Here is a 56,297-nt window from a genome sequence, read left to right as displayed (position 1 = left end):
TAGAACTGATCCGTCGGCTCCTGGATTATTACCGCACCGGCTGCCCGCGCCTGCTCACAATGCGCTTCGAGGCCGTCCTTCAGCCTGACATAGACCGACTGCGTGTTCTTGCCGGAGACCGCAGCCGGGCTGGCGACATAATCAGCCCATTCGGAATCGACGATGATGTAGCAATCGCCGAACCGCATCTCGGAATGAACGAGCTTTCCGTCGGCGTCACTGACCACCATGCTGCGCTCGAAGCCGAACGCCGCTTCCAGCCACGCCAGCGCGGCAACAGGGTCTCTGTAGAAGACACCGGACCCCAGGCTCGCGTGCTTGAACGGATCCTCAATCGTCATCGGCGAGCGAGCGGCTCAGGCCTGTTCGGTGCGCGCCGCGGCACGCCGGCGGCGTTCGCCCTTCTGGCTCTGCACGATGCGCACGCGCTTGACGCGGCGCGGATCGGCATCGAGCACATGGAACTCGAAGCCCGGGATGGCCTGCACCACCTCGCCGCGCGCCGGCACGCGGCCGAGCGTGTTGAAGATCATGCCGCCGATGGTGTCGACATATTCGCCATGTTCGCCAGCGGCGAAATCGCCGCCGATCATCTTGGCGACGTCGTCGATCTCGGCCTTGCCGTCGACCACGAACACGCCGTCGCCGGCCTGGGTGATCATCGGCTCGTCATCGTCATGCTCGTCCTCGATGTCGCCGACGACCATCTCGACAATGTCCTCGAGCGAGACAAGGCCGTCCGTGCCGCCATATTCGTCGATGACCAGTGCCATCTGCGTGCGCGTCGTCTGCATGCGGCCCATCAGGTCGGAGGCAAGCATCGAAGGCGGCACGAACAGAACCGGGCGGATCAGGTTGAGTTCGCCGATGGTGCGCGCGAGGTCGACCTGGGCAAGATCAAGCTGCGTGGCGGCCGGCGTCTTCCTGGTCGTGCGCCCCTTCTTGACGCGCGCGAGCTTGGTGATGTGCGCCAGCACGTCACGAATATGGACCATGCCGCGCGGATCATCGAGCGTCTCGGAATAGACCGGCATGCGGGAGTGGCCGGATTGTTCGAAGGTGCCCAGGAGGTCGCCGAGCGTCGTGGTGATCTCGACGGCCTCGATATCGGCGCGCGGCACCATGACGTCCTCGACACGCACTTCACGCAACCGCAGGATGTTGTTGAGCATGGCGCGCTCGCCAGGCGAGAAGGATTCGGCATCGCTGGCTGTCTCGGCAAGCGCGCCGGCGATTTCCTCACGCAGGCTGGTTCCATTGCGCTGCCGGAACAGGCCCAGAACACGTTCGAACAGGGAGGGGCCGGCAGGCGAAGACTCGCTGGCAACGCTGCCGGTGTTGGCAACACCAGGGGTAACGGTACTCGGACTTGATCCCTCTTCCGACGTATCGGAAGCCTTGGCGGCACTGCCGGCGTCGGGGCGGGCGGCAGTCTCTGGTTTGTCGTTCATCGTCGTCCGGTCAATTGTCAGATGTAGTTACGCGTAGGGATCGGGAATGGCAAGCCTTGCGAGCGCTGTACGTTCGAGAGCTTCCATCTCCTCGGCCTCGGCGTCGGTCTCGTGATCGTAGCCCAGCAAATGCAACAGGCCATGGATGACGAGATGGGAGATATGGTTCTCCAGGGGCTTGTCTTCCAGTGCCGCCTCGCGCGCCACCGTCTCGGCGGCGAGCACAATGTCGCCCAACATCGGCGGCAGCGGAGCGCCTTTCGCATGCGGAAAAGCCGGGAAAGACAAGACGTTGGTCGGCTTGTCCTTGCCGCGCCAGCCGGCGTTCAGCGTGCGGATATGGGCGTCGTCGGAAAAAACGACGCTCAGTTCGGAATGTCCTGCAGCGCCGGTTTCGGCGAAAGCGGCCGCGGCGGCTTTGTCGACAAGCTGCAAAAGCACCGCCTCTCCAGGCCAGTTTCCCGCCTCGACCATCAGATCGATGTCGACGGGAAGGAGCAGGCCTATCCCATCAGGCCTTTCGGGCTCGGTCATGCGGTCAAATCAGCCTTCGGTCCCCATGCCGCGCGCGAGCTTGCCGTCCCGGTCATAGGCCTTGACGATCTCGGCGACCAGCGGATGCCGGACGACGTCACCCTCGTTGAAGCGCACCGTCACCATACCCGTCACGCCGTCAAGGATCCTGAGCGCCTCGACCAGGCCGGACTTGGTGTTCGGCGGCAGGTCGATCTGGGTCGGATCGCCCGTCACGATCATGCGCGAATTTTCGCCAAGACGCGTCAGGAACATTTTCATCTGCATCGGCGTGGTGTTCTGCGCCTCGTCGAGGATGACCGCGGCATGCGCCAGCGTGCGGCCGCGCATGAAGGCGAGCGGCGCGATCTCGATCACTTCCGCCGCAATGGCACGTTCGACCTTGTCGGCGGGCATCATGTCGTAGAGCGCGTCATAGAGCGGCCGCAGATAGGGATCGACCTTCTCCTTCATGTCGCCGGGCAGGAAGCCCAGCCGCTCGCCGGCCTCGACCGCGGGGCGCGACAGCACGATACGCTCGACCATGCCGCGTTCGAGCAGCATCGCCGCATGCGCCACCGCCAGATAGGTCTTGCCGGTGCCGGCCGGACCGATGCCGAACACCAGTTCCGACCGCTCCAAGGCCCGCATATAGGCGTCCTGGGTGAGCGAGCGGGCGTAGATCGTCTTCTTGCGGGTGGATATCTGGGCAGCTGAAACCTTGCCCTTGCGCTCCAGCGTCGGCAGCGTGAGCTGATCGTCGGCGGCCACCGCCATGCGCACGGCGCCGTCGACATCGGACTGACTGATATCGACGCCTTTCTGCAGAATCCCGTAGAGATTGTCCAAGGCGCGGCGCGCTTGTTCGGCGGCCGAAGCAGACCCCTTGATGGTCAGCTGGTTGCCGCGCGAGCGTATGTCGACGCCGAGCTTCTGCTCGAGCCGGGCGAGGTTCTCGTCGAACTGACCGTAAAGGGCGCTGGCAAGCTTGTTGTTGTCGAAAGTCAGAACGATGTGCGCCATGTCAGAAGCCCCAGATGCCGGTACCGGGGGCAGATTCTTCAGCTCCGCTGCGCTCAACCGTCTCTCCTCATCTGCCGAGACCATCAGGCCAATTCGGCGAACAGGCTATTGTAGCCCGTCTTCGTGATTCGTACCTGGATAATGTCACCGATTTCGCCGGCCTTTTCATCAACAATAACCGGCTGTAGCCAAGGCGAGCGGCCGACCTTCTGGCCGGCCTGCCGGCCAGGCTTCTCGATCAGCGTGTCGATGGTGCTGCCGACCAGGCTCGAGCCGAAATCCTGCTGTTGTTTCAAGAGCAGAGCCTGCAGGAGCTGCAGGCGTTCGTCCTTGACCGATTCCGGCACATGATCGGGCATATCGGCGCCCGGCGTGCCGGGGCGTGGGGAATATTTGAAGGAAAAGGCCGAGGCGTAGTTCACCTGGCGCACCAATTCCATGGTCGCTTCGAAATCGGCGTCCGTTTCACCGGGGAAGCCGACGATGAAGTCGCCAGATAGTGCGATATCCGGCCGCGCGGCACGGATGCGATCAAGCAACGCCAGATAATCCTTCGCCGTGTGCCTGCGGTTCATCGCCTTGAGGATACGGTCGGATCCCGACTGCACCGGCAGATGCAGATAGGGCATCAGCGACGGCAGGTCGCGGTGGGCAGCAATCAGCTCGTCGTCCATGTCGCGCGGATGGCTGGTGGTGTAGCGCAGCCGCGCAAGGCCGGGGATTTCGGCCAGCCGGAACAGCAGCCGGCCAAGACCCCATTCCTCGCCATTTTCGCCTTGGCCATGCCAGGCATTGACGTTCTGGCCAAGCAGCGTCACCTCGCGCACACCGGCCTCGGCGAGCCGCTCGGCCTCAGCGACGATCTGCGCGACCGGCCGCGATACCTCGGCCCCTCTGGTGTAGGGCACGACGCAGAAGGTGCAGAACTTGTCGCAGCCTTCCTGCACGGTGAGGAAGGCGGTGACGCCGCGCTTGATGACCTCGGCGCGCCTGGGTTGCGGCAGATGCTCGAACTTGTCCTCGATGGCGTATTCGGTCTCGACGATCTTCTCGCCGCCACGGACTCTCGCCAGCACGTCCGGCAAGCGGTGATAGGTCTGCGGACCGATGACCAGATCGACAGCCGGAGAGCGCCTGATGATCTCGGCACCCTCGGCCTGCGCCACGCAGCCGGCGACGCCGATCAGCAACTCGCGGCCGGCATCGGCGCGCTCCGCCTTCATGTCACGGATGCGGCCGAGCTCGGAATAGACCTTTTCGGCCGCCTTCTCCCTGATATGGCAGGTGTTGAGCAGCACGAGATCAGCCTCGCCGATGGCATCGGTCGCGGTGTAGCCGTCGGCGGCCAGAGCGTCGCTCATGCGCTGTGAGTCATAGACGTTCATCTGGCAGCCATAGGTCTTGATGAAGACCTTCTTCGCTGCCGTGGCGCGCGCTGCCGGCTCTCCGGCGACAGTGCCGATGTCGTCGCTTTCAATCGTGTTCAAGTCCATCTGGCGGCTTCTAACGCCTTTCCGTGACAAAAAACAGACGATTCTCGGTATGCGCCCGCAGGAGCGTGCAGGGCTAGCGGCTCGGGCGCGGATCGGCGAGTGACGCCTGCATCATCTCGCGCACCTGGCTTTCCATCAGCTTCGCCGTTTCCTTGCGGTTCGAGCCCTTGGAAAAGGCAATCGCTTCGCCGAAATGCACCTCGACATCGAGGGCGCCTTCGGCCATCAGCACCTTGAGGTGCGGCATCAAATCCTCGTCGCCGATCCAGGCCGCGATCGGGCGGTGCCGGCGGCCGAGCGGCACGCCATGCAGGCGCGTATAGACGATCGCCACCGGCTGGATGAATACCTGCTCGGCAGCACCCTCCGAAATCGCCATCGAGGCGGCCCCGAACAGCGTGCTCTTGAACGGCAGGACGACATTGCCGTCACCGGTCGAACCCTCGGCGAACAGCACCATGACGTCGCCCTTGGCCATGCGGCCGGCGATCTCGCTGGCCTGGTCGCCCGAGGAACGCTTGCGTTCGCGCTCGATGAAGACGGTGCGCTGCAGTTTCGACAGCATGCCGATCAGCGGCCAGCCTTCCATGTCGGCCCTGGCGATGAACTTCACATCGGCAAAAGAGCCCAGCACCATGATGTCGGTCCAGGAGATGTGGTTCGCGGCGACCAGCAAGGGGCGCTTGGCCGACAGCGTCCCCTTGACATGGATGCGCATGCCGAGCGCCCGGACAATCAACCTATGCCATATCTTGAGGATGACGGTTTCCGGCCACCAGCCGGTTTTCATCGACAGTATCTGCAACGGCACCAGGACCAGCGAACCGGCAACGACGAGGCCCAGCGCCAGGAAAACCCTGATTTTTCCGATCATGCGTCCTTGGCCTTACCATTACAGTGCCGCGCGTCCTCCTGGACGCACAAAGGACGCTGCAACACCTTGATCTTGGCGCATGATCCTTCCGAAATCGGATCCGATTTTCGGGGTCATGCGGCCTCTGGCTAGCGAAGATCGCGGCGCATGACAAGCGCCCCGGTCGGCCCGCGCCCGGGCGCCTTGTAATAATCCGGGCGCTTGCCGACTTCGCGGAAGCCGAGCCGCCGATAGAGGGCGATCGCGGCGACATTGGTCTCGTCGACCTCCAGGAACAGCGCTTCGGCGCGCTGGGCGTGCAGTTCGCGTAGCACCGCGTCCATCAGCTGCCAGCCCAGCCCCTGGCGGCGATGCGATCGCGCCACGGCGACGGTCAGAATCTCGCCCTCGCCGGCTGCCAGCCTTGCCAGCACGAAGCCCACCGGCGGCTTGGCGCCCTGCCCGGTTTCGCGCGCGGCGTAGCCGAACACGGTGTCCTGTTCGAGCAAGGCAGCGAACTCGCCATCGGTCCACGGGCGGACGAAATCCTCGCGGTGCAGCAGCGAGATCGCGGGACTGTCGGTGATCCTGAGCGGCTCGAGTGCATAGTCCCGGCGACGCGGCTGAAGAAAGGGTATGCGCATTCTATTTTTCTTGCCTCGAAAGAATAAACCCGGCCTGCGGCTTGGCATCAGCGCCGCGCAGGTAAAGCGGTTTTGGCCTTTCGCTCTCGCCTTTGGCGACGGCAAGACGGGCGTAGGTGACAATGTCGGCGGTGGCCATCCGTGGCCCGATGTCGAAAGCGCGCCCGGCTGAAGCGGCGATGTGCGCCGCTGCGGTGCCGGCAAGCACGGCAGCATTTTCGACCGCCAGGGCCGTGGCTTCCGCCAGCGTGGTCACCGCGGGGCCGTAAGTCAAAGCTGACATTTTATCGTACAATGCGGCATGGATCTCCTCACGGCCGGCATCGAGCGCCGCCAGCACGGCGCGGCCGGGAAATGCCGCTGCCGCTTCGGCCGCCAGCGCCTCGAGCGTCGTCACGCCGATCGCGGGCACCTTGAGCGCCAGCGCCAACCCGCGCGCTGTCGAAACACCGACGCGAAGGCCGGTGAAGGAACCGGGACCGACGGAGACGGCGATGGCGCCAAGGCCGGCGTAGTCAGTCGCACCCGCCTTCATCGCCTCGGCGATGACCGCCATCAGGTGTTCGGCATGGCCCTTGCCGAGATCGAGCACCGAGCGGCCGAGTTCCTCCTCTGCCGCCGCGTCGTAGACGCAGGCGGCGCAGAGGCTGGCGGCACAGTCGATGGCAAGCACTTTCATGAAGCGACCGGTTCCGAGAACCACTTCCCTGTGCCCGCCAAGGCGCGCCACCGCAAGCACAATTTGTTAAGCGGCTTCGGTTCTGCCAGCGCTCTACCGGACCTGTTCGATGCGCAGCATGTGGTTGTCCCAGACATAGTCCGGTTCCGACCGCGCCACGCCGCTGCCTTCAATGATCTCACCGGCGCCCGTGGTGGCCATGAAGCCCAATCCATCCGGCGCCACGCCGCAGACCTCGACCAGCGCGCGGGTCGAGACCACCCGGCCACTCGCCGCGTCGATCACGGCAAGCGAATTGCCTTCCGGCGACGAGACGGCGATCGTGGCGGCTGAAGGATTGGCGGCGACCGAGCCGATATAGTTGCGAAAGCCGGACAGCACATCCCCCGGCATGTCGAGCAACTGCAGATCCTTGCCGCGCGTGGCGCGGCCGACCAGCGCCGGACGATCGGTGCCCGGCCCCCTGTATTGGCAGCCGAACCAGACGGTGCCGGTCTGGTCGGTGTCCATGTGGCGGATCGACAGCTGATGCAGCGCCGCCGGCAGTTCGTGCTTTTCGATGAGGTCACCAGAGACGCGGTCGACAAGCACATAGCACGGCTTCATGGTCCCGATGTTGAGCTCGGCACGGCCATAATCGGGATGGGTCTCGATGCCGCCATTGGCGACCGCGATCGTCCTGCCATCGCCCAGCAGCAGAAGCTCGTGCGGCCCCATGCCGTAGGTCGGGAACTCCCCGACGCGGCTGAATTTCGCCCGCGCATCATAGATGCCGACCACGCCTGCAGCGTTGTCGAAATCATTCTCCGTGGCGTAGAGCAGCGCGCCGTCGGGCGAGAACACGCCATGGCCGAAGAAATGCCGGCCGGGGATGCTGGCGATTGTCAGCGGAGCATCGTGCCCGGTGTGATCGAAAACGACGGCGAAAGTGCCCGGCTGGCGGGCGAAAACCACCGAACGCCTGGATACGGGATCGAAGGTGACGTCGTGGCCGCGATCGGGCAGGTCGATCGCATGCAGCACCTTGCCGGCCTCCGACAGGACGGCAGCACCAAAACCGCCGTCGCGCTTGAGGAAGGCGGTGGCGAAGACGGCACCCGCCGCCAGCGTTTTTGCCCAGGCCGACGGTGCCATCGCGGCGGCAAAGCCAATGCCCGCGGCCCTCAGGAAATCACGGCGATCCATGAGGGATGTTCTCATGACACCATCCCAACGGTTAGAGGCTCGCTCATCGCCATGTCCGGAGGTCGAAGTTGGCATTCAGTTCCCACCGATCGCTCGAGCGGATTATCGCAGCCATCCGAGGTTGGCCGAAGCCTTTCAGAATTCGTCATGCTTGGGCGAAGCAGGAGCGAAGCTCCGTCGCGAAGACCCAAGGATCCATGCCGTGATTTCAGCCGAAGAACGCAGCGGAGCAGAAAGCCGAACCGTTGCAACGCCCTGAAGTCGCGGCATGGATCCCGGGGTCTGCGCCGCGTCGCTTCGCTCCTTGCTCCGCCCCAGGATGACGAAGCGACTAGCGTTTCGACCAATCTCCAAAGACGGAGATTCGCAAATACCGGCCACGCGTCGCAGCCGCTGCGCCTATCGCCAAATGCCCACGCCATTTTCCGGCTCACGCTCAATCTCCATCCAACGACGAAAAACCTGCAGTCAGGCCGAATTCGGCGGTCAGCCTGGCTCCGATCAGCGTCGACAGGCTGGAGGTGATCAGCGCGAAATGCTCGAGTTTTTCGCGCTGCGCCGGATCGGCGAGCGCCTTGTCGATCGGACCATGGATGGACTTCGCGGTGGCGACGCCGTTGACCAGCTGGATATGGATCGACTCCGCCATCCAGCGCGCATCCGCCGGCAGCGCATCGCCGAGCTTCGAGACCTGGAACAGCGCATCGATGCCGGCGAGATTTCCGGCCAGCGAATTGGCAGTGTTTTGCGAACGCCAGTAGATCGCCTGTTTCGGCTTGTCCGTCCCGGGCCCGGCTCCAAGGAAGCCCTTCAGGCGGACATCGCGAACCATCTCCAACTCTTTGATGAAGACCCCGACCAGCTCAATCACTGCTTCGTTGCCGTCGCGGTAAAGTGCGTTTTGCGGTCCCGGATTGGCCCAGAGCATTGCAAAGCCGTCCGGCTTGTTCCAAGCGTCGTCGACGTCTTTGGCCATGGTCTCGATGTTGCCGGCAATCGCGGCCCCATAGGCGCAACGATAGGCATCATCCTTGCCCGTCAGCGCAGCGGCGCCGTCCCCGTAAAGCACGAATTCCAGCGCACCCAAGCCTTGCATGGCAACGCTCTTGCCGGCCAGTTGTGCCGGATCGGTGGCGGTAGCGTCCTTGTCCGACATGGCCGCCTGCACCTGCTTCAGGCCAATGCTCTTGCGGTCCGGCCAGAACAGCATGCGCTCCAGGCGGTTGTTCTCCTTGATCGGCCCAAAACCGATGATCTCGGCCGACGACCAGGCATAGACCGTGGCCGAAAACTCGGCACGCGCCGCATCAAGTTCCCCTTGCGAAGGTGCCTCACAGAGCTTGTGCATGGCCTTCGCCAGGGATTGCGTGTGTTCGTGGAGGCCGGCATAGGCCGGGCGGACAAAGCCGTCGACCGCGCGCTGGATCACGTCGGAGGCCTTCACGGCCGCCGATGCCGGAAAAATACCCAGCAACGCCAGGGGAAGAGCGAGAACCAGCGCGGAACGCTTCAGCATCAAAGTGACTCCAGGAATTTAAGCAATGCATCGCGCTCGGCAGCGTCGGCGGCGGCAAAGCGGTCGCGCGCCTTCCGGCCCTCGCCGCCATGCCACAGGATCGCCTCGGTCAGGCTGCGGGCACGGCCATCGTGCAGAAAGAAGGAATTGCCGTTGACGATCTCGGTCAGGCCGATACCCCACAGCGGCGGGGTGCGCCACTCGTTGCCGGTCGCGTCGCCCAAAGCCTGGCCGTCGGCAAGGTCAGGCCCCATGTCGTGCAGCAGGAAATCGGAATAGGGCCAGATGAGCTGGAAGGCCTGCGCCTTGTTGGGCGCGTCGCGGCGGGTGACGAATTTCGGCGTGTGGCAGGCAACGCAGCCGATCTCGTAAAAGACCTTTTTTCCTGCGAGCACATCAGGCGCGGCGAGATCGCGGCGTGCCGGCACGGCCAGGTTTTGTGCATAGAAGGTGACGAGATCCATCACCGGTGGCGGTGCCTCCACCAGGCCGAGCCGCTCCTGCACACCGTTGGGCATGGCGAGGCATTTTGCCTGCGCGGCCGTGCAGTCGCCCCAATGCTTCGGTTCTTCCGGCGTCGAAATGCCGATGTCACCGACAAAAGCATCCGCCGCCTGCTGGCGGATCGATGCTGTCTGCGCCTTCCAGCCGAAACGGCCAACCGTCAACTCACCGCTCGGCCTGTCGCGGACGATGTTCGGCCTGCCGGAGATGCCGTCACCATCGCGGTCCTCCGGATCGGCATGAGCAAGGATGTCGGTCGGCGCGATTTGCTCGATCAGCCCAAGGCCGATCATAGGCGGGGTCAGGCGCGGCGACAGCGTGGTGCGCGGATCGAGAGACCCATAGGCAAGATCGGTGACGGAGTAACTGGGCTTCCGCAGGGAAACCACCGTGCCATCCGTCAGTTCTACCTTACGTTCCTGATAGTCGACATGCATCCGGCCTTCGCCGTGCAGGCCAGGCACCGCCAGCTCCTGCAACTGCGTGCCGTAAACCGGATCGGGGAAGTTGGGCAACTGATGGTCGGCGATAGCCGCCTTCTCTTCCGCGCTGCTTGCCTCGCGGGCCAGCCGCAGGAACATCGAGGTGGTGCCGGCGTCACCTTGCGGCGGGCGGCCGCGACCATCCTTCAGATGGCAATTCTGGCAGGCCCGTTCGTTGAACAGGGGCCCAAGCCCGTCCGACGCCTGCGTCGAGGATGGCGACGACACCCAGTTCTTGCGGAACAGGGCGTTACCGAGCTTGAAGATGCTCTCTTCCTCGAAGGTGATGTTGGCCGAGGATTGCGAGAAGGACTCACGGCTGACGTCTTTCTCGGACGTGCCGGCGCCACCTTGCATCAGTTCGAACGGCTCAGGTCTGGAGAAATCCGTAGTCGCCCTGGTGACGGCAGCGACGCGCGCCTGGTCTTTCGCATTAAGGTCGGTACGCACGGTGGCGAGGCCGGCGGGAAGGGCGCCGGCCACCGCCGAAGAGGCCAGCGCCAGCATGAGAATGGTGCAGCGCCGACCAGCCGACATAACTGGCGTTTTCTGAACACCCAGCGGGCCTTTGGCCCGCCGCAAGCGGCGCAAGACAGCTATGGGGCGCCGCATTTCCGCATATCCTTATTCCGCCTCGCCCGCCGGGGGGTTGTGCTGCCAGTATTCCTCTTCGCCGATCGAGGGCAGTAGACCGAGTTGCGTCTCAAGGGGAACAGAGCCTCGTTAAGCCGCTCGATGATCCGCGGTTCGCCTTTCATGGCTTCTGCTCCCGTATTGGACGCGCAGGCCTCTGACACGATCCAGATGTGAAACGACATCCACACCGCCCGCCTCCGAGCGGCCGTGGTAATTTTCGGTGACCCGAATGATCGTTTCGACCACATTTGGCAAGCAGCCGCAGCAACGCCCGCGCTTCTGCATGGCGTGGTAGACCTTTGCCGGCACGATGAGCTGCCAGGGGTCCTTGTCAAGCAGCCCGACGATGGCCTGCTCGATCTCCGTTTCGGTGATGATGTTGCAATGGCAGATCAGCATTACTTGGCTCGGATGGCTGGCGGCGGCTCCCGCGCCGCCTGGCATTTCTTACTGCCGGGGCCTCCTCATTCCGAAGCCGGTCGCCCGGCTCCTGAGCAGGCTTCTGGCCTTACTTGAACACCTTGTCGGGCGCGTCGAGGCTGTCGGAACCCTCGAAGGCGATGGCGTTGAGCTTCAGCGAGCCGACGGCGCGCTCGATCGATTTGGTCTGGTCGATCAATGCGTCGATCGCCGCCTGAACGGTGGCATTGCCTTGCGCATTGCCCTCGGCGATCTGCTGGTCATAGGCTTCGCCGGCCTCGGCCCGCGCCTTGATCGCTTCCATCCTGGCGACGGTGACTTCGAGCTTGCCCGACAGTTCCTTGTCGATCGCCGGGTCGACTGCCTTCACCATATCGGACACCGAGGGCCCCGAAACGACGGTGCCATCGAGGCGGATATAGCTGGCGTGATAGGCGGCGCGGATGCCGACGGCGTCATAGAGGTGGGAGTTGTAAGTGTTGTCGGAGAAGCAGTCTTGCTCCTCTTCCGGATCATGCAGCAGCAGGCCGAGCTTCATGCGTTCGCCGGCCAGTTCACCGTAGGACAGCGAGCCCATGCCGGTGAAGATGATCGAGATCGCGGTGTTCGGCTCGCCATCGACGAGGTTCTTGCGCGCGGCGCCGTCTTCCTTCCAGTCGTTGACCATCTTCTGCAGGTCGGAGACCAGAAGGTCAGTTGCCGATTTCAGGTACTCTGCGCGGCGGGCGCAATTGCCGCCGGTGCAGTTCTTGAGGTCGTAGTCCGTATAGGGACGCTCGCCGGCGCCCGGACCGGTGCCGTGCAGATCCTGGCCCCAGAGCAGGAACTCGATGGCGTGATAGCCGGTAGCGACATTGGCCTCGATGCCGCCAGCTTGTTGCAAGGTGCCGGAGAGGAATTCCGGCGAAAGCGTCGAGGCATCGACCTTCTTGCCGTTGATCTCGATTTCCTTGTTGGCGATTACATTGGCCGTATAGAGCGAATTCACGTCCGATTCCGTACCGTAGCTCTTGGCAACGTAGTCGATCAGGCCTTCGTCCAAGGGCCAGGAATTCACCCCGCCTTCCCAGTCGTCGACGATCTTGTTGCCGAAGCGGTAGACCTCGGTCTGTGGATAGAGCACGCGGGCCGCCTTCCAGGCGTCGCGGGCGGCGTTGAGCGTTTCGGCCGACGGCTTGGCAAGCAAGGCGTCGACCGCCTTGTCGAGCGTCTGCGCGGTGATCAGGGAATCCTCATATTTGGCAAGCCCGATATCCGCGTAAGTCTTGATGACCGCCTTGGGGTCGGTTTCCGCCTTCGCGGGCAGCACGAACACCGCCGCCGTCAGCAAGGCCGTGGCACCAATCGCCGCGAGCCTGCCGCCATATCGTGCTGTCATCATCGCTCTCCAGTCTCTCGGGAATTCCGCAAACGGCGCGCGTGGCAGCCGGCACACCAGGTCGTGTGCATGCCACCGGCCGCAGGATATGCCGCGCTGCCGCGCGGCTCAGGGAAGAAAGACACCAAAATGCCTCCAATCGAACGGGTTCAAGGCCCAGACATCAAAGGGATGCGCCAATGCGCGAGATCCCTTAAAGCTTCGACGCCAGTGGAAGTCAACCAAAATTGCTGGAAAATCCAATCGAAACAATAGTTTAGAATTATTCTAAACTATGATAGTCAACTTTATCCGCTGCGTTCACCGGTTTTCTCGACGAGCTGTGCGATTGACAGCCGCCATTCCCGGTGCGACCCGCAAAAGCTCTCTTGCGGCGGCGCCAGACAATTGCCACTTGGCGAGACGTCCTAGGATCAAAATCGGGATGGGAATGCGATGAAGAACAGTGTGGTCATTGTCGGCGCGGGTCATGCTGGCGTGCAAGCGGCGGCAAGCCTGCGTGAGGACGGCTATGACGGGCCGGTGATCCTCGTCGGTGACGAGAACGAACTGCCCTACCACAAGCCGCCACTGTCGAAGACCTTCATCAAGGACCCGGAAGCCAAGCCGCAGCCCCTGCGCGGCGAAGCCTTCTATACTGGCAGCGCCATCGATTACCGGCCGGGAATCCGGATTGAGCGCATCGATTCCGGTCGCCGCAGCCTCGACATCGCCGGTGGCAGATCGCTTGCCTTCGACCATCTGATCCTGGCGACCGGGTCGCGCCCGCGCGCCCTGCCGCTGCCAGGCTCGGACCTCTCCGGCGTTTTGTCGCTGCGTTCGCTGGCCGATGCGCGGCTGATCCGGGAGTTGAGCGCACAGAGCGAAGATGTCGTCATCCTCGGCGGCGGTTTCATCGGGCTGGAGATTGCCGCGACGCTGCGGGCGGCCGGCCGCACGGTGACGGTTGTCGAAACGGTCGACCGGCTGCTTGGACGAGCCGTGGCGCCCGCCGTGGCGAGCCATGTCCGCCAACGGCTGGAAGCGACCGGCGTGCGCATCCTGACCGGCACCTCGATTGCCCGGCTGGAAGGCGAAAACGGTCATGTCGTGGCCGCGATCACCTCAACAGGCGAAAGGCTGCCGGCGCGCATGGTCATCGTCGGCATCGGCGCCGTGCCGAATGTCGAACTGGCGCAGGCAGCCGGCCTCGTCGTGGCCAACGGTATCCGAGTCGACCACCAGATGCGCAGCTCGGTGCCTGAAATCCTCGCAATCGGCGACGCCGCCTCCTACCGGCACTGGTTCACCGGCGGCGACGTGCGGCTGGAATCGGTGCAGAACGCCACCGACCAGGCCCGCCTTGCCGCGCGCACCATATCAGGCCATGCCGATGCCTATTCGGCGGTACCGTGGTTCTGGTCCGACATTGGCGACATGAAGCTGCAGATGGTCGGGCTGACCGCCGGCGGCGACAGCCATGTCGTGCTGGGTGATCTGCCCGACAACAAATTCTCGATCTACCATTACGCCGGGGACCGGCTGCTCGGCATCGAATCCGTCAATCGGCCGGGCGACCACATGCTCGGCCGCAAGATGCTCGGCGCCGGCTTCTCACCGACGCCGCAGATGGTGGCCATGGGGCCCGAAGGGCTAAAGGCAGCACTGGCCGCGTTTCAGCAGGATGAGCCGGCAAGGGCTGCGGGCTAGACGCCCTTACCCTCCCGCTTGCGGGGAGGGTCGCTGCGAAGCAGCGGGGTGGGGGTCGGCGCCAAGCCCCCCACCCGGACCTTCGGTCCGACCTCCCCACGAGGGGGAGGTGGTCAGGCGGCGCAGACTTCGCGGATCGAGCTTTCCAGAATGTCAAGCGCCTCGTTCATGACTTCGTCCTGGATGGTGATCGGCGCCAGGAAACGGATGACGTTGCCATAGACGCCGCAGGTCAGCAGGATCAGCCCCATGTCGAGCGCCTTCAGCCGGACGGCGTTGGCGATCTCGGCCGAGGGCAGGCCCTTCTTGATGTCGTTGAACTCAACCGCGTTCATGAAGCCGAGGCCGCGGATGTCGACAATCTCGGGCACGTCGTCGCGGATCGACTGAAGGCGCTGCTTCAGCCGCGCACCCAGCGTGTTGGCGCGGTCGCACAGCTTTTCGTCCTCGATCACATCGAGAACCGCATGCGCGGCGGCGACGCCGATCGGGCTGCCGCCATAGGTGCCGCCGAGCCCACCAGGGCCGGGCGCATCCATGATCTCGGCGCGGCCGGTGACCGCCGCCAGTGGGAAGCCGCCGGCAAGGCTCTTGGCCATGGTGGTGATGTCGGCAGCGACCTCGTGATGGTCCATCGCGAACATCTTGCCGGTGCGGGCAAAGCCGGTCTGCACTTCATCGGCGATGAGAAGCATTCCATGCTGGTCGCAGAGCTTGCGCAGCGCCGTCAGGAGCTCACGCGGCGCATCGTAGAAGCCCCCCTCGCCCTGAACCGGCTCGATGATGATCGCGGCGACGCGGGCCGGATCGACATCGGCCTTGAACAGCTTGTCGAGCGCGGCAAGCGAATCGGCGACCGAGACGCCATGCAGCTGCACCGGGAACGGCACGTGGTAGACGTCGCCCGGCATGGCGCCGAAGCCGACCTTGTAGGGAACGACCTTGCCGGTCAGCGCCATGCCCATGAAGGTGCGGCCGTGGAAGCCGCCCCCAAAGGCAATGACGGCCTGGCGGCCGGTGGCGTTGCGGGCGATCTTGATGGCGTTCTCGACCGCCTCGGCGCCGGTGGTGACGAAGATGGTCTTCTTCTCGAACTTGCCGGGCAGCATGGCGTTCAGGCGTTCGGCCAGCCGCACGTAGCTTTCATAGGGCACCACCTGATGGCAGGTATGGGTGAAGCGGTCGAGCTGTGCCTTGACAGCCTCGATTACCTTGGGATGGCGGTGGCCGGTATTGACCACGGCGATGCCGGAGGAGAAGTCGATGTAGCGGCGGCCCTCGACATCCCAGATCTCCGAATTTTCAGCCCGGTCGGCATAGATCTGCGTGGTCATGCCGACGCCGCGTGAAATCGACTGGTTCTTGCGTTCGGAAATGGCTGAATTCTTCATAATATCCCTCATCGGGCCGGCGCCCGTTCTCGTTGGTCAGATGTCTTCTGACCTTATTTCACGTTTTCCTCAAGTCGGCACCACCGGCAGGCAATTGGGCCTGCGGCCGGCGGGTGCCTGCCCTTACCCAGTCGGGCGATAGGCAGGCAAGACCGGTTTCCTTTTTCCGGCGATCGATTATCCTCCAGATATCCGCGAGCGTCAGCGAGCGGTCCGCGGTCGAGGGGAGCCCATGAGCAGGAACGCGACATCCTCCGTCTCGCCGCCATCGGTCAAAACCTCTAGCCTTTTGTCTTTTCCAGTCGCCTCGGCGCTTTTCGCCTGTATGGTCGCCCTGCTGCTGACCGGCTGCCAGAAGCAGGAGGCTGCGGCGAAAAAGCTGCCGATCATGGTGCGCACCGAGACGGTGGCGCTCGCCGACTATGCGCCAAGAACCTCGCTGACGGGCGTGATCGCGGCGCGCACACTGAACAATCTGTCGTTCAGGGTCGGCGGCCGCGTCGCCGAGCGGCTTGTCGATGTCGGCCAGCATGTCGACCAGGGCGCGGTGCTTGCCCGCATCGATCCGCAGGAACAGGAATCCGATCTGCGTTCCGCGCAGGCCGATCTTGACGCGGCACAAGCACAACTGACCCAGGCCGCCGCCACATTCGCGCGGCAGAAGACGCTGCTTGCCCAGGGCTTCACCACCAGACGCGATTTTGACACCGCCGACCAGGCGCTGAAGGTGGCGCAAGGCAGCGTCGATGCGGCGCAGAGCGCGTTCGCCAACGCGCAGCAAAACCTGTCCTTCACCGAACTCAAGGCTGGCGCCGCCGGCGTGATCACCGCCCGCCAGGTCGAAGCCGGCCAGGTGGTGCAAGCGGCGCAAACCGTCTTCACCGTAGCCGAGGACGGCGACCGGGACGCCGTGTTCAACGTGCAGGAGACGCTGGTCGCCAGGACGCCTACCTCTCCCGCGGTGACGATCACGCTGTTGTCCGATCCGCAGGTGAGGGCAACAGGCAAGGTGCGCGAAATTTCGCCGGCGGTCGACCAGGCGTCCGGTTCGATCCGGGTCAAGGTCGGCATTCCCGATACGCCCGCCGGCATGCCGCTAGGGGCCACCGTCATCGGCTCGGTCAGCGCCAAGCCCGCGAAGGTGATCCTGTTGCCCTGGCAAGCGCTGACATCCAGCGCGGGCAAGCCTGCGGTGTGGATCGTCGATCCTTCGACCAAGGCGGTTGCGACGACGCCCGTCGAGGTGCTGGCTTTCGATTCCGGTACCGTCGTGATCGCCAAGGGACTGAATGAAGGCCAAAGCGTCGTCACCGCGGGCGGGCAGTTGCTCAGCCCCGGCCAGACGGTCGAGATAGCGGGAGCGAGCCAATGAACCGGCTGGTACGCATCCTGCTTGGCCTGTTTGCGCTTGGCGCGCTTGGCGCCTGCTCGAAGTCGGATCAAAAGCCGCCGGAGATCACCCGGCCAGTGCTGTCGCTCGTGGTCGAGCCGCGCACCACCCGGACCTTCGGCTTCGCCGGCTCGGTCGAGCCACAGGTCAGCGCCGACCTGGCCTTCCGGCTGCTTGGCCGGGTTGTCTCGCGCGACGTCAAGGTCGGCGACATCGTCACCAAGGGCACGACGATCGCAGCGCTCGACCCGACCGCGCTGGAGCTGGCGGTGCAAGCGGCCAAGGCGGAGCTCTCCAACGCCGAGGCGCAGTTCGCCAACGCCGCCGCCAGCGAGGAGCGCCAGCGCCAGCTGCTTGCCTCGGCCAACACCTCGCAGTCCGTCTTCGATGCCGCGCAGCAGGGAAGGAAAGCGGCCGAGGCCAGTGTCGAACGGGCCAAGGCTTCGCTGGCCAAGTCGCAGGAGCAGCTTGGCTATGCCAGGCTGTTCTCGGATTTCGACGGCGTCGTCACCGCAGTCGGCGCGGAGGTCGGCCAGACGGTTTCACCCGGGCAGACGGTCGTCACCGTGGCGCGCTCGGACCTGCGCGAAGCGGTGGTCGATATTCCCGATCAGTTGACCGGCGATCTCTCCGCCGGCACGCCATTCCAGGTCATCCTGCAATCGCTGCCGACGATCCAGACGGAGGCCAAGCTGCGCGAGATCGCGCCGCAGGCCGAGGGGTCGACCCGCACCCGGCGCGTGCGACTGACGCTGACCGATCCGCCGCAGGCCTTCCGGCTCGGCTCGACGGTGACGGCAACCCGCGTGACCAAGGTGGCGCCGACGATCGAACTGCCCATGTCGGCACTCCTCGAAAAAGACGGCGCCGAGAAAGTGTGGATCGTCGATCCGCAGACATCGAGCGTGAGCGCGCGCGACATCAAGCTCGCATCGAAGAATGGCGGCACCTTCACCGTGGCCGAGGGGCTTGAAGCCGGCATGCGTGTCGTCACCGCGGGTGTCCACAGCCTGAGCGAAGGTCAGAAAGTGAAAGTGCCCAAGGGAGGGGCCTCATGAAGGGCTTCAATCTCTCCGACTGGGCGCTCAACCACCGCTCGCTGGTCTGGTATTTCATGCTGGTCTTCGTGGTGGCCGGCGTATTTTCCTACCTCAATCTTGGCCGCGAGGAAGATCCGGCCTTCACCATCAAGACGATGATCATCCAGGCCAACTGGCCAGGCGCCTCGGTCAACGAGACCGTGCGGCAGGTGACCGACCGCATCGAGAAGAAGCTGGAGGAGCTCGACAGCCTCGACTACACCAAATCGGTCACCACAGCCGGCCAGACCGTCATCTTCGTCAACCTGAAGCCGACCACCAGGGCGCGCGACGTCGTGCCGACGTGGCTGCAGGTGCGCAACATGGTCAACGACATCCGGAACCAGTTTCCGCAAGGCGTGCAGGGACCATTCTTCAACGACCGCTTCGGCGACGTCTACGGCAACATCTACGCCTTCACGTCGGATGGGCTGACGCCGCGCCAGCTGCGCGATTATGTCGAGGATGTCAGGACCAGAATCCTGACCGTGCCCAATGCCGGCAAGGTCGACCTGGTCGGCGCGCAAGACGAGGCGATCTATCTCGAATTCTCGACCCGCCAGATCGCGGCGCTCGGCCTCAACCAGCAGGCGATCGTGGCAAGCCTGCAGGCGCAGAACGCAATCACGCCATCCGGTGTCATCCAGTCCGGCCCGGAGCGCATCAGCGTGCGCGTCGGCGGCCAGTTCACCTCGGAGGAGAGCCTGCGCGCCATCAACCTGCGCGTCAATGACCGCTTCTTCCGCCTGAGCGACGTAGCGACAATCACACGTGGCTATGTCGATCCGCCGACGGCGCTGTTCCGGTTCAATGGCCAGGACGCGATCGGGCTCGCCATCGGCATGAAGCCCAACGCCAACCTGCTGCAATTCGGCGAGGCGCTGCATGAGGAGATGAACAAGGTGCTGGCCGACCTGCCGGTCGGCGTCGGCGTGCATCTGGTTGCCGACCAGCCTGTCATCGTCGAGGAAGCGGTTTCAGGGTTCACCCGCGCGCTGTTCGAGGCGGTCGCCATCGTGCTCGCGGTGTCGTTCATCAGCCTCGGCATGCGCGCCGGCTTCGTGGTGGCGCTGTCGATCCCCCTGGTGCTGGCCATCACCTTCACCGTCATGGAATATCTCGGCATATCGCTGCAGCGCATTTCGCTGGGTGCGCTGATCATCGCGCTTGGGCTGCTGGTGGACGACGCGATGATCGCGGTCGAGATGATGGTGGCGCGGCTGGAGATCGGCGATAATCTGCGCAAGGCGGCGACCTATGTCTACACCTCGACCGCCTTCCCGATGCTGACCGGCACGCTGGTCACGGTCGCCGGCTTCATCCCGATCGGCCTCAACAACAGCGCAGCCGGCGAATATACCTTCACCCTGTTCGTCGTCATCGCCGTGTCGCTGCTGGTGTCATGGATCGTCGCGGTGCTGTTTGCGCCACTGCTCGGCGTCACCATCCTGCCGGCGACGATGAAGGCCAAGCACCACGACCAGCCCGGCCGCCTCACGTCGCTGTTTCGAAGGGTCCTTATCGGCTCGGTGCGCCGCCACTGGCTCACCATCATCGTCACGGTGCTTCTCTTCGCCGCCTCCATCGCCGGTTTCGGTCTCGTTCAGCAGCAGTTCTTCCCGCCATCCGACCGGCCGGAGCTGGTCGTCGACTGGAACCTGCCGCAGAACGCGTCGATCGCCGACACGCGCGACCAGATGGAGCGGTTCGAGCAGCGGGCGCTGGTCGGCAACCCAGACATCGACCATTTCTCGTCCTATATCGGACAGGGCGCGGTGCGCTTCGTGCTGGCCTATGACGTGCAGCCGGCCAACCCCTATTTCGGCCAGACCGTGATTGTCACCAAGAGCATCGAGGCCCGCAACCGGGTCAAGGCGGCACTGGAGAAGCTGCTGCGCGAGGAATTCGTCGGCACCGACGCCTTCGTCAAGCTGCTCGAACTCGGACCGCCGGTCGGCCGTCCTGTCCAGTACCGCGTCGGCGGACCCGACATCCAGACGGTGCGAGAACTGGCGCAACACTTCGCCGGCCTCGTCTCGGTCAATCCGAAGCTCGCCGCGCCGACCTTCGACTGGAACGAACCGCAGCGTGTGCTGAGGGTCGACGTGCTGCAGGACAAGGCGCGCCAGCTCGGCATCACCTCTTCGGACATCGCCAGCGCGCTGAACAGCACGGTCGGCGGCGCCACGATCACCCAGGTGCGCGACGCCACCTACCTGATCAATGTCGTGGCGCGCTCGCGCGAGGCCGAGCGCGGCTCGATCGAGACATTGCAGAACATGCAGCTGCCGACCAGCACCGGCGAGGCGATCCCGCTCGCGGCGGTCGCTAACTTCCGCTACGAGCTCGAGCAGCCGACGGTGTGGCGGCGCGACCGCATCCCGACCATCACGGTGCGCGCCGGCCTGGTCGGCGACGCGCTGCCGGCAACCGTGGTCAACGAACTGAAGCCATCGGTCGACGCCTTCATCGCCAAGCTGCCGCCAGGCTATTCGGTCGAAACCGCCGGCTCGGTCGAGGAGAGCGCCAAAAGCCAGGGACCGATAGCTGCCGTTGTGCCGTTGATGCTGTTCGTGATGGCGGCGATCCTAATGGTCCAGTTGCAGAGTTTCCAGCGCCTGTTCCTGGTGGTGGCGGTGGCGCCGCTCGGCCTCATCGGCGTGGTGGCGGCCCTGGTGCCGAGCGGCGCGCCGCTCGGCTTCGTCGCCATCCTCGGCGTTCTGGCGCTGATCGGCATCCTGATCCGCAACTCGGTCATCCTGATCGTGCAGATCGAGGACCTCGTGACCGAGGGCAAGGACCGGTGGACGGCCGTCATCGAAGCCACCGAGCACCGCATGCGGCCGATCGCGCTGACGGCGGCCGCGGCCAGCCTGGCGCTGATCCCGATCGCGCGCGAAGTGTTCTGGGGTCCGATGGCCTACGCCATGATGGGCGGCATCATCGCGGGTACCGCGATCACGCTGCTGTTCCTGCCGGCGCTTTATGTAACGTGGTTCCGCATCAAGGAGCCGAAGCGGGAGCCCGAAGGCAACGGCGTACAAGGGGAAACGGTGCCCGAAGGTGGAGCGGTCTAAGGCGGAAATTCGAATGCCGTCAGCGATAAACGTCAGGCGCGCACAAACCCCTCGCTCGCCCTGAGCAGATTGCGCGTATAGTCCGCATTCACGCGGTGGCCGATCAACTGGCTGGCGGTCAGCGTCTCCACCGCTTCGCCGTTCTGCATCACCATCAGCCGCTCGCACATATGGGTGATGATGGCGAGGTCGTGGCTGACCATCAGGAAGGTGAGCTTGCGCCGCCGTCGCACCTCTTCGAGCAGGTTCAGCACTTCGGCCTGTACCGAGGCGTCGAGCGCCGAGGTCGGCTCGTCGAGCAGCAGGATCGAGGGTTCGAGGATCAGCGCGCGGGCAATGGCGACACGTTGGCGTTGGCCGCCCGAGAGTTGGTGCGCGTAGCGGAAGCGAAAACCGTTGCCGAGCCCGACTTCGTCCAGCGCGCGTTCGATGCGCTTCTCGCCATCGGCGAAGCCGTGGATGGCAAGCGGCTCCTGCAGCAGGCGATCGACGGTCTGGCGCGGATGCAACGAGCCGTACGGATCCTGAAAGACCATCTGCACCTCGCGGTAGAAGGCCTTGTCGCGGCGCGCGCCGAGCGTCTTGCCGTTGACGGCGATGCTGCCGGAGGAGACCGGTGCGAGGCCGGCAATCGCTCTTAGCAATGTCGACTTGCCGGAGCCGCTTTCGCCGACAAGCCCATAGGACTCTCCTTCCCTGACCTCCAGGCTGACGCCCTTCAGCGCGCGAAAGCGGTCGAAGATCACCTCCAGCCTGTCGACGGCAATCGCTGAAATCATGCCGCCCACTCCGGCTTGCGGTCGAGCACCGGCAAGGGATGGCGCTCGAAGCCGATCCGCGGCATGCAATTGAGCAGGCCGCGCGTATAGGGATGCTGGGCCTCACGCAGCTCCGAGGCCTTCAACTGCTCGACCACCTTGCCGGCATACATCACGACGACGCGGTCGCAGAAAGACGAGACCAGGCGCAGATCGTGCGAGATGAAGATCAGCCCCATGCCGCGCTCGCTGACCAGCTTATCGAGGATGTTGAGCACGTCGAGTTGCACGGTGACGTCGAGCGCCGAAGTCGGCTCGTCGGCGATCATCAGTTCGGGTCCGGCGATCAGCATCATGGCGATCATGGCGCGCTGGCCCATGCCGCCGGAGACTTCGTGCGGATGCAGGTCGAAAACGCGTTTGGGGTCACGGATCTGTACGGCCTCCAGCATGGCCAGCGCCCGCTCGCGCGCCTCGGCCTTGGAGACCTTCTCGTGCGTGCGCAGCGTCTCGACGATCTGGCGGCCGATGCTCATCACCGGATCGAGCGAATATTTCGGATCCTGCAGGATCATCGCGATGCGGTTGCCTCGTAGCGCCCGGCGTTCGCGCGGCGAGATGCCGAGCAGGTCGATGCCGTCGAAGGCCAATTTGCCGGCCGATATCCGGGCCTGTGGCGGCGTCAGACCCATGATGGCGCGGCCCGTCTGCGACTTGCCCGAGCCGGACTCGCCGACGATGCCGAGGCGTTCGCGGCCAAGCGAGAAGGAAACGCCACGCACCGCCTCGATCAGCCCGGTGCGGGTCGGGAAGGTGACGCGCAGGTCCTCGACGTCGAGAAGGGCGCTCATTGGTCACCGCTGCGGGGATCGAGCGCGTCGCGCAGGCCATCGCCAAGCAGGTTGAAGCCGAGGCTGACGATGAGGATCGCGAAGCCCGGCGCGCCGGCCACCCACCATTGGTCGAGCACGAAGCGGCGGCCCGAGGCGATCATGGTGCCCCATTCGGGCAGCGGCGGCTGCGCGCCGAGGCCGAGGAAGCCGAGGCCGGCGGCGGTGAGGATGATGCCGGCCATATCGAGCGTCACACGAATGATCAGCGAGGAGATGCAGAGCGGCATGATGTGGCGCAGCACGATGCGGGCGGGCGACGCGCCCATCAGTTGCACCGCCTTGATGTAGTCGGAGTTGCGCACGGTCAGCGTTTCGGCACGCGCGATGCGCGCATAGGGTGGCCAGGACGTGATGGCGATGGCAAGCACCGCATTCTCGATGCCGGGGCCGAGGGCGGCGACAAAGGCCAGCGCCAGGATCAGCTTGGGGAAAGCGAGGAAGATATCGGTGATGCGCATCAGGATGGCATCGGTCCAGCCGCCGGCATAGCCGGCGACGGTGCCGACGAGAAGACCGATCGGGGCTGCGATGATGGCGACCAGAATGACCACATAGAGCGTCCAACGCGAGCCGTAGAGGATGCGCGAATAGATGTCGCGGCCAAGGTCGTCGGTGCCGAACCAGTGCTGCGCGCTCGGCGCCAGCAGCCGCGCGTTCTTCAGGTCGCCGACGGTCGGCGAATAGGGCGCCAGCACGCCGGCAAGAGCGGCAATGACGAGCAGCGCGATGATGATCAGCAGGCCGACAAAGGCCAGCCGATTGGCGGAAAAGCGCCGCCATGCGACATAGGCACGGCCGAGCCTTGCCTGCATGCGCGAGGCCGGCCGCTCGCTGAGCAGCCAGTCGCGACGGCTCTGGATTGCCTCGGCGCTCATGCGGATTTCGTCCTCGGATCGAGCAAACGATAGAGCAGGTCTGACAAAAGATTGATGCCGATGAACACCGAGCCGATGACGATGGTGCCGCCAAGCACGGCGTTCATGTCGGCATTCTGCAGCGAGTTGGTGATGTAAAGCCCGATGCCCGGCCAGGAGAAGACGGTCTCGGTCAGCACCGAACCTTCGAGCAGGCCGGCATAGGACAACGCGATCACCGTCACCATCGGCACGGCTGCATTGCGCAGCGCGTGGGCCCAGATGATGCGGCGTTCCGACAGGCCCTTGGCGCGCGCGGCGACGACATATTCCTGAGCAAGTTCGTTGAGCATGAATGAGCGCGTCATGCGACTGATATAGGCGAGCGAGAAATAGCCGAGCAGCGAGGCCGGCAGGATGATGTGGCGGAAGGCGTCCCAAAAGACATCCCACTGGCCCTGCATCGCCGAGTCGAGCAGGTAGAAACCGGTGACCGGCGTGAAGGTGTATTCGTAGACGACGTCGAGCCGCGCCGGAAAGGCCACCCATTGCAGCTTGGCGTAGAACAGGACGAGCCCAAGCAGCCCGAGCCAGAAGATCGGCACGGAATAGCCGATCAGGCCGATGACGCGCACGATCTGATCGATGAGGCTGCCGCGCCTGACGGCCGCCAGCACGCCGAGCGGCACGCCAAACAGCGCGCCGATCAGCGTTCCGAGCGTGGCCAGTTCCGTCGTTGCCGGAAGAGCGCGGCGGATGTCGGTCATGACAGGGTTGGTGGTCAGCACCGAAGTGCCGAAATCCCCGTTCAGCGCACTCCTGACATAGATATAAAACTGTTCGATCAGCGGCAGGTCGAGGCCCATCTCGCGGCGCGTGCGCTCGACGACGTTTGCCGGCGCACGGTCGCCGAGCACGGCCAGCACCGGGTCGATCGGGATGACGCGGCCGATGAAGAAGGTGACCGCGAGAAGACCAAGGTAGGTCGTCACCGCGATGACCAGGAACCGGCCGATCGAGGAGAGAATGGCAAAGGCGCGGGCGCTGCCGCGCCCCGCCTTCCCCTGGCTTTCAACCGCGCTCATGCGGCGTGTCCGCGGGCGCTATTCCTTGGAAACCGGCCCCACGAAGTTGGTGTCGAAGCTCGGGCCGAGCGCGAAACCCTTGAGGTTCTTGCGCAAGCCAGCCACTTCCAGTTGCTGGTGGATGAGGACGAAGGGGCTTGTGTCGAGTACTTTCTTCTCAAGGTCCTGGTACAGCGCGGCGCGCTTGGCCGAGTCCTTCTCCAGCAAGGCCGCTTCGGTCTGCTTGGTCAGGTCCGGAATGTCCCAGGCGTTGCGCCAGGCCAGGGTGTGCGACTTGCCGGCATCCGAATTGTCCGGGTTCGAGGCGAAGGTCTGGGCGTTGGAATTCGGATCGAAATAGTCCTGTCCCCACTGGCCGATATAGATGTCGTGGTTGCGGGCGCGGTACTTGGTCAGCGTCTGCTTGCCGTCACCGGGAATGATCTCCAGCTTGATGCCGGCCTGTCCGAGCGTCTGCTGGATCGATTCCGCCATGCCTGTCGTCGGCTGGCCGGTACGCACATCCATGGTCACGCTGAAGCCGTCTGGCAGACCTGCCTTGGCCAGCAGTTCCCTGGCCTTGGCGACGTCGAGCTTGAAGGGGTTTTCGTCGAGAGCGCCGAGATCGCCCTTGGGCAGGAAGGTCTGGTGGATCTCGCCGATGCCCTTGAGGATGGTCGAGCTCAGCGCATCATAGTCGACCAGATATTTAAAGGCCTGGCGAACCTCGGGCTTGGCCAGGTTCGGGTTCTTCTGGTTGAGGCTGATGTAGAAGACCGTGCCCTTCGGCGCGCTGTTGGTGGTGAGATCGGCGTTCTTGGCAATGGCGTCGAGGTCGTTCGGTTCGAGATTGCGGGCAACGTCGATGTCGCCGGCCTCGAGCGCCAGGCGCTGCGCCGAGCTTTCCTTCATGTTGCGATAGATGACGCGGGCGAGCTTGGCCTTTTCGCCGTGATAATTGTCGTTGCGCTCCATGACGACGGCTTCGTTGGCGCGCCATTCACGCAGCTTGTAGGCGCCGGAACCGGCATAGCCGGTCTTCAGCCAGGCGTTGCCGAAGTCATTGTCCCATTTGTAGTCGGCGGTGGGCGCGGCCTTGACGACGTGCTCCTTGACCAGCTTGCTATCGACGACCGATGCGACGGTCGCCGACAGGCAGTTCAGCACGAAGCTCGGGGCATAGGCCTTGTCGACCGTGAACTGGAAGGTGGTGTCGTCCACCGCCTTGGCCTTTTCGGCGACGTTGTCGCCGCTGATGCCGAACTGTTCGATGATGAAGGCCGGGCTCTTGTCCAGCTTGACAACGCGCTCGAACGAGTAGGCGACGTCGGCAGCCGTGATCGGATTGCCCGAGGCGAATTTCAGGCCAGGCTTGAGCTTGAAGGTGTAGGTCAGGCCGTCGTCGGAGACGGCCCAGCTTTCGGCAAGATCGGGCTTGACCTTGGAGGTGTCGCTGAGGTCGAGGCGGACCAGCAGATCATAGGTGTTGCCGGTGACCTCGGCGGTCGACAACTCGAACGCCTCGCCCGGATCCATGGAGATGATGTCGTCGATCGCGAAACCCTCGACCAGTGTGTCGGCGGGCGTGACCGCCCCGGCCGGGGCACCAGCCAGAAGCAGCGCCGACATGGCCGCGCCCGCAAGCAGGATGCGGGATCGTAGAGCAAACTTTTCCATCATCATGGTGATTGTTCCCTGTTTTGTTGACCTGAGTTCCCGGCTCAGGATTGCGGTGTTCTTTTCGGGGCCGGCAACAGCCCCTCGACCACTTACCGTCGTGGTTTTTGTCCAATTGGTCAACAGCATATCCGGCGCTCCGGGGCGGGCGACGAGGATTTTACGCGACGGCTCATTCAACCGGAATGGCGAGCGGCGCGTCGACGCATACGCAGGCCAATCGGGGCTGGCAAACGGGACAAATCCCTACTTTTTGGGTTATTTCAGCGCGGCGACCAGGCCGGCGTCTGGAAAGCAGGTCGCAGGCTCGCCGTTCTCGGTCTGCCACTTGCCAATCGAGCGTCGGGTCTTGAAGCCCGGCAGGCCGTCGGCGCTGCCAACGTCATAGCCTTTGGCTTCCAGCGCCCGTTGCAGGGCGGCGATGTCGGAACGGTGGAGATCGCCGACCGGCCCCCAACTGCTGGAAAAATTCTGATCGCCATGGGCAATCCGGTCAGCGCCGTGGCCGATGAACAGCGCGTAAAGGTCGCTGGTGTTGTATTCCTTGAGCACATAGAAATTGGGGGTGGCGATGAAGGCTGGGCCGCTGCGGCCAGCCGGCATCAGCAGGAAACCCTCCGCCTTCAATTCGCTCGCCGGAAACGGCTTTCCATCGACACGTTTGATGCCCATGGCGGCCCATTGCGAGATCTTCTTGCCCTGGTCCGGCCCTTCCAGCGAGCAGGAGACGCTCTCTGGCACCGTCACCTCGAAACCCCAGCCGCGTCCCCGCACCCAGCCATAGTGGACGAGATAGTTGGCGATCGAGGCGAGCACGTCGGGCGTCGAATTCCAGATGTCGGGTCTGCCATCGCCGTCGAAATCCACGGCATGCTTGAGGAAAGAGGTCGGCATGAATTGCGGCTGGCCGAGCGCACCGGCCCAGGATGACTTCATGGCGTTGACCGGGGCCAGGCCGCGCTGGACGATTTCCAGCGCCGCAAGCAGCTCGGTGCGGAAGAAATCCTTCCTCGTCGACATGAATGCCTTGGTGCCCAGCACCTCGAAGGCGTCATAAGGCATCTTCGCCGCGCCGAAGCCGGTCTCGCGGCCCCAGATGGCCAGGACGATCTCGCCGGGAACGCCGTAGCGCTTCTCGATCAGCCCGAGCACTCTTGAATTGGCGCTCTCGCGTGTGCGCCCGCCCAAGGTGACGGCACGGACGATCTTCTCGGCGAAATAGTTGGCAGGCGCACCGAACTCGGCCTGATGCTGCTTCTGCGGCGTCGCAGGCTTTTCGCCGGGCATGACGAGGTCCGGCAGCTTGAGGTTCGGCTTCACGCCGAGGAAGGCAGCGTCGAAGGTTTTTTTCGAGATGCCTTTGGACTTGGCTTCGGGCCAGAGGTCGGTTTGGAGCCAGGCCTGGAACTGGTCGTCGACGTATGCGGCGGAGGCGGGGAGAGCAAGGAACAGCCCAACGAGTGCGGCCAGAAAGAATACAAAGCTGAATCTGCGATGGACGCGCTCTATGGCGCCCCCCTCTGTCCTGCCGGACATCTCCCCCTCAAGGGGGGAGATCAGACGTCGCCACCGCTTTCGCCAACTATCAAAATCCACAGGAATGGGCTGCCCGCGAAACTGCCAATCTCCCCCCTTGAGGGGGAGATGTCCGGCAGGACAGAGGGGGGTACTTGGCACAGGTGTCGAAGGATTTGTGATGGCCATTGCGCGCACTTCCTGCCAATCCTGTCAAAACGCCGTTCGCGAGCGCAGCGCGGCGGCCAGCGTGCCTTCGTCGAGATAGTCGAGCTCGCCGCCGACCGGCACGCCATGCGCCAGCCGCGTCACCTTGATGTCGAAGCCGGACAACTGATCGGTGAGGTAGTGCGCGGTGGTCTGGCCCTCCACCGTCGCGTTGACGGCGAGGATGATTTCCTTCACATCGCCGCCGGCGACACGGTCGACCAGCGAGCGGATGTTGAGCTGATCGGGACCGATGCCGTCGAGCGGGGACAGCGTGCCGCCGAGCACATGGTAGCGCACGTTCATCGCCGCCGCCCGCTCCAGCGCCCAGAGATCCGAGACGTCCTCGACAACGATGAGGGTGGCGGCATCACGGCGCGGGTCGGTGCAGATCATGCAAGGGTCCGACGTGTCGACATTGCCGCAGGTGGAGCAGATGCGCACCTTGTCGGCCGCCTCGCCCATGGCCGCGGCGAGCGGCGACAGGAGTTGCTCCTTCTTCTTGATCAGATGAAGGGCGGCACGCCTGGCCGAACGGGGACCAAGCCCCGGCACCTTGGCCAGGAGCTGGATCAGGCGTTCGATCTCGGGACCGGCGATTCGCTTCGACATCGCTCTGATCTAGGATTTTTCAGAGCGCTTTGAAACAGCCCGCATTCGCGCATGACCTGCCATTGCGGGTCGGGACGCGGATCAATTCTCTTCGAGCGGCCGACCCTGGCTGACGATCATCGCGCCAATGGCATCGGTGTTCTCAGGCGTCGACTGGAATCCCATCGCCGCTTCCTGCGGCGCGCTCTGGACCGAGGAGATGACCCTTGTGTTCAAGACGCCGCCGAAACGGGCAGCATCCGGCTCTTCCATCGGCTCCTGCATCGCCACCAGTGTCGGCTTCACCGCAACGCGCGCGGACTTTGCCGCTGGCGCCACGGCGGCCGTCACATAGGTCTGCTCCGCGGGTACGGCGCCCGCGGGTACGGCGGTTGCCTGGGTCGAGCGCGCGGTGGTTACGCCAGCCTGCTTGGCCGGATCGGCATGGACAATCGTCCTGACCACCGGTTCCGCGGATGCCATAAGCACAGGCGCCGCAGGCGCGCGCTGCTGCTGTTCAGCCGAGGCCACCATCGGCTCATCGGGCAGCGGCTGCCAGTTGCGGCCGCGCTTTTCGTAGAAGGCATTGCCGCCGGCGACCATGGTGTAATGCATGTTGTTGTAGGGGAAGCGCAGGCCGGCGGTGTGGAAATACATCGTGTTCTTGAGCTTGGCCTTGCGCTCGCCCTTGAGCACGGCGTCGGCGGCTTCCTCGACATCGGGCATCGCCCGCGAGTTCATCTGCCTGGTCATGACACCTGGCGCGAACTGCCCGGGCTCGCCCACCACTTCGCAGATTGTGTTGCCGTGCTGGCCGGAGCGCAGCCGGTTCATGACGACGGTGCCGACGGCGATCATGCCGTCACGGCTCGAGCGGTTGGATTCGAAGAACATCGCCCTTTCCAGGCATTCCTTGTCCTTCGGCGTGTGGCTGTAAGACCGCGAGCTCAGGAAACTCGGCGTGATGGCGTCGGTCAGGCTGGCAACGGACATGCCGTGCGACGTGGTCTGACTGCAAGCGGCCAAGAACAGGGGAGACGTAACGACGCCGAGCAACAGCGGCGCCTTCCATCGCATGGCTATCAACAGGTAACCCTCTCACTTCAATGCCCGCCCCCAGGCTGCGGCAAGAATGAGACACTTTCGGGCAAAATGATGGCTAAAACGTTATTAATGAAGCACTGTTGCCAAATTGGCACAATTTCGTGGCTTTCCAGATAGATCGAGCCGTCGTTTCATAAATGCGATGACCGCCCTCTCTTGATTTCGCCGCAATTCCGGACGGAAAACCGCCTCACGCTTTTCCGGAAGCCCCGCCGCAATCGCGGCCGGTTGCCCCGGCTCGACCTCCTCGACTTTCTCCGAAAACAGGCCACGCCTGAGGAACAGCGCCCGCGCATCCCTCGCCGTCGGCGCGATCTTTCCCGGCCAGTCGCTGTCGATGAACTCGGCCTTGGTGAAATCGGGATTTGTTTCGGAAGCCGCCTCGAGGAATTCGGCGATCTCCAGCACGATCGCGCGCTCCCCCCTCGAAAGCGCCGATCTGCCGGCCTCGATCGACGGGCGGTGCACGAAATCCTCGAACAGATTGAAGTAGCCCTTGATGCCGACAATATCGACGCCGGCATCGCAATCGGCCAGGATTTCCAGGATCTCATAGATCCTGTTGCGGATACGCTGCTCGATCAGTCGTTCGGACGGCTCGTCGATCATGGGCTCATCGCCGCCGAAGGCTAGAAGGGCAGTTTCATTCCCGGCGGGATCGGCAGGCCGGCGGTCAGCGCCTTGGTCTTTTCCTGCATGATCTGCTCGACCTTGGCCTTGGCGTCATTGTGGGCGGCGAGAATCAGATCCTCGAGGATCTCGACCTCGTCCTCCTTGAACAGAGACGGGTCGATCTTCAGCGACTTCATCTCGAACTTTCCGCTCAGCGTCACGTTGACCAGGCCGCCGCCGGCCTGGCCGACGGATTCGACCGTGGCGATCTCATCCTGCATGGCCTGGAACTTGGCCTGCATTTCCTTCGCCTTGCCCATCAGGCCGAGAAGATCTTTCATGGTCCGATCCTTGTCTTGATTTGTCAGGTCTCGTCGTCATCTGCCGGCGGTTCAACCGGCACTTCGGCCTCGGTCTCGTCGACCTCCGGCGCGTCGGGAATGCGCACGTCGATGATCTTGGCGCCGGGAAAGCGGGCCAGGATGGCGGCGACGGTCGGATCGCTCCTGGCATCGAGGAAGGCGTTTTCGCGCTTTGTCGATTCCATCTCGGCCAGCGTCTGGCCACCTTCTTCCTTCGACAGCGACACCAGCCAGTTGCGGCCGGTCCAGGCGCGCAGCTTCGTCGTCAGGTCGTTGAGCAGCATCTTGGGCGCGTCGCTGGTCAGGCCGACATCGATGCGGCCGGGCTCGATGCGCACGAGACGAATGCAGCTCTTGAGCAGCACCTTGAAGGCGATGTCGCGCTGCGCATCGGCAAGGGCGATAATGTCGGCCAGCGATTTCAACGGTACCGGCAGCGTCTCCGGCGCCGGCTGCGGAGGCGCGACGAAGGCGGTCGGAGCCGGCGTGGCCTCGACCAGCCGCATGGTCTGCGCGCCGCCCGATCCGCCAGGCATGCGCGTCTGGGCCACCGCACTGGCCCCGCTGCCGCCGCCATTGCCGGGGCTGGCGGGCGCTCCGTTTGGGCGCGGCGCACCGTTTTGAACCGGTGCTCCCCCTTCGAGCGATCGCAACGCCTCGTCCAGCGTCGGCAGGTCGGCGGCGTGCGCCAGACGGATCAGCACCATTTCGGCGGCGCTGACGGGCCGGTTGGAGGACTGCACTTCGGGAATGCCCTTGAGCAGCATCTGCCAGGTCCGCGACAGCACCCTGACCGACAGCGCCCTGGCGAAATCGGCGCCACGCTGGCGTTCGTCCTGCGACAGCGATGCGTCGTCCATGGCGGTCGGCACGAAACGCAGCCTCGTGACGAGGTGGTTGAATTCGGCAAGATCGGTCAGCACGGCAGCCGGGTCGGCGCCGGTGTCGTATTGGGCGCGGAATTCGCCAAGTGCGGCCGCCACATCACCTTTCATCACATGTTCGAACAGATCGACGATGCGGGCGCGGTCGGCCAGGCCGAGCATGGCGCGCACGGCCTCGGCGCTGACGGAGCCGGCGCCATGGGCGATCGCCTGGTCGAGGATGGAGAGCGAATCGCGGGCCGAACCCTCGGCGGCGCGCGCGATCATCGCCAGCGCGTCGTCGTCGACCGAAATGCCTTCCTTGGCCGCGATCGAGGAGAGATGCGCGACCAGCGCACCGGCATCGATGCGCCTCAGATCAAACCGCTGGCAGCGCGACAGGACGGTGATCGGAACCTTGCGGATCTCGGTGGTGGCGAAGATGAATTTGACGTGCGGCGGCGGTTCTTCCAGCGTCTTCAACAGGCCGTTGAAGGCCTGCGTGGACAGCATGTGCACTTCGTCGATGATGTAGACCTTGTAGCGAGCCGAAACCGGGGCGTAGCGCACGCGCTCGATGATGTCCCTGATGTCGTCGATGCCGGTGTGCGAGGCTGCGTCCATCTCGATGACGTCGACATGGCGGCCTTCCATGATCGCCTGGCAATGCTCGCCGGGCACCGAAAGGTCGACCGAAGGCTGGTCCACTGTTGATGTCTTGTAGTTCAAGGCGCGGGCCAGGATACGCGCCGTCGTGGTCTTGCCGACACCGCGTACGCCGGTCAGCATCCAGGCCTGCGCAATGCGGCCGGTGGCAAAGGCATTGGTGAGGGTGCGCACCATCGGCTCCTGGCCGACCAGCTCCGAAAAATTCGACGGACGGTATTTGCGCGCCAGCACGCGATAGGCGCCGGCCTTGTCCGCTCCCGAATTTCCGGCTTCGCTCATTCGCCCGTAAAGCTCCAAGGACCGCCTTTGAACGCGGTCGATTCCTGCGCATAGTTTCGCCCGCTCGGCTTGGCGCCGTCAATGTCGCGGGAGAAAGGCGAAGAGGCGGGAGGCTGGAACAATGACCCGTTCCGGGCTCGTTAGGGCTGCTTCCTTCCGGACCTGACCCGGTTGGCGAGTGGATCGTCCACCACCAACCTCCCGCTGTCCATATCGGCAATTGCGCGATGAAATGCAAGTGCGCATGAGATTTGACGCACCAAACCGCGAGGGAAACAATGATTCGCTTGCGGCCCCCGTGCCAGCGCTCTAGCGTCCACGAGTCCGAGGAAAGCAAGAAAAGCAAGGGAAACGCCGATGTTGCCGGGCCTGAAGGCCGGATTCACGCTGGACGCCCGGCTGGAAGCGGACAGCGAGCAGTTGATGTGGCTTGGGCTGTGCGAATTGCGGATCATGAACGATCGCCGCTGGCCATGGCTGGTGCTGGTGCCGCAAAGGCCGGGTGCGGAGGAGATCCACGACATGACGCCACTCGATCAGGCGATGCTGACCTTCGAGACCAACATGGTGGCACAGGCCCTGAAGAAGGTGACCGGCTGCACCAAGATCAACACCGGCGCGCTCGGCAACATCGTGCGCCAGCTGCACATCCATGTCATTGCACGGTCTGAAGGCGATCCCGGCTGGCCCGGCCCGGTGTGGGGCCACGGCCTGCGCGAGCCGTATCAACGGTCCGATCTGCGCCGGTTTGCCGAAACGATAAGGGCAGCGCTATAAGCCTTTCCCGTGTCCATCCCAGAGCACCAGAGTCCCCATGAGCTTCCGCCTGTTTGACGCGCCGATGCGCGAGCCGAGCCAGTTTGTCGGCTTTGCCGGCAACACGATCGACCGGCAATCCGAGAAACGCGCCGACGATTCGGTCGACAGGGCTCTCGCGGATCCGACGGCGCGGCTGCTTTTGATGAATGGCGGCCGGCTGTACCTGAAATCCGGCAATGGCAGCGGTTTTGATCCCTGGTTCGGCGTCGCCGAAAGCCAGCCTTTCACGCCCTTCTTCGACCAAAGCGTGCTGCTCGGTTTTTCCGGACAGGGACCAGTGCTTGCCGTACCGGCGGGCATCGACGACGAACAGCTGCCCGAGACAGTCAAGGCGATCGACTACCGGTCGGTCTATATGCAAGGGCTGATCGACGAAGCGGCGGCCGGGGCAATGGCGCAAGGAGCCGCCCTGCTCGCCTGGCATGCCAGCCATCGCTTCTGCAGCAAATGCGGCACCCAATCGCAGATGCGGGCGGGCGGCTACAAACGGCATTGCCCGAATTGCGGCACCGAGCATTTCCCGCGCACCGACCCGGTGGCGATCATGCTGACGGCGACGCGGGAGAAATGCCTGCTCGGGCGTGGCCGGCACTTCGCGCCGGGCATGTATTCGGCGCTTGCCGGGTTCATCGAGCCGGGCGAGACGATCGAGGCGGCGGTGCGCCGCGAAACGCTGGAGGAGGCCGGGATCCGGCTGGGACGTGTCGTCTATCATGCCAGCCAGCCTTGGCCGTTCCCCTATTCACTGATGATCGGCTGTTTCGGCGAGCCGCTCAACGAAGACATCCAGGCCGATCTCAACGAGCTGGAAGACTGCCGCTGGTTCTTGCGCGACGAAGTGCGCTCGATGCTCGCCCGGGAGCATCCTGGCAACCTGATCACGCCGCCGAAAGGAGCCATCGCGCATCACCTCATCCGCGCCTGGGTCGACAGCGCATAGCGAATACTGAAAGTCATTGCAGGAGAGGCAAATGATCCGCCACACCGTCGTCTTCACGCTGAAGCATGCGCCGCACTCGCTGGAGGAAAAGTGCTTTCTGGTCGACGCCAGGAAAATCCTCTCGGCGATCCGGGGCGTCACCGATTTTGAACAGTTGCGGCAGGTGAGCCCCAAGAACGACTATCGGTTCGGCTTCTCGATGGAGTTCGCCGACCAGGCCGCCTACACCAGATACAACGATCATCCCGACCATGTCGCCTTCGTGCGTGACCGGCGGGTGCCGGAGGTCGAGAAATTTCTCGAGATCGATTACGTGCCACTGGGCGCGGTGATTTAATCGGCCACTTTCCACTGCTCGCGCGACTGGCTGGCCGGATAGACACCGAGAATCCGCACCTCGCGTGAAAAGAAGCGAAGCTCGTCCAGCGCCAGCTTGACCAGCGGATCGTCGGGATGGCCTTCGATATCGGCGTAGAAAAGCGTCGCCGTGAATGCGCCCAGCTGATAGCTCTCCAGCTTGGTCATGTTGATGCCGTTGGTGGCGAAGCCGCCCATCGCCTTGTAAAGCGCGGCCGGCACGTTGCGGACGCGGAACATGAAGGTCGTCATCATCCTGACGTCAGGTGACGGGCGCTCGGCCCACTGCTTGTTCTTCGTCAGGACGACGAAGCGGGTGACGTTGGAATCGGTATCCTCGACATTCTCCTCGATGATATCGAGCCCGTAAAGCGTCGCCGCCAGCGCCGGCGAGAGAGCGGCCATGGTACGGTCCTTGACCTCGGAGACCATCTTGGCGGCGCCCGCCGTGTCGCCAGCGACGACCGCCTTCCAGCCGTTCTTGCGGATGTATTTGCGGCACTGGCCAAGCGCGTGGATGTGGCTGTGCACGGTCTTGATCTCGTCGCGTTTGACGCCGGGCAGCACCATCAGCTGGAAATGGATCGGCAGGAAATATTCGCCGACGATGTGAAGCCTCGATTCCGGCAGCAGGTGATGGATGTCGGCAACGCGCCCGGCGATGGTGTTCTCGATCGGGATCATGGCGAGATCGGCCTTGCCGGTCTCGACCGCGTTGAACGCGTCCTCGAAGGTCGGGCACGGCAACGGCTCCATCGAGGGATAGACGTTGCGGCAGGCGGTGTCGGAATTGGCGCCCGGCTCGCCCTGGAAGGATATTCTGTTGGTCTTTTCAGGCATGCCCAGATCTCGATTCACAGTGTCTCTGTTCGGAGGGATCAGTTTGAAAGGATGGTTCGGGCGCGCTCAAGGTCTTGCGGCGTGTCGACGCCAAGCGGCAGCGACTGGACGACCTCGGCGTCGATACGCATGCCGGCTTCCAGCGCCCGCAACTGCTCCAGCCGCTCGCGGCGCTCGAGCGGCGATGGCTTCAGTGACACGAAGCGCTCAAGCGCGGAACGCCGATAGGCGTAGAGGCCGATATGGTGATAAAGCGGCCCCTCGCCCCATGGCGCGGTGGCACGGGTGAAATACAGCGCCCTTAGCCTCTTGGCGGACAGAGGCGAACCGACGACCTTGACGACGTTGGAATTGGTCTTTTCCTCCTCGCGTACGATCTCGACGCAGAGCGTGGCGATATCCACGGCCGCGTCCTCGAAAGGCCAAAGCGAGGCGGCGATGATGCCGGGATCGATGGTCGGCAGGTCGCCCTGCACATTGACGATCGTTTCGACCTCGCGCCGGGGATCAAGCTCGACCAGCGCCTCGTGGATGCGATCGGAGCCGGATTCGTGATCGACGCGTGTCATCACGGCCTCGAAACCATGCTCGCGCACCGCGTCGGCCACGCTTTGCGTATCGGTCGCCACCACCACGCGGCCGAGGCCTGCTTCGGCCGCGCGGCGGGCGACATGGACGATCATCGGGGCGCCGGCGATATCGGCCAGCGGCTTGCCCGGCAGGCGGGTCGAGGCCATGCGGGCGGGGATCAGGATCAAGGTGGACATGGCTATGGCAAGGCGTTCGAAAAGAGGAGGGGAAAAGTGGCAAAAGGTCTCACTGGAAGCGCCCTTATAGGTGTTGCAACGCCCGAGCAAAAGACCTAGTTTCCGCGCGATTTGACCGGCTCCGGAGGGCGGGTCTCGATACCGACGGACGGAGTGGACGGATCAGTCCGCCGGAAAAGGGAGCAAGGGGCGTATGGATTCCAACGAAGTCAACAAACTGCTCGCCGGATTGCTCGGAACCATTTTCGTCGTCTTCTCGGTCGGCCTGGTCTCGGACGCGCTGTTTGCCTCGCCGGCTCCGGAAAAGCCAGGCTTCGCCATCGAGGCCGCCGAGCCCACCGAAGGCGGCGCTGCCGGGCCGGCCGCCGAGGCCAAGCCAATCGCCGACCTGCTGCAGACCGCCAATGTCGAGGCGGGCGCCGCCGTTTTCAAGAAATGCCAGGCCTGCCATTCCGGCGAAAAGGGCGGGCCGAACAAGGTCGGCCCCGATCTGTGGGACGTCGTCGACCGTCCGGTCGCCGAACATGAAGGCTTCGCCTATTCGGCCGGCATGAAGGAATTCTCCAAGGGCGGCACCGAGAAGTGGACCTACGACAACATCAACCACTTCATCACCTCGCCGAAGAAATTCGTGAAGGGCACAGCCATGGGTTTCGCCGGCCTGCCCAAGGACGAGGACCGCGCCAACGTCATCGCCTATCTGCGCACGCTGTCGGACAATCCCAAGCCGCTGCCGGCACCGGGTGCCGCCGCGGACGCTTCCGCGCCCGCCAAGCCAGCCAGCGGAGCCGCTCCGGCAAAGCCGGCTGATGGCGCCGCACCGGCCAAGCCGGCCGCTCCCGCGGCACCTGCACCGGCGGCACCGGCGCCGGCCAAATAACCAAAATATCATCTCATGATCTTGAAAAAGCCGGGTTCAGCCCGGCTTTTTTGTTGAGATAACACCGGGTGCGGCGACAGAGCCGGGCGATTGCGGTTTTCACGCGCGCCAAATCATCTAGGATCGCCCTTCTGGATGATCTGGCACGTATCGCGAAGAGGATGGTGCATGACGGTTGGCCGAACGTTTCTCAAGGCGCTGCTGTCGGCGGCCCTGATGGCGGCGGGGTTGCAGACGACCCGGGCCGACGAGTGGCGGACCACCTCGTCGCTGATCGGCCAATCCAAATACGGCGACAACTTCCAGCACTATGACTACGTCAACCCCACCGCGCCCAAGGGTGGCACGTTGAATTCGGTGCTGCTCGGCACCTATGACAGCTTCAACCCCTATATCGTCCAGGGATCGCCAGCGGCCGGCCTGGTGGGATTCGGTGGCGGCCTGCTCTACGACACGCTGATGGAGCAGGCGACCGATGAAGGCAGCACCAGCCATCCGCTGATCGCAGACGCCTATAAATATCCGGCCGACTATTCCTCGGCGACCTACAGGCTCGACCCGCGCGCGAAATGGCATGACGGCCAGCCGATCACCGTCGACGACGTGATCTGGTCGTTCCAGGTGCTGAAGGCGAACAGCCCGCAATACAGTCGTTATTTCGAGAACGTCACCGATGCGGTCGCGGTCTCCGACCACGAGGTCGAGTTCCATTTCAACCAGAAGGGTAACCGCGAGCTGCCGAAGATCATCGGCGATCTCGCGGTACTGCCGAAGCACTGGTGGGAAGGCACGGATGCCAACGGCAAGAAGCGCGACGTCACCAAGCCGACTCTGGAAATCCCGCTCGGCTCGGCGGCCTACAAGATCGCCAGCTTCAAGCCGGGCTCGGAAATCGTCTGGCAGCGCGTGCCGGACTATTGGGGCGCCAAACTGCCGGTGAAGATCGGCCGCGAGAATTTCGACACGCGCCGATACACCTACATCCTCGACGACAATGCCGCCTGGCTTGCCTTCACCAAGGGCGGCCTGGAAGATATCAACCGGGAATACAGCTCCCGCAAATGGGCGACGGCCTACAATTTCCCAGCCATCCAGGCCGGCGACGTCATCAAGAAGGATTTTCCAACCCAGTCGCCACAACCGATGCAGGGCTTTGTCCTCAACCAGCGGCGGCCTTTGTTCCAGGACCGGCTGGTCCGGGAGGCACTGACTATCCCGTTCGATTTCGAGAGCATGAATCGCACCTTGTTCTTCGGCTTCAATACCCGCACATCAAGCTATTTCCAGGGGACCGAACTGGCATCCAGCGGCTTGCCGCAGGGCAAGGAACTGGAAATCCTGGAAAAATATCGCGACAAGTTGCCGCCGGAACTCTTCACGCAGGAATTCAAGTTGCCCGTCTACGACTCCCCGCAAGCGGAGCGAAAGTATCTGAAGCAGGCGGTCGATCTCTTCGCCAAGACCGGCTGGGTCATCAAGGGCGGCAAGATGGTCAACACCAAGACAGGCGCGCCGTTCAAGTTCGAGATCCTCGGCTGGAATGAAACCGACCAGGTGATCGCCAGTCCCTACATCGCCAATCTGCGCAAGATCGGTGTCGATGCCTCGCTGCGCATCATCGATCAGACGCAATACATCAACCGCGTCAACAACTTCGATTTCGATGTCGTCACGGGCCTGTTCGGCCAGTCGGACTCACCCGGCAACGAGCAGCGCGATTTCTGGAGCTCGAAGGCCGCCGACGCACCTGGTTCGCGCAATCTGATGGGCATCAAGGATCCTACCGTCGACGCGCTGATCGACCGCATCATCTTCGCCACCGACCGCGATGATCTCGTCGCCGCCACCCATGCGCTCGACCGTGTCCTGCTGTGGAACTTCTACGTGGTGCCGCAATACCATCGGTCCGCGGTTTGGCTGGCCTATTGGGACAAGTTCAAGTTCCCCGACAAGCAGCCCGCCTATGTCGGTGCCGATATCGATTCGTGGTGGATCGACCTCGACAAGGAGAAGGCGCTGGCGGCCAAATACAAGGGCGGCAATTGATGGCGGCTCTTCCCCGTCGCGACTTTCTCGCGCTTGGCGCGGCTGCCGCTGCCGCGGCTCTGTTGCCCGCAAAAGCCTTCGCCGACATCGCGACAGGCATCAAACTGCATGGGCTCTCCGCCTTCGGCGATCTAAAATACAAACCGGATTTCACCCATTTCGACTATGTCAATGTCGAAGCACCGGCTGGTGGGATCTTCAACTTCGCGCCGCCGAACTGGGGCTACAACCAGGATACGCAGACCTTCAACACGCTGAACTCCTTCGTCGACAAGGGTGATGCGCCGCCGCGCATGGAGATGTGCTTCGACGGGCTGATGGTGCGCGCGCTCGACGAACCCGACGCCGTCTATGGCCAGATCGCCGACGGCGTGACGCTGTCCGACGACCGCAACGCCTTCACCTTCTCGCTTCGCCCCGAAGCGCGTTTCCATGACGGCACGCCGCTGACGGCGCAGGACGCAGCCTTCACCTTCAAGCTCTACAAGGACAAGGGCCACCCCGACCTGTCATTGTCGCTGACCCATATGGTCGATGCCGTCGCCGTCGACGACCGCACGCTGCGGCTTACCTTTTCCGGCAAGCAATCGGCCCGCACCGTGCTCAATGTCGTGGAATTCCCGATCCTGTCGAAGGCCTTCTACACGGCCAATCCGTTCGACTCCTCGCAGTTGTACCCGCCGCTCGGCTCTGGCGCCTACAAGGTCGGGCGCTTCTCCGCCGGCGCCTGGATCGAATATGACCGGGTGGCGGACTATTGGGGCCGCGACCTCCCGGTCAATCGCGGGCAGAACAATTTCGACCGCATCCGCATCGAGTTCTACCAGAACCGCACGGCCGGTTTCGAAGCCTTCAAGAAAGGCGAAATCACCTATCGCGAGGAATTCACCTCGCGCGTCTGGGCGACCGCCTACGACTTTCCAGCCCTGACCGCCGGCAAGGTCGTCAAGCACGAATTCCCCGCCGAAAAGCGGCCGACGATGCAGGGAACGGCGGTCAACCAGCGGCGCGAACAGTTTCGCGATCCGCGCGTGCGCCAGGCGATCGCGCTCTGCTTCGATTTCGAATGGACGCGGCGCAATTTCTTCTACGGCTCCTACGAGCGTTCGCAATCCTGCTTCGAGAAATCCGACTTCCGTGCCGAAGGCCTGCCATCGCCGCAGGAGTTGGCCCTGCTGGAGCCGTTGCGCAGCCAGCTTCCAGCCGAAGTCTTCGGCGAGGCGGTGACGCAGCCCGCGTCCGACGGCTCCGGCCGCGACCGCAAGCTGCTTGGCCAGGCGGCAAAGCTTCTCAACGCGGCGGGCTGGAAGCGGACGGGCGATTTCGTCGTCAACGACAAGGGCGGCAGGCTTTCGGCGGAATTCATGGTCGACGACGATACCTTCGTGCAGGTCTATTCGCCCTGGGTCGCCAACATGAAGGCGATCGGCATCGATGCCACGATCCGGCTGGTGGATTCGGCGCAATACCAGGCGAGACAGGCGACATTCGATTTCGATCTTCTGTCGGCCGCTTTCTCGTTCAGCGCCACGCCGACGCGCGACGATCTCGAAGTCTTCTTCCACTCCAGAACCGCCAACCTTTCCGGTTCGCGCAACCTGCCAGGCGTTTCAAACCCCGCTATAGACACGCTGATCGACGCGATTGGGGCAGCCAAGGACCGTGAAAGCCTGACGGTCGCGATGCGGGCGCTCGACCGGGTCTTGCGCGCGCGGTGCGATTGGATTCCTAGTTGGTTCCTGGCGAATCACCGAAGCGCCTATTGGGACATGTTCGGCTTTCCCGAGCAGAAGCCCGATTTCGGTTTTCCGGTGGAGGCGCTGTGGTGGGTCGATAAAGGCAAGGCGGCAAAAATTGGCAAAGGCTGAGATATCAGTCCAAAGAGGGCAGGAAGCCTGATGGGCGCCTATATCCTGCGCCGCATCCTTTTGATGATCCCGACCCTGTTCGGCATCATGGCGATCTCCTTCGCCGTCATCCAGTTCGCGCCGGGCGGCCCGGTCGAACAGGTCATCGCCAAGCTGACCAACCAGGGCGGCAGCGACCGCCTCGGCGGCGGTGGCGGCGATGCGGGCGGTTCCAATTTCGACGCCGCAGGCGACGTCGGCTCGAAATATCGCGGCGCCCAGGGGCTCGATCCAGAATTCATCAAGAAGCTCGAGAAGCAGTTCGGCTTCGACAAGCCGCCGCTCGAGCGCTTCGGCATGATGCTCTGGAACTATGCCCGTTTCGACTTCGGCAACAGCTATTTCCGCGATATTTCGGTGCTCAACCTGATCCTTGAGAAAATGCCCGTTTCGATTTCGATCGGACTTTGGATAACGCTGCTGTCCTACCTGATCTCAATCCCGCTCGGCATTCGCAAGGCGGTCAAGGACGGCAGCCCGTTCGACGTCTGGACCAGCGGCGTCGTCATTGTCGGCTATGCCATTCCAGGCTTCCTGTTCGGCATCCTGTTGATGGTGCTATTTGCCGGCGGATCCTTCTGGGACTGGTTCCCGCTGCGCGGCATCGTCTCGGACAATTGGGATCAATTGTCATGGCCGGGCAAGATCGTCGACTATTTCTGGCACATGACCCTGCCGCTGACGGCGCTGGTGCTGTCGGCCTTCGCCACGACGACGCTGCTCACCAAGAACTCGTTCCTGGAGGAAATCCGCAAGCAGTATGTGGTGACCGCGCGCGCCAAGGGCCTGTCGGAAAGGCAGGTGCTTTACGGCCACGTGTTCCGCAATGCCATGCTGATCGTCATCGCCGGTTTTCCCGGCGCCTTCATCTCGGCCTTCTTCACCGGGTCGCTGCTGATCGAGAACATCTTTTCGCTCGACGGCCTTGGTCTGCTCGGCTTCAGGTCGGTGGTCGAGCGTGACTATCCGGTGGTGTTCGCCAACCTCTACATCTTCTCGCTTCTTGGACTGTTCATCGGATTGCTGTCCGACCTCATCTACACCTGGGTCGATCCGCGCATCGATTTCGAGCGGAGAGACGTCTGATGTCGGAGGCAAGCGTTACTGCCGGCGCGGTGCCGGTGCGGATCCCACGGCCGTTTCTGTCGCCGCTCAACAAGCGCCGCTTGCAGAATTTCAAGGCCAACCGGCGCGGCTTCTGGTCGTTGTGGATTTTCCTGATCCTGTTCGTGCTGTCGCTGTTTGCTGAATTCATCGCCAACGACAAACCGATCATCGCCTCCTACAAGGGCGAAATCCTGTTTCCGGTGCTGGTGGCCTATCCGGAAGAAAAGTTCGGCGGCTTCTACGCCGTCACCGACTATCGCGATCCGGTGATCCAGGACGAGATCAACGCCAATGGCTGGATGGTCTGGCCGCCGATCCGCTACTCCTACCAGACCGTCAACAACGCCATTCCCGAAGCCGCGCCCGCCAGACCTTCGTGGCAATATGACGCCAAGACGCGCTGCAACCAGTATCCGAAAGGGGCTGATGATCCTGCCTGCATCGTCGGCAACTGGAACTGGCTGGGCACCGACGACCAGGCGCGCGACGTGTTGGCGCGCGTCATTTACGGTTTCCGCATTTCGGTGCTGTTCGGCCTGATCCTGACCGCAGGGTCGGCCTTGATCGGCGTCGGAGCCGGTGCCGTGCAGGGCTATTTCGGCGGCTGGACGGATCTGCTGTTCCAACGCTTCATCGAAATCTGGTCGGCCATACCCGTGCTCTATCTGCTGCTCATAATCGCCGCCATTCTGCCGCCGGGCTTCTTCATCCTGCTCGGCCTGATGCTGCTGTTCTCCTGGGTGGCGCTGGTCGGCGTGGTGCGGGCCGAGTTCCTGCGCGCCCGCAACTTCGAATATGTGAACGCGGCGCGGGCCCTCGGCGTGCCCAACCGCACCATCATGTTCCGGCATCTGCTGCCCAATGCCATGGTGGCGACATTGACTTTCCTGCCCTTCCTGCTCTCGGGCTCGATCTCGACGCTGACCTCGCTCGACTATCTCGGCTTCGGTCTGCCGCCCGGCTCGGCCTCGCTCGGCGAACTACTGAAACAGGCACAGCGCAACCTCAACGCGCCGTGGCTCGGCATTTCCGGTTTCGTCGTCATCTCGCTGATGCTGTCGCTGCTGGTCTTCGCCGGCGAGGCGACGCGCGACGCCTTCGATCCGCGCAAGACGTTCAAATGAGGGGCAAACTGGCATTCGGAATGTTATATTCTCGGTGTGGCAATTCGCATAAAAGTGGCCGTATGCGTCAATTGGCGAAACGATTGGTGGCTGTGACCAGCGCATCACAAATGGCAGCCACGCCGCACACCCATGAGAGGACCTCGCTATGAATAAGGTCATCCTTGAGCATTATCCGGCATCGAAACTCCCCGATGAATTGCGATCGGGTATAGCCTTGGGTGCCTCGGTCACGGTTACTATAGAAGAGGAAGCCAAAAGGCCTCTCGGCCGCGAACAATTGCTTGAACTTATGCAAAATGCTCAGGCCAGCGCGCCGGGAACGAGCCTCGAAGAGGCTGTCGCACGCGTTCGTGCCCTCCGTGATGAGTGGGAGGATTGATGGCCGCCTTCCGGCTTTATATCGATACGAACATTTTCATCTACGCTTTTGAAAACAATGATGCACTCGCAAAAAAGCTGCTTCAGCTCATTTCATTGAACGGGGATAGACAGCAGCCTTTCCTCGCGACAAGCGAGATCGTGCTGGCGGAATTGATGGTTGACCCTCTGAAAAAAGGCAACGAGTCGCTTGTCGAGCTCTATGACAATATTTCGATTGGCAACGCCTTTGTCTTGGTCGGGACGGTAACTCGCGAGGTTCTGTGGCACGCGGCACAGCTCCGTTCGAAATTCGTTTCTCTCAGGCTACCGGATGCGATTCACCTTGCCACGGCCATGCACTTCGGCTGCACGCAATTCCTGACTGCCGATACCAGGTTGAAAGATGCCTATTCTCTCGCGCCAGATCGACTCGTTCCTCCTCAATTGACAGCGGAAATTTCGATCATGCGACCGGAGATTTCCGCCTTGGACAAAGCTATCGCGGAAATCGAGGGATGAGTGCTCCCCTGCTCAGCGTACAGGACCTCACCGTCGCCTTCAGCCAAGGCGGCGGCCAGTCCGTCGCCGTCGACCATATCTCCTTCGATATCGCCAAGGGCGAGACTGTGGCGCTGGTCGGCGAATCCGGCTCCGGCAAGTCGGTCTCGGCGCTGTCGGTGCTGAAGCTGCTGCCCTATCCCAGCGCCAGCCATCCCTCGGGCAAGATCCTGTTCCAGGGCGCCGACCTGCTGGCGATGAACGAGAAGCAGTTGCGCCAGGTGCGCGGCAACAAGATCACCATGATCTTCCAGGAACCGATGACCTCGCTCAATCCGCTGCATACGATCGAGCAGCAGATCGTCGAGATCCTGAAACTGCACCAGGGCATGGCCGACCGCCCGGCCAAGGCGCGCACGCTTGCGCTGCTCAACGAGGTCGGCATCCGCGATCCGCAGAAGCGGCTCGACGCCTATCCGCACCAGCTGTCTGGCGGCCAGCGCCAGCGCGTCATGATCGCCATGGCGCTGGCCAACGAACCGGAACTCCTGATCGCTGACGAGCCGACGACGGCTCTCGACGTCACCGTCCAGGCGCAGATCCTGGAACTGCTGGCCGGTCTCAAGAGCCGCAAGGGCATGTCGATGCTGTTCATCACCCACGATCTCGGCATCGTGCGCAAGATCGCCGACCGGGTCTGCGTGATGACCAAGGGCAAGATCGTCGAGACGGGAACGACCGAGGACATCTTCGCCAACCCCCAGCACCCCTATACGCGTCACCTCCTGGCCGCCGAGCCAAAGGGCAAGCCGCCGGCCGCCAATGCCGGCGCCAAGGCGGTGATGACGGGCAAGGACATCAAGGTTTGGTTTCCGATCAAACAGGGCTTCTTTCGCCGCACGGTCGATCATGTGAAGGCGGTCGACGGCATCGACGTCACCGTACGCGCCGGCCAGACGCTGGGCGTGGTCGGCGAATCCGGATCGGGCAAGACGACGCTCGGCCTGGCGCTGGCGCGCATGATCTCCTCGACCGGAACCATCCAGTTCAACGGACGCGACATCAACCAGCTCACCTTCAACGCCATGAGGCCGCTCAGGCGGGAATTGCAGATCGTCTTCCAGGACCCGTTCGGCTCGCTCAGCCCGCGCATGTCGATCGCCGAGATCATCGAGGAAGGCCTGAAGATTCACGAGCCGAAACTCTCAGCCGACCAGCGCGACGACAAGGTGGCCGCCGTGCTGAAGGAGGTCGGCCTCGATCCAGCGACCCGCAACCGCTATCCGCACGAGTTTTCCGGCGGCCAGCGCCAGCGTGTCGCGATCGCACGCGCCATGGTGCTCAACCCGCGTTTCGTCATGCTGGATGAGCCGACATCGGCGCTCGACATGAGCGTGCAGGCACAGGTCGTCGACCTCTTGCGCAGCCTGCAGGCCAAGCACGACCTCGCCTATCTCTTCATCAGCCATGACCTTAAGGTCATCCGGGCGCTGGCCAACGACGTCATCGTCATGCGCAACGGCCAGATCGTCGAAGCCGGTCCTTCCGAACAGATTTTTGGAAAGCCGCAAACGGACTATACTCGGGCGCTCATCTCGGCCGCTTTCAAGATAGAGACGGCGCCAACCGGCATCGTCAGCGAGTGATTGGCACAAAAGGGACTAGACGAACCACGATGGAAAAAGGCCGCATCCTGCTTGCCGTCACCGGCTTTCATCCGCAGCGCTGGCGCGACCTGTTGTCGGCCGAGCGCGAGGTGGTGCTGGAGCCGGATGGCGCCAAGGATCCATCGATCACCTATGCGGTTGTGTGGAAGCAGAAGCCGAATATCCTGGCGTCGCTGCCCAATCTGCGCGCCATTTTCTCGATCGGCGCCGGCGTCGACCATATCTTCGCCGATCCCGGCCTGCCCGATGTGCCGATCGTCAGGGTCGTCGCCGACAACCTCACCCAATACATGACCGAATATGTCGTCTGGCGGGTGCTCGACCATCATCGTCAGGGCCTGCTCTACCGATCGCAGCAGCCGAAGAAGATCTGGCACGAGGCGCAGCAACGGCCGGCCGAGGACATTTCCGTCGGCATTATGGGGCTGGGCAATCTCGGCCGCGCCGCGGCCTCGGTGCTTCTGTCGCTCGGCTTCGCGGTCAATGGCTGGTCGCGCACCGACCGGCCCATGCAAGGGGTCGCGACCTATTGCGGCGAGGCCGGATTGGTCCCGTTCCTCAAGGCGACCGATATACTGGTCGTGCTTCTGCCGCTGACGCCGGACACGCAGGGTATCATCGACTACAGCCTGCTGAAGGAACTGAGGAAACGCAACGGCCTCGGCGGCTCGGTGCTGATCAACGCCGGACGCGGCCGCTTGCAGAAGGACACCGACATCGTGCGGGCGCTGGACGACGGCACGCTGAAGGAGGCGAGCCTCGACGTCTTCGAGGTCGAGCCGCTGCCGAAGACCAGCCCACTGTGGAAGCATCCGAAAGTGTTCGTCACGCCGCACGCCGCGGCGACCTCCGATCCGGTCCACCTGGCGCCGATCATGCTGCGCCAGATGGACGCCTTCGAGCGCGGCGAAAAGCTGGAGAATCTGGTCGACCGCAAGGCGGGCTACTAGGCCGTAGACTCATAAGCGCGCAGCAACAGACGCATTGAAGCAAGCTGGACCATGGCGAGGAAGTTGGCAGCGAGCTTATCGTAGCGGGTGGCGACGCGGCGGAAGTGCTTAAGTTTGGAGAAGAACCGTTCGATCAGGTTGCGCTCGCGGTAGAGCCGCTTGCTGAAGCAGGGCTTCCACTTTCGATTGCTCTTCGGCGGGATGTTGGGCATGGCGCCTTGGTCTTGGATCATCTCCCGGATGCAATCGGCATCATAGGCCTTTCCGCCAGCACGATCGTGCTCGGGCCGAGATGATCGAGCAGCGTGTCGGCGATCTGCCCGTCGTTTGGCCGGCGGTCAAGCCGAGCCGGATCGGGAGGCCTTGCGCGTCGACGACGACGTGGATCTTGGTCGTGAGCCCGCCTCGGCTGCGACCGAGACAATGATCCGGACCCCCTTTTGCCGTTGCGGCCTGCTGGTGGGCGCGAACGGAGGTGCTGTCGATCATCTGGATGTTGCCGTCATGCGCGGCGGTGAGGGCGTTCATCAGCCGGCCCCAGACGCCTGCCTTTCGCCATCGCACGAAGCGGTTGTAGCAGGTCGTGCGCGGACCATAGCGCTCTGGCAGATCGCGCCACGGCGCCCCGGATTGCAGTACCCAGAAGATGCCGTTCAGCACGCGGTGATCATCAACGCGCGGAAGGCCTCGCGGTTTGTTGGGCAGCAGCGGCTTGATTACGCGCCACTCGAAGTCGGTCAAGTCGGCTCATGCCGACTTTGAATCAGACCATCTGGGAAAGTCCCATCCGATCAGTAGCCATACATTTTCGGGTTGGCCAGCACAGCATTGACTGTCAGATGCGGCTCGGAAACTTCAACCTGTTCCAGTAACGCGATCATCATGTTCCGATCTCGCCGTCGGGCCGCTGCGTCCCACCGGTCGAGAATGCCAACATGGAACAGCCGCTCGTTGACTGTCATGCCAGCTAATTCATCCGGTTCACTCATCGGCGAAGCTTTGCACAGCAAGGTTCATTCCGCCAGATTTATGGGTTCACGGCCTAGATCTAGCCAGAGAGGACCCTCATATGGCTAGGCTCCACTGCTGAAAGCATGCCTTGATCGTCCGCAGCGATGACAGTTGCACCTTTGGCAGATCGAGCTGCTCGAACATTGCCCGGTATCGTTCGCGATTTTTCGGCGTGGTCACGGCAATGTGGTGGATCATATCCCATTTAACGCTGTCGCGCCCGCTGCAAGGCACCGCGCCTCTCCTTCTCGAACAGCGTCCGCCTGATATAGCGCAGCAGGCTTGCAGACGTGGAGATGTCCAGCAGGATCAATCCCGTCGCCCGCTGAAGGCGTTGCGGCATGCCGACCGCGTAATTTCCGTCCATCACCCAACGCTCACCGGCGATTGCGGCGTCATGCAAGGCAATGAATTCGTCCTTCGGGCGCGCTTCCCAATCCGTGTTCGGAAGGTGATAGAGTTGATCGAGGTGAATGGGCCTCAGATCACGCTTGCGGGCAATCGCGACGGCAAGGGTCGACTTGCCGCTGTTGGACGGCCCCAGAACGCATATGCGGTCTCCAAGGTCCGAGAGATTCATCCGATCGTGCCCTCGCCAGGACGTAACCCGCTGCCTGCGACAAATTCGCGACCAATAGCCGATTCGCATCTTTAGCCAGGCAGGGCGAGCTTCTTCTGCTTGTCCGGCTTGCCGCAGTCGCGGCGGTCGATGGACCGGTTCATGGCGTCGATCTCGCCTGACGCCTTGTCGCTGTCGCGCTGGGCCTTGGAGCGTATATCGGGCGTGAACGGGCCGAAGCCCATGGCGGGATTGGAGAAGGTCGGCTTCGCGGTCGTCGAAAGGTTGTGTTGCTGCGCCAACCCATTGCGCTGCGCCAGCAGTTGATCGCATGGCACGCTGTCATACTGCAGCGAGGACTGGATGTTGGCGTCCTGGCGCGCCGACATCGAATTGCCCACGCAGCCGGCCGTCGCCAGGCAAGATGCCAAGACCATCATGTTCCAGCGCATCTGATATGCTCCTCCAGATATCCCGCCCTGATGCGACCAGATCGCAAATATCAGTCGCGCACGCAAATCCGACTTTTTCGCAGCGGCGTCGCCGCATGACGACCATCCGCACGTCATGCGGTGTGACCTTTTCGGGCCACGACAGCCAGCCCGTTGACGGGCTGGCGGCGATCCTGCCGGATGGTTGTCGGTTTTAGCGTCAGGATCGAAAACCCATTGGCCTCGAGTATGCGCCTGACATAGCTGTCCGAGTGTGCATAGCGCCGGGAGGGTTGCAGAGCGAAATCGCCGCCATCCACCAGGCTCTCGACCGAGAAGACAAACAGGCCACCGTCGGCGAGCAGGCCGGCGACTGTCCCCACCATGCCCTCCAGCGCGCCGATGTAGATCAGAACATCGGCTGACGTCACCAGATCGGCGTTCTCGCCTGGATAGAAAAATCGCTGCAGATCCGCTTTGGTCAGCGCGTCATAAATGCCTTTTGCCCGCGCTTTCCTCAACATGCTGGCGGAGATGTCGACTCCTTCTAGCCGGTCGACGATCGGTCTCAGCCTCTCGCCCATCAGACCGGTGCCGCAGCCGAGGTCGAGCGCCAGGCGGAAGCGCCCCGGCCTTGCCTGGCGGATGATCGTGTCGAACACATCGGGCAGCCTATAGTCGAGCTTGCCGACCAACATCTCCTCGAATGTCTCGGCGTAATGATCGAAAAGCGTTTCGACAAAGGCGCTGGGGGGCGCGGTGGCAACCGGTCCCCTGCCGATCAACTGCAATTTGAGGGCCGCGCCCTGGCGATCGGCGGGATCCAGTTTCAGCGATGTCGTCCAGGCCTGCGCCGCGAGGTCAGGCCTCCCGGCGGCTTCCTGCATCTCGCCAAGGCGAAACCAGCCCATGGCCCATTGCGGCGCCAGTTCCAGCGCACCAAGCAGCAGTTCGGCCGCCTCGGCGTGATCGCCCGAGGCAAAGAGCATCTCGGCATAGTCGGCACGACGATCGGCGTTCAAATCGCCCGATGAGGTCTGGAGTGGCTTCATAGTGATAGCGGGTTCCGCCGGCCGAGGCAGCCGGGCCGCCACCTCTGTAAAGCAAAGCATGCCTGGGAGTCAGCAGTCTCCGGCAGCGGGCTTCCCGAAGCGGAATTATATCCTATCTTGGGACGATGCGCGCCAGCGACCTGCTTTGCCCCCGGCCCGAAGGCCTGTACTGCCCGCCGGGCGATTTCTTCATCGATCCGGTGCGGCCGGTGAACCGCGCGCTGATCACGCACGGCCATTCCGACCATGCGCGCTCGGGCCACCGCTCGGTGCTGGCGACGCAGCAGACGCTCGACATAATGGGCCTGCGCTATGGCGAGGATTTTGCGGGAACGACCCAGGTGGCACCGCTCGGCGAGACGATCATCCTCGACGGCGTCGGCGTCAGCTTCCATCCGGCCGGCCATGTGCTGGGCTCGGCGCAGATCTCCGTAGAACATCAGGGCACGCGCATCGTCGCTTCCGGCGACTACAAGCGTCAGAAGGATGCGACCTGCGCGCCGTTCGAGCCGATCCGCTGCGACGTGTTCATCACCGAGGCGACCTTCGGCCTGCCGGTGTTTCGCCATCCGCCCGACACCGAAGAGATCGCCCGCCTTTTGAAATCGGCGGCGCAGTTTCCCGAACGCTCGCATCTGGTCGGCGCCTATGCGCTGGGCAAGGCGCAGCGCGTGATGCGGCTGTTGCGCGATGCCGGCTACGACAGGCCGCTCTACATCCATGGCGCGCTGGCCAGGCTCAGCGACTACTACCGGAGCCAGGGCATCGACCTGGGAACGCTGGAACCGGCGACGGTGGAAGGCGGCAGGCAAGACTTCGCCGGAGCCATCGTGGTCGGCCCGCCAGCGGCCTTCGCCGACCGCTGGGCGCGGCGCTTCCCCGATCCGATCTCGTGCTTCGCGTCGGGCTGGATGCGCATCCGCCAGCGCGCCAAGCAAGGCGGCGTCGAACTGCCGCTGATCATATCGGACCATGCCGACTGGGACGAGCTGACCGCGACCATCAAGGAGACCGGCGCCGACGAGGTCTGGGTCACGCATGGCCGCGAGGAAGCGCTGGTGCGCTGGTGCGAACTCGAAGGCATCGCCGCCCGGCCGCTGCATCTGGTGGGCTATGAGGACGAGGGCGATTGACGGCATGAACCGCTTCGCCGAACTCCTCGACCGCCTGGTGCTGACCCCGTCGCGCAACGGCAAGCTCACTTTGCTCACCGACTATTTCCGCAGCGTCGAGGATCCCGATCGCGGCCTGGCGCTGGCCGCCATCACCGGCGATCTCAACATCGCCGCGGTTAAACCGGCGATGCTGCGCATGCTGGTCACAGAACGCATGGACCCTGTGCTGTTCGGCTATTCCTACGACTATGTCGGAGATCTCGCCGAGACAGTGTCGCTGGTCTGGCCGCAGGCCCCTGGCAAAATCCCGAACCGCGAGCCGACGCTCGGCGAGGTCGTGGCCAAACTGCAGGCGGCGAGCCGGTCCGACGGACCCAAGATCCTGGCGGGGCTGCTCGACAGCGCCGGCATCTCGGCGCGCTTCGCCATCATCAAGCTGGTCACTGGAGGCCTGCGCATCGGCGTTTCGGCGCGGCTCGCCAAACAGGCGCTGGCGGATTTCGGCAAGGTCGATGTCGCCGAGATCGAGGAGTTGTGGCACGGCCTGTCGCCGCCCTACACAGCGCTGTTCGCCTGGCTGGAGGGCAAGGCCGACAAGCCGCGGAACACGGCGATGGCGCTGTTCCGCCCGGTCATGCTGTCGAACCCGGTCGGGGACGGTGATCTCGAAAAGCTCGACCCCGCCGATTATGCGGCCGAATGGAAATGGGACGGCATCCGCGTCCAGGCGGTGGCGGAAGGCGGCAGCCGCCGGCTTTATTCGCGTACGGGCGACGATGTCTCCGGCGCTTTTCCCGATCTTGCCGAAGCCATGGATTTTTCCGCTGCGCTCGACGGCGAATTGCTGGTCGGCGATCCCCGAGAGGCGACGGGGACCTTCTCGGACCTGCAGCAGCGGCTGAACCGCAAGACGGTGACACCGAAGATGCAGCAGCAATATCCGGCCTTCATGCGCTGCTATGACGTGCTGCAGATCGGCGCCGAGGATTTGCGCGCACTGCCCTTCCGCGAGCGGCGCGGCCGCCTTGAGGCTTTCGTAAAAACGCTCGATCCGGCCCGATTCGATCTGTCGCCCTTCGTCGAGTTCACGGATTGGCAGGTGCTGGAGGATCTGCGCCGGGCGCCGCCGCATCCGATCATCGAGGGCGTGATGCTGAAGCGCTGGGATTCGCCCTATGTCGCCGGCCGGCCCAAAGGCCCGTGGTTTAAATGGAAGCGCGATCCGCACACGGTCGACGCCGTGCTGATGTATGCCCAGCGCGGCCACGGCAAGCGGTCGAGCTTCTACTCGGACTACACGTTCGGCGTCTGGTCAGGAACCGAGGGCGAGGAGGAACTGGTGCCGGTCGGCAAGGCCTATTTCGGCTTCACCGACGAGGAACTCAGGCAGATCGACAAATATGTCCGCGACAACACGGTCGAGCGTTTTGGGCCGGTGCGATCGGTGCGGGCCGACCGCGACAATGGGTTGGTGCTGGAGGTGGCGTTCGAGGGGCTTAACCGCTCGACCCGGCACAAATCGGGCGTCGCCATGCGCTTTCCCCGCATCTCACGGCTGCGCTGGGACAAGCCGGCCAACGAGGCCGACCGCATCGAGACGCTGCAGGCACTGCTCGACCGCTAGGGCAATTCCAGCGTGCAGCCGCTTCCCACCCGGAATTACCCAAAGCAACGAGTTAGAGCGGGTCAACGATTCCATCAAACGCTGAACCGCTCTAACTGCTCGCAACTACGGTTCGATCGACACGCGGATCTCGTAGATGTTGACCGCCTTGCCTTGTTTGTCGAAATCGGAATTGACGGCGATGGTTCCGGCCGAGCCCGGATGCTTGTTGGGGAACTGCACGTCGAACAGATATTCGTTGCGCTGCTGGCCGACCGCGTAGCGCTTGCGGCCGCAGTCGCCGAGCTCGCCGAAATTGCAGTCGACGGAGATCTGCGTGTCCTTACCGTCCTCGGCACGGGCGATGATGTCGAACACGGCATGCTTGCCGGCGAGCCTCTCCAGCACGCCCTGCCCGACGTCGAAGGCGATCGCCGAGCCAGAGGCGCCGGACTGGATGCGCAGGAATGAGCCGGTGTCGTCCTTCATAACCTCTGCCTTGGCGTCCGAGGGGGCGGCGACATGTGTCGGGTCGTTCGGTGAGAACACATCGATCCAGTCACGCGACTGGTCCGGCGCGCCCGGCTTTGCCGGCGCGTTGGCGCCGTCGGCCGGCGTGAAATCGTCGCCCTCGACGGTCGGCGGCGCCTCCGGCGGCGCTGTATTGAGCTGCGCCGCCGTCTTGAACACGCCGGTCTGCATGGCGAAAAACAGGCCGATGCCGATTGCCGCAAGCAGGGTCACCGTGAAGAAGATCGCGGTCAGCGGCAGGCGTCGTCCGCGAATGCGCCTTTCATCGCGGTCCGGCGCCACTTCGGTCGCGGCTCCCGGCGCGGCGGAGGCTGCGATGTCGATAGCATCCGGCATGATGTCGGGAACGACCGGCAGCACGCGCGAGCGCGCCGCGTCGGATGCCGGGTGCACAGGCCCGTCCACGGTGACGGCGGGCGATGGCGCCTTCTGTCCCGTCTCGACCGCCGGTGCTACGCCGGCCGCAGGCCCGGCCGCCGGTGCGTCGATCTGCGGGGCGACGTCCGGCACCGCCGGCAGGTATTCGGATTCGATTTCGGTGATCTTCGCCTGGATCGCCTTGCGGCGCTTGATGGCGGCTTCCACGGTCACGCCGGGATTGGCCTGGAGCGCGCGGTCGAGCGCGGCAAAGGCCGACCGGTAGACCCTCTCGCGGAACGCGCGGTCTTCGGCGTTGCCCTTCTCCAAGGCGTTCCGGATCGCTTTTTCGATCGCGTCCAAGCGAGATCCCTCTGCAAATTGTCCAATCCTGCGTGATGGTTAGCCGCAGGCGACCAATCAATCAACGGGCGGACGGCCGCATTCTGCCTCGACAGCCTATCCAAAGTCCATCTTGGCGATGTTCCGGCAAACAAAATCGGGCCCTGCCGGCGATTTTCTCGCGCAAGGACGGGCAAACCGTGCCGCAAGACCGATCCAAGGCCGGCTTTCGATCCTGGCGGAAGCCCGTGCAGAATTGCCAAGTCGCATCTTGAATTCGCAGCCGGTTGAGGCTATCACCCAGCCCATCTTGGAGGCCTTGGCCTCCCGGGCCGCTTTAGCTCAGTTGGTAGAGCACATCATTCGTAATGATGGGGTCAGGTGTTCGAGTCACCTAAGCGGCACCAAAAATTCCCTGCAAACAGAATCGCTTGCACTGGATTCGCTCGCAGAACCTTATTTGGGTTTGGGGCCAAATAAGGAAAATCGGCGGTTGACTCCGTGACCGGTTATCAGTTTGATGCCAAGTGAGCTTACTCGGCTCGTTCTCCAGTTTTTCAGTTCTGGGGCGGAAGCGCAGGTGCCAAAAGGCCTGCAAGTCCGCTGCGGTGCGTCGTGTTGCGGACTCCGTTCCAGACGCACCACGGAGAACCAAGCTCATGAAAGAGCAAACACTTGAACTCACCGTTCCGGCGGAGGCGCTGGACCAGTCCACCACCCTCGTATTCGATTACGACGATGGCTCTCATAGAGAGCACCAGATGAGAGTGGTGGATCGACTTCCAGGGTGCGACGGTCGTGTCGCCCGGGTTGATTTGGACACAGGGGAAGTGCTTTTCGTCCCCGGTCTGGATCTCTATGACGGTGAGAAAGCATCGCATCACGAGCGCCGGCTACGGCGTATGAGCCGTGAGTTCAGAGCATGGAAACGCCGGCATGGTGTCGAAGACGTGAATTTGAACGTCTCGGTTCACTAACCTTCACGGAAAGGCGGCCAAAGCCGTCGCCTGTAGCGCGATAAGAGTGCGCGTCGCCCCAAGTGTGCGGGCGGCGCGAACGGTCAGTGTTTACCGCAGCTAAGGAAACTCAAACCCTCCGAGTACCAGGCGGTAAGAACCGAACAGAGATTGCGTCGCGGATTTATGATCTGCCTGCATGTATCGTTGATGTCACTGTTCATTTTGTCGATGCGTGCCGAAATTATATCGGGCTCCTCGAAGCCCTCCCAAAATACGCTTTCCGCCTTGTGCATCTGCTCAAGGTGCTTTGCGAATTGGCTCTCCGTCATCGGTTTGCCTTGCTGGGGCCAAACCCGCGCCAGAGTCCTCGACGCAATTATGATTTCATCGACAATATTTTTGAGTTCAGAAAAAGGTGCTGCCGCTTCCTTCCCGAAGTGAAGCTCGAATCGGTACCTGATCGCCATTAGCTTCGAAAAAACGTCCGTTCTTTTGTTGTATCTCTCGATGGCGACAAACGCTTGGTCTAGGAGCTGGCTTTGCGCCTCGGTTTCATTGCTCGCGCGCGATCGCGAGGAGCCTTCACCGCCGAAGCCTGCGGGTGACCGGATATATGTGAAGGCAGACCGCGCCTCGGCAAATCCCTCGACGGCTTGTTCGGCCAAGTCAAATTGGCGTTGGCCTTTCATTGTCCGCCGCCAAGCACCTATGCCCAAAACGACCGAGAATGCGGCGATGATCACCGAAACAGTCTGCAGAATGCTACCCAACATGATGCTTACCCCTCTCAAGAACCCGGAATGAAGTAAGGTTGAGAGCTAAGGTTTTCAACGGTAGGGCGTCGAGAACTACCAGTCGCGCTGTAAGCCGAATCTGTTAGAGTTAGGGAATGGGCAAGAAAGCCAAGCACGTGAAGGCTGATATCGACAGCGAGGAAAATCGCCAACTCGTGATCGAAGCAGACTTCTATGCTCGCAAATGCGGTCTAACCCGAGACGAAGCGATTAAAATCATCATCAGCGCCAAACGACGCTTTGAGGGAAGGCCGGGGAAGAAAGACCGTGGCCGATAGGCTGGCAAACCCGTGCCTTGACCCCGGAGCCGACGCGCGGGCGGTCGTCAGTGCCGCGCCTTCGACAGACGATCGCTGAAAAACCCAGCAGAGGGGGCGGACGGCTTGCCACGCCACGCCGCTCCCTCTTCGCCTTCCACCAACCGTGC

52 protein-coding genes, 1 tRNA gene, 1 other RNA gene and 2 pseudogenes (1 of these 56 running past the window's edge) are annotated in these 56,297 nt (G+C 63.3%); 21 read left to right on the top strand and 35 right to left on the bottom strand.

The annotated features are described in order from the left end of the window. The 13 genes from FJ548_RS04885 to FJ548_RS04825 all read right to left on the bottom strand — a co-directional run. Positions 1–341 carry the 5' portion of a VOC family protein gene (locus FJ548_RS04885; RefSeq protein ID WP_140777121.1) on the bottom strand. It extends 130 nt beyond the left edge of the window, so 341 of the gene's 471 nt are visible here — the first part of the coding sequence; it begins with the start codon at positions 339–341; the stop codon falls past the left edge of the window. A gap of 15 nt (positions 342–356) precedes the next feature. Further along, positions 357–1,451, bottom strand: a complete 1,095-nt coding sequence (locus FJ548_RS04880; protein WP_140607764.1) for a hemolysin family protein — start codon at positions 1,449–1,451, stop codon at positions 357–359. A gap of 27 nt (positions 1,452–1,478) precedes the next feature. Then, a complete protein-coding gene (gene ybeY, locus FJ548_RS04875; RefSeq protein ID WP_140691328.1) occupies positions 1,479–1,985 on the bottom strand; it encodes an rRNA maturation RNase YbeY in 507 nt (168 codons plus the stop codon). A gap of 9 nt (positions 1,986–1,994) precedes the next feature. Next, positions 1,995–2,987 carry a PhoH family protein gene (locus FJ548_RS04870; protein ID WP_226890477.1) on the bottom strand — a complete coding sequence of 331 codons (993 nt, stop codon included), beginning with the start codon at positions 2,985–2,987 and terminating at the stop codon, positions 1,995–1,997. A gap of 83 nt (positions 2,988–3,070) precedes the next feature. Beyond that, complete coding sequence (miaB, locus tag FJ548_RS04865; RefSeq protein ID WP_140777119.1) at positions 3,071–4,480, bottom strand: tRNA (N6-isopentenyl adenosine(37)-C2)-methylthiotransferase MiaB; 1,410 nt, start codon at positions 4,478–4,480, stop codon at positions 3,071–3,073. Between the two features lie 73 nt (positions 4,481–4,553). Next, positions 4,554–5,354, bottom strand: coding sequence for a 1-acyl-sn-glycerol-3-phosphate acyltransferase (locus tag FJ548_RS04860; RefSeq protein WP_140777117.1), 801 nt, complete (start codon positions 5,352–5,354; stop codon positions 4,554–4,556). Positions 5,355–5,482: 128 nt separating this feature from the next. Beyond that, complete coding sequence (gene rimI / locus FJ548_RS04855) at positions 5,483–5,977, bottom strand: ribosomal protein S18-alanine N-acetyltransferase (RefSeq protein ID WP_140607780.1); 495 nt, start codon at positions 5,975–5,977, stop codon at positions 5,483–5,485. 1 nt (position 5,978) lies between these two features. Then, positions 5,979–6,656 (bottom strand): tRNA (adenosine(37)-N6)-threonylcarbamoyltransferase complex dimerization subunit type 1 TsaB, encoded by a 678-nt coding sequence (tsaB, locus tag FJ548_RS04850; RefSeq protein WP_140607782.1) that lies wholly within the window; start codon positions 6,654–6,656, stop codon positions 5,979–5,981. A gap of 93 nt (positions 6,657–6,749) precedes the next feature. Then, positions 6,750–7,856 (bottom strand): DUF1513 domain-containing protein, encoded by a 1,107-nt coding sequence (locus tag FJ548_RS04845; protein ID WP_140607784.1) that lies wholly within the window; start codon positions 7,854–7,856, stop codon positions 6,750–6,752. A gap of 421 nt (positions 7,857–8,277) precedes the next feature. Further along, the gene (locus tag FJ548_RS04840; protein WP_140607786.1) at positions 8,278–9,357 is read right to left on the bottom strand and encodes an imelysin family protein; all 1,080 of its coding nucleotides are present in this window, start codon (positions 9,355–9,357) and stop codon (positions 8,278–8,280) included. Next, a complete protein-coding gene (locus FJ548_RS04835) occupies positions 9,357–10,955 on the bottom strand; it encodes a di-heme oxidoredictase family protein (RefSeq protein WP_140607788.1) in 1,599 nt (532 codons plus the stop codon). The genes FJ548_RS04840 and FJ548_RS04835 overlap by 1 nt, the downstream gene beginning before the upstream one ends. A 111-nt stretch (positions 10,956–11,066) precedes the next feature. After that, complete coding sequence (locus tag FJ548_RS04830; protein WP_140765136.1) at positions 11,067–11,378, bottom strand: (2Fe-2S)-binding protein; 312 nt, start codon at positions 11,376–11,378, stop codon at positions 11,067–11,069. A 109-nt stretch (positions 11,379–11,487) separates the two neighbouring features. Beyond that, on the bottom strand, positions 11,488–12,777 hold the full coding sequence (locus FJ548_RS04825; RefSeq protein WP_140765138.1) for an imelysin family protein: 1,290 nt from the start codon (positions 12,775–12,777) through the stop codon (positions 11,488–11,490). A gap of 435 nt (positions 12,778–13,212) precedes the next feature. Here FJ548_RS04825 and FJ548_RS04820 point away from each other — a divergent pair, with 435 nt between their 5' ends. Next, a complete protein-coding gene (locus FJ548_RS04820; RefSeq protein WP_140777115.1) occupies positions 13,213–14,466 on the top strand; it encodes an FAD-dependent oxidoreductase in 1,254 nt (417 codons plus the stop codon). A gap of 113 nt (positions 14,467–14,579) precedes the next feature. On the opposite strand, the gene FJ548_RS04815 is transcribed toward FJ548_RS04820, so the two are convergent. Further along, positions 14,580–15,857, bottom strand: coding sequence for a 4-aminobutyrate--2-oxoglutarate transaminase (locus FJ548_RS04815; protein ID WP_140777113.1), 1,278 nt, complete (start codon positions 15,855–15,857; stop codon positions 14,580–14,582). A gap of 232 nt (positions 15,858–16,089) precedes the next feature. Between FJ548_RS04815 and FJ548_RS04810 the strand changes: the two genes are divergently transcribed. The 3 genes from FJ548_RS04810 to FJ548_RS04800 are packed head-to-tail and all read left to right on the top strand — an operon-like array spanning position 16,090 to position 21,403. After that, a complete protein-coding gene (locus tag FJ548_RS04810; protein ID WP_140607794.1) occupies positions 16,090–17,229 on the top strand; it encodes an efflux RND transporter periplasmic adaptor subunit in 1,140 nt (379 codons plus the stop codon). Further along, complete coding sequence (locus FJ548_RS04805; RefSeq protein WP_140607796.1) at positions 17,226–18,305, top strand: efflux RND transporter periplasmic adaptor subunit; 1,080 nt, start codon at positions 17,226–17,228, stop codon at positions 18,303–18,305. The genes FJ548_RS04810 and FJ548_RS04805 overlap by 4 nt, the downstream gene beginning before the upstream one ends. After that, positions 18,302–21,403 (top strand): efflux RND transporter permease subunit, encoded by a 3,102-nt coding sequence (locus tag FJ548_RS04800; protein WP_140777111.1) that lies wholly within the window; start codon positions 18,302–18,304, stop codon positions 21,401–21,403. The genes FJ548_RS04805 and FJ548_RS04800 overlap by 4 nt, the downstream gene beginning before the upstream one ends. 32 nt (positions 21,404–21,435) lie before the next feature. Here FJ548_RS04800 and FJ548_RS04795 read toward each other — a convergent pair whose 3' ends face one another. The 12 genes from FJ548_RS04795 to ffs all read right to left on the bottom strand — a co-directional run bounded on the left by FJ548_RS04795 (position 21,436) and on the right by ffs (position 33,053). Then, on the bottom strand, positions 21,436–22,182 hold the full coding sequence (locus tag FJ548_RS04795; protein WP_140777109.1) for an ABC transporter ATP-binding protein: 747 nt from the start codon (positions 22,180–22,182) through the stop codon (positions 21,436–21,438). Continuing rightward, positions 22,179–23,012, bottom strand: a complete 834-nt coding sequence (locus FJ548_RS04790; RefSeq protein WP_140607802.1) for an ABC transporter ATP-binding protein — start codon at positions 23,010–23,012, stop codon at positions 22,179–22,181. Before FJ548_RS04790 ends, FJ548_RS04795 begins: the two co-directional genes overlap by 4 nt. Then, positions 23,009–23,929 carry a nickel transporter permease gene (gene nikC / locus FJ548_RS04785; protein WP_140777107.1) on the bottom strand — a complete coding sequence of 307 codons (921 nt, stop codon included), beginning with the start codon at positions 23,927–23,929 and terminating at the stop codon, positions 23,009–23,011. The genes FJ548_RS04790 and nikC overlap by 4 nt, the downstream gene beginning before the upstream one ends. Next, positions 23,926–24,993: an ABC transporter permease gene (locus tag FJ548_RS04780; RefSeq protein ID WP_140777105.1), complete on the bottom strand. Its 1,068-nt coding sequence runs from the start codon at positions 24,991–24,993 to the stop codon at positions 23,926–23,928. The genes nikC and FJ548_RS04780 overlap by 4 nt, the downstream gene beginning before the upstream one ends. Positions 24,994–25,011: 18 nt before the next feature. Continuing rightward, positions 25,012–26,655 carry an ABC transporter substrate-binding protein gene (locus FJ548_RS04775; RefSeq protein WP_140777103.1) on the bottom strand — a complete coding sequence of 548 codons (1,644 nt, stop codon included), beginning with the start codon at positions 26,653–26,655 and terminating at the stop codon, positions 25,012–25,014. A gap of 252 nt (positions 26,656–26,907) precedes the next feature. Continuing rightward, a complete protein-coding gene (locus tag FJ548_RS04770; RefSeq protein ID WP_140691285.1) occupies positions 26,908–28,185 on the bottom strand; it encodes a lytic murein transglycosylase in 1,278 nt (425 codons plus the stop codon). A gap of 192 nt (positions 28,186–28,377) precedes the next feature. Beyond that, complete coding sequence (recR, locus tag FJ548_RS04760) at positions 28,378–28,983, bottom strand: recombination mediator RecR (protein ID WP_140607812.1); 606 nt, start codon at positions 28,981–28,983, stop codon at positions 28,378–28,380. Between the two features lie 81 nt (positions 28,984–29,064). Next, positions 29,065–30,048 carry a cell wall hydrolase gene (locus tag FJ548_RS04755; protein WP_140777101.1) on the bottom strand — a complete coding sequence of 328 codons (984 nt, stop codon included), beginning with the start codon at positions 30,046–30,048 and terminating at the stop codon, positions 29,065–29,067. 84 nt (positions 30,049–30,132) lie between these two features. Next, a complete protein-coding gene (locus FJ548_RS04750; protein WP_246678554.1) occupies positions 30,133–30,675 on the bottom strand; it encodes a hypothetical protein in 543 nt (180 codons plus the stop codon). Between the two features lie 20 nt (positions 30,676–30,695). Next, positions 30,696–31,019 carry a YbaB/EbfC family nucleoid-associated protein gene (locus FJ548_RS04745; RefSeq protein WP_140777099.1) on the bottom strand — a complete coding sequence of 108 codons (324 nt, stop codon included), beginning with the start codon at positions 31,017–31,019 and terminating at the stop codon, positions 30,696–30,698. Positions 31,020–31,042: 23 nt separating this feature from the next. Further along, positions 31,043–32,851 (bottom strand): DNA polymerase III subunit gamma/tau, encoded by a 1,809-nt coding sequence (locus FJ548_RS04740; RefSeq protein WP_140765080.1) that lies wholly within the window; start codon positions 32,849–32,851, stop codon positions 31,043–31,045. 105 nt (positions 32,852–32,956) lie between these two features. Then, positions 32,957–33,053, bottom strand: an RNA gene (gene ffs, locus FJ548_RS04735) — signal recognition particle sRNA small type. Positions 33,054–33,208: 155 nt separating this feature from the next. Between ffs and FJ548_RS04730 the strand changes: the two genes are divergently transcribed. Genes FJ548_RS04730 through FJ548_RS04720 form a run of 3 tightly spaced genes read left to right on the top strand, consistent with a single transcriptional unit; the run spans position 33,209 to position 34,947 of the window. Next, a complete protein-coding gene (locus FJ548_RS04730) occupies positions 33,209–33,628 on the top strand; it encodes an HIT family protein (RefSeq protein WP_140691276.1) in 420 nt (139 codons plus the stop codon). Positions 33,629–33,665: 37 nt separating this feature from the next. Continuing rightward, the gene (nudC, locus tag FJ548_RS04725) at positions 33,666–34,610 is read left to right on the top strand and encodes an NAD(+) diphosphatase (RefSeq protein WP_140777097.1); all 945 of its coding nucleotides are present in this window, start codon (positions 33,666–33,668) and stop codon (positions 34,608–34,610) included. 31 nt (positions 34,611–34,641) lie between these two features. Beyond that, the gene (locus FJ548_RS04720; RefSeq protein ID WP_140777095.1) at positions 34,642–34,947 is read left to right on the top strand and encodes a Dabb family protein; all 306 of its coding nucleotides are present in this window, start codon (positions 34,642–34,644) and stop codon (positions 34,945–34,947) included. On the opposite strand, the gene FJ548_RS04715 is transcribed toward FJ548_RS04720, so the two are convergent. Both FJ548_RS04715 and FJ548_RS04710 read right to left on the bottom strand, forming a co-directional pair. Next, on the bottom strand, positions 34,944–35,807 hold the full coding sequence (locus tag FJ548_RS04715; protein WP_140691274.1) for a prephenate dehydratase: 864 nt from the start codon (positions 35,805–35,807) through the stop codon (positions 34,944–34,946). The genes FJ548_RS04720 and FJ548_RS04715 overlap by 4 nt on opposite strands. 38 nt (positions 35,808–35,845) lie before the next feature. After that, positions 35,846–36,574 (bottom strand): 3-deoxy-manno-octulosonate cytidylyltransferase, encoded by a 729-nt coding sequence (locus tag FJ548_RS04710; protein WP_140777093.1) that lies wholly within the window; start codon positions 36,572–36,574, stop codon positions 35,846–35,848. Between the two features lie 193 nt (positions 36,575–36,767). On the opposite strand from FJ548_RS04710, the gene FJ548_RS04705 reads away from it, so the two are divergent. The 9 genes from FJ548_RS04705 (at position 36,768) to FJ548_RS04665 (ending at position 47,116) form a co-directional block, all read left to right on the top strand. Beyond that, the gene (locus FJ548_RS04705; protein ID WP_140744229.1) at positions 36,768–37,454 is read left to right on the top strand and encodes a cytochrome c family protein; all 687 of its coding nucleotides are present in this window, start codon (positions 36,768–36,770) and stop codon (positions 37,452–37,454) included. Between the two features lie 168 nt (positions 37,455–37,622). After that, positions 37,623–39,500: an extracellular solute-binding protein gene (locus FJ548_RS04700; RefSeq protein ID WP_140777091.1), complete on the top strand. Its 1,878-nt coding sequence runs from the start codon at positions 37,623–37,625 to the stop codon at positions 39,498–39,500. Further along, the gene (locus FJ548_RS04695) at positions 39,500–41,368 is read left to right on the top strand and encodes an extracellular solute-binding protein (protein ID WP_140691266.1); all 1,869 of its coding nucleotides are present in this window, start codon (positions 39,500–39,502) and stop codon (positions 41,366–41,368) included. Before FJ548_RS04700 ends, FJ548_RS04695 begins: the two co-directional genes overlap by 1 nt. Before the next feature lie 30 nt (positions 41,369–41,398). After that, a complete protein-coding gene (locus FJ548_RS04690) occupies positions 41,399–42,493 on the top strand; it encodes a microcin C ABC transporter permease YejB (RefSeq protein ID WP_140691264.1) in 1,095 nt (364 codons plus the stop codon). Further along, positions 42,493–43,638 carry an ABC transporter permease gene (locus FJ548_RS04685; RefSeq protein ID WP_140691261.1) on the top strand — a complete coding sequence of 382 codons (1,146 nt, stop codon included), beginning with the start codon at positions 42,493–42,495 and terminating at the stop codon, positions 43,636–43,638. Before FJ548_RS04690 ends, FJ548_RS04685 begins: the two co-directional genes overlap by 1 nt. A gap of 148 nt (positions 43,639–43,786) precedes the next feature. After that, a complete protein-coding gene (locus FJ548_RS04680) occupies positions 43,787–44,020 on the top strand; it encodes a hypothetical protein (RefSeq protein ID WP_140777089.1) in 234 nt (77 codons plus the stop codon). Further along, positions 44,020–44,520, top strand: coding sequence for a PIN domain-containing protein (locus FJ548_RS04675; protein ID WP_140777087.1), 501 nt, complete (start codon positions 44,020–44,022; stop codon positions 44,518–44,520). Before FJ548_RS04680 ends, FJ548_RS04675 begins: the two co-directional genes overlap by 1 nt. After that, the gene (locus FJ548_RS04670; RefSeq protein WP_140777085.1) at positions 44,517–46,145 is read left to right on the top strand and encodes an ABC transporter ATP-binding protein; all 1,629 of its coding nucleotides are present in this window, start codon (positions 44,517–44,519) and stop codon (positions 46,143–46,145) included. Before FJ548_RS04675 ends, FJ548_RS04670 begins: the two co-directional genes overlap by 4 nt. A gap of 29 nt (positions 46,146–46,174) precedes the next feature. Further along, positions 46,175–47,116, top strand: a complete 942-nt coding sequence (locus tag FJ548_RS04665; protein WP_140691253.1) for a glyoxylate/hydroxypyruvate reductase A — start codon at positions 46,175–46,177, stop codon at positions 47,114–47,116. Here the strand turns inward: FJ548_RS04665 and FJ548_RS04660 are convergent. From FJ548_RS04660 to FJ548_RS04640, 5 genes and pseudogenes are all read right to left on the bottom strand, one after another. Then, positions 47,113–47,857 (bottom strand): annotated as a pseudogene (locus FJ548_RS04660) (IS5 family transposase). The gene FJ548_RS04665 and the pseudogene FJ548_RS04660 overlap by 4 nt on opposite strands. Positions 47,858–47,907: 50 nt before the next feature. Next, entirely contained in the window at positions 47,908–48,105 is a 198-nt protein-coding gene (locus FJ548_RS04655) for a hypothetical protein (protein ID WP_140777083.1), read from the bottom strand. Between the two features lie 76 nt (positions 48,106–48,181). Then, positions 48,182–48,707: pseudogene (locus tag FJ548_RS04650) on the bottom strand (AAA family ATPase). 71 nt (positions 48,708–48,778) lie between these two features. Then, positions 48,779–49,138 (bottom strand): hypothetical protein, encoded by a 360-nt coding sequence (locus FJ548_RS04645; protein ID WP_140777081.1) that lies wholly within the window; start codon positions 49,136–49,138, stop codon positions 48,779–48,781. Positions 49,139–49,251: 113 nt separating this feature from the next. Further along, entirely contained in the window at positions 49,252–50,169 is a 918-nt protein-coding gene (locus FJ548_RS04640) for a class I SAM-dependent methyltransferase (protein WP_140777079.1), read from the bottom strand. Between the two features lie 125 nt (positions 50,170–50,294). On the opposite strand from FJ548_RS04640, the gene FJ548_RS04635 reads away from it, so the two are divergent. Beyond that, entirely contained in the window at positions 50,295–51,302 is a 1,008-nt protein-coding gene (locus FJ548_RS04635) for a ligase-associated DNA damage response exonuclease (RefSeq protein ID WP_140777077.1), read from the top strand. A gap of 4 nt (positions 51,303–51,306) precedes the next feature. After that, the gene (locus tag FJ548_RS04630; protein WP_140777075.1) at positions 51,307–52,908 is read left to right on the top strand and encodes a cisplatin damage response ATP-dependent DNA ligase; all 1,602 of its coding nucleotides are present in this window, start codon (positions 51,307–51,309) and stop codon (positions 52,906–52,908) included. A gap of 105 nt (positions 52,909–53,013) precedes the next feature. On the opposite strand, the gene FJ548_RS04625 is transcribed toward FJ548_RS04630, so the two are convergent. Further along, positions 53,014–54,138, bottom strand: a complete 1,125-nt coding sequence (locus FJ548_RS04625) for a hypothetical protein (protein ID WP_140777073.1) — start codon at positions 54,136–54,138, stop codon at positions 53,014–53,016. Positions 54,139–54,448: 310 nt separating this feature from the next. Between FJ548_RS04625 and FJ548_RS04620 the strand changes: the two genes are divergently transcribed. Both FJ548_RS04620 and FJ548_RS04615 read left to right on the top strand, forming a co-directional pair. Beyond that, positions 54,449–54,524 (top strand) — tRNA-Thr (locus tag FJ548_RS04620). Between the two features lie 252 nt (positions 54,525–54,776). Then, complete coding sequence (locus tag FJ548_RS04615) at positions 54,777–55,094, top strand: hypothetical protein (RefSeq protein ID WP_140777071.1); 318 nt, start codon at positions 54,777–54,779, stop codon at positions 55,092–55,094. Positions 55,095–55,177: 83 nt separating this feature from the next. Here FJ548_RS04615 and FJ548_RS04610 read toward each other — a convergent pair whose 3' ends face one another. After that, positions 55,178–55,849, bottom strand: a complete 672-nt coding sequence (locus FJ548_RS04610; RefSeq protein WP_140777069.1) for a hypothetical protein — start codon at positions 55,847–55,849, stop codon at positions 55,178–55,180. Positions 55,850–55,965: 116 nt separating this feature from the next. Here FJ548_RS04610 and FJ548_RS04605 point away from each other — a divergent pair, with 116 nt between their 5' ends. Next, positions 55,966–56,148: a hypothetical protein gene (locus FJ548_RS04605; protein ID WP_140777067.1), complete on the top strand. Its 183-nt coding sequence runs from the start codon at positions 55,966–55,968 to the stop codon at positions 56,146–56,148. Positions 56,149–56,297: the final 149 nt, after the last annotated feature.

The sequence above is a fragment of the Mesorhizobium sp. B2-4-17 genome (genome assembly GCF_006441275.1).
Classification (GTDB): Bacteria; Pseudomonadota; Alphaproteobacteria; order Rhizobiales; family Rhizobiaceae; genus Mesorhizobium.
Note: the sequence above shows the minus strand (reverse complement) of the source record. Positions and strands in the feature narration are given on the sequence as shown.

Coding starts and splice junctions, on each gene's coding strand:
- FJ548_RS04700 (WP_140777091.1), top strand. CDS start 37,623: ATGACGGTTGGCCGAACGTTTCTCAAGGCGCTGCTGTCGGCGGCCCTG.
- FJ548_RS04750 (WP_246678554.1), bottom strand. CDS start 30,675: ATGATCGACGAGCCGTCCGAACGACTGATCGAGCAGCGTATCCGCAAC.
- nudC (WP_140777097.1), top strand. CDS start 33,666: ATGAGCTTCCGCCTGTTTGACGCGCCGATGCGCGAGCCGAGCCAGTTT.
- FJ548_RS04630 (WP_140777075.1), top strand. CDS start 51,307: ATGAACCGCTTCGCCGAACTCCTCGACCGCCTGGTGCTGACCCCGTCG.
- miaB (WP_140777119.1), bottom strand. CDS start 4,480: ATGGACTTGAACACGATTGAAAGCGACGACATCGGCACTGTCGCCGGA.
- FJ548_RS04730 (WP_140691276.1), top strand. CDS start 33,209: ATGTTGCCGGGCCTGAAGGCCGGATTCACGCTGGACGCCCGGCTGGAA.
- FJ548_RS04740 (WP_140765080.1), bottom strand. CDS start 32,851: ATGAGCGAAGCCGGAAATTCGGGAGCGGACAAGGCCGGCGCCTATCGC.
- FJ548_RS04675 (WP_140777087.1), top strand. CDS start 44,020: ATGGCCGCCTTCCGGCTTTATATCGATACGAACATTTTCATCTACGCT.
- rimI (WP_140607780.1), bottom strand. CDS start 5,977: ATGCGCATACCCTTTCTTCAGCCGCGTCGCCGGGACTATGCACTCGAG.
- FJ548_RS04810 (WP_140607794.1), top strand. CDS start 16,090: ATGAGCAGGAACGCGACATCCTCCGTCTCGCCGCCATCGGTCAAAACC.
- nikC (WP_140777107.1), bottom strand. CDS start 23,929: ATGAGCGCCGAGGCAATCCAGAGCCGTCGCGACTGGCTGCTCAGCGAG.
- FJ548_RS04680 (WP_140777089.1), top strand. CDS start 43,787: ATGAATAAGGTCATCCTTGAGCATTATCCGGCATCGAAACTCCCCGAT.
- FJ548_RS04880 (WP_140607764.1), bottom strand. CDS start 1,451: ATGAACGACAAACCAGAGACTGCCGCCCGCCCCGACGCCGGCAGTGCC.
- FJ548_RS04690 (WP_140691264.1), top strand. CDS start 41,399: ATGGGCGCCTATATCCTGCGCCGCATCCTTTTGATGATCCCGACCCTG.
- FJ548_RS04645 (WP_140777081.1), bottom strand. CDS start 49,138: ATGCGCTGGAACATGATGGTCTTGGCATCTTGCCTGGCGACGGCCGGC.
- FJ548_RS04870 (WP_226890477.1), bottom strand. CDS start 2,987: ATGGCGCACATCGTTCTGACTTTCGACAACAACAAGCTTGCCAGCGCC.
- FJ548_RS04665 (WP_140691253.1), top strand. CDS start 46,175: ATGGAAAAAGGCCGCATCCTGCTTGCCGTCACCGGCTTTCATCCGCAG.
- FJ548_RS04830 (WP_140765136.1), bottom strand. CDS start 11,378: ATGCTGATCTGCCATTGCAACATCATCACCGAAACGGAGATCGAGCAG.
- FJ548_RS04610 (WP_140777069.1), bottom strand. CDS start 55,849: ATGTTGGGTAGCATTCTGCAGACTGTTTCGGTGATCATCGCCGCATTC.
- ybeY (WP_140691328.1), bottom strand. CDS start 1,985: ATGACCGAGCCCGAAAGGCCTGATGGGATAGGCCTGCTCCTTCCCGTC.
- FJ548_RS04775 (WP_140777103.1), bottom strand. CDS start 26,655: ATGATGATGGAAAAGTTTGCTCTACGATCCCGCATCCTGCTTGCGGGC.
- FJ548_RS04780 (WP_140777105.1), bottom strand. CDS start 24,993: ATGAGCGCGGTTGAAAGCCAGGGGAAGGCGGGGCGCGGCAGCGCCCGC.
- FJ548_RS04790 (WP_140607802.1), bottom strand. CDS start 23,012: ATGAGCGCCCTTCTCGACGTCGAGGACCTGCGCGTCACCTTCCCGACC.
- FJ548_RS04720 (WP_140777095.1), top strand. CDS start 34,642: ATGATCCGCCACACCGTCGTCTTCACGCTGAAGCATGCGCCGCACTCG.
- FJ548_RS04770 (WP_140691285.1), bottom strand. CDS start 28,185: ATGTCCGGCAGGACAGAGGGGGGCGCCATAGAGCGCGTCCATCGCAGA.
- FJ548_RS04805 (WP_140607796.1), top strand. CDS start 17,226: ATGAACCGGCTGGTACGCATCCTGCTTGGCCTGTTTGCGCTTGGCGCG.
- FJ548_RS04615 (WP_140777071.1), top strand. CDS start 54,777: ATGAAAGAGCAAACACTTGAACTCACCGTTCCGGCGGAGGCGCTGGAC.
- FJ548_RS04695 (WP_140691266.1), top strand. CDS start 39,500: ATGGCGGCTCTTCCCCGTCGCGACTTTCTCGCGCTTGGCGCGGCTGCC.
- FJ548_RS04860 (WP_140777117.1), bottom strand. CDS start 5,354: ATGATCGGAAAAATCAGGGTTTTCCTGGCGCTGGGCCTCGTCGTTGCC.
- FJ548_RS04715 (WP_140691274.1), bottom strand. CDS start 35,807: ATGCCTGAAAAGACCAACAGAATATCCTTCCAGGGCGAGCCGGGCGCC.
- FJ548_RS04815 (WP_140777113.1), bottom strand. CDS start 15,857: ATGAAGAATTCAGCCATTTCCGAACGCAAGAACCAGTCGATTTCACGC.
- FJ548_RS04795 (WP_140777109.1), bottom strand. CDS start 22,182: ATGATTTCAGCGATTGCCGTCGACAGGCTGGAGGTGATCTTCGACCGC.
- FJ548_RS04710 (WP_140777093.1), bottom strand. CDS start 36,574: ATGTCCACCTTGATCCTGATCCCCGCCCGCATGGCCTCGACCCGCCTG.
- FJ548_RS04800 (WP_140777111.1), top strand. CDS start 18,302: ATGAAGGGCTTCAATCTCTCCGACTGGGCGCTCAACCACCGCTCGCTG.
- FJ548_RS04640 (WP_140777079.1), bottom strand. CDS start 50,169: ATGAAGCCACTCCAGACCTCATCGGGCGATTTGAACGCCGATCGTCGT.
- FJ548_RS04840 (WP_140607786.1), bottom strand. CDS start 9,357: ATGCTGAAGCGTTCCGCGCTGGTTCTCGCTCTTCCCCTGGCGTTGCTG.
- tsaB (WP_140607782.1), bottom strand. CDS start 6,656: ATGAAAGTGCTTGCCATCGACTGTGCCGCCAGCCTCTGCGCCGCCTGC.
- FJ548_RS04670 (WP_140777085.1), top strand. CDS start 44,517: ATGAGTGCTCCCCTGCTCAGCGTACAGGACCTCACCGTCGCCTTCAGC.
- FJ548_RS04825 (WP_140765138.1), bottom strand. CDS start 12,777: ATGACAGCACGATATGGCGGCAGGCTCGCGGCGATTGGTGCCACGGCC.
- FJ548_RS04820 (WP_140777115.1), top strand. CDS start 13,213: ATGAAGAACAGTGTGGTCATTGTCGGCGCGGGTCATGCTGGCGTGCAA.
- FJ548_RS04835 (WP_140607788.1), bottom strand. CDS start 10,955: ATGCGGCGCCCCATAGCTGTCTTGCGCCGCTTGCGGCGGGCCAAAGGC.
- FJ548_RS04705 (WP_140744229.1), top strand. CDS start 36,768: ATGGATTCCAACGAAGTCAACAAACTGCTCGCCGGATTGCTCGGAACC.
- FJ548_RS04685 (WP_140691261.1), top strand. CDS start 42,493: ATGTCGGAGGCAAGCGTTACTGCCGGCGCGGTGCCGGTGCGGATCCCA.
- FJ548_RS04655 (WP_140777083.1), bottom strand. CDS start 48,105: ATGAGTGAACCGGATGAATTAGCTGGCATGACAGTCAACGAGCGGCTG.
- recR (WP_140607812.1), bottom strand. CDS start 28,983: ATGTCGAAGCGAATCGCCGGTCCCGAGATCGAACGCCTGATCCAGCTC.
- FJ548_RS04845 (WP_140607784.1), bottom strand. CDS start 7,856: ATGAGAACATCCCTCATGGATCGCCGTGATTTCCTGAGGGCCGCGGGC.
- FJ548_RS04635 (WP_140777077.1), top strand. CDS start 50,295: ATGCGCGCCAGCGACCTGCTTTGCCCCCGGCCCGAAGGCCTGTACTGC.
- FJ548_RS04605 (WP_140777067.1), top strand. CDS start 55,966: ATGGGCAAGAAAGCCAAGCACGTGAAGGCTGATATCGACAGCGAGGAA.
- FJ548_RS04745 (WP_140777099.1), bottom strand. CDS start 31,019: ATGAAAGATCTTCTCGGCCTGATGGGCAAGGCGAAGGAAATGCAGGCC.